Raw genomic sequence first — 48,148 nt, 5'->3', positions numbered from 1 at the left:
CCCGCCCCGGTGGGGGTGGGTCGCCGCGACTGCAAGGCGCGGGGGGGTGGGGTGACGGTCTCTCGTTTCGAACAGTCTCCGCGTTGAGAGACTTTCACCCCACCCCGGCTCGCATCTTGCGATGCGAGCCGACCCTCCCCCTCCAGGGGAGGGTAAGAAAGGCGGTCCGCACGATGCGTTCAGTTCAACGGGGGGCCTACCCCACCGCCTCGAAACACCACGCCAAAATGCCTTTCTGGGCGTGCAGGCGGTTTTCGGCCTCGTCGAACACCACCGACTGCGGGCCGTCGATCACCTCGTCGGTGACTTCGTCGCCGCGATGGGCGGGCAGGCAGTGCATGAAGATCGCGTCCTTCTTCGCCAGCGACATCAGCCGGGCGTTGACCTGATAGGGCTTGAGGATGTTGTGGCGGTGCTTGCCTTCCTTGTCGCCCATCGAGAACCAGGTGTCGGTGACCACGCAATCGGCGCCGCGCACCGCGGCCTCCGGATCGTTGCCGAGCACGATCGGCGCGTCGGTCGCCTTGATCCAGTCCTTCATCGCCTTCTTCGGCGCCAGCTCCGGTGGCGTCGCGATGCGCAGGTTGAACTTGAACCGCTCCGCCGCATGCGCCCATGACGCCAGCACGTTGTTGTCGTCGCCGGTCCAGGCCACGGTGCGGCCCTCGATCGGCCCGCGATGCTCCTCGAAGGTCATCAGGTCGGCCATCACCTGGCAGGGATGCGAGCGCCGCGTCAGCCCGTTGATGACGGGCACGGTGGCATGCGCGGCCAGTTCCAGCAGCGCCTCGTGGTTGAGGATGCGGATCATGATGGCATCGACGTAGCGCGACAGCACGCGCGCGGTGTCGGCGATGGTCTCGCCGCGGCCGAGCTGCATCTCGGCGCCGGTCAGCATGATCGATTCACCGCCGAGCTGGCGCATGCCGACGTCGAACGACACCCGCGTGCGGGTCGAGGGCTTTTCGAAGATCATCGCCAGCGTCTTGCCTTCGAGCGGCCTGACCGGCTTGACGTCCTGCTTCTTCTGCGCCTTCAGCTTCGCCTTCATGGCGACGCTGGCGGCCAGGATGCTGCGCAGCTCCCTGGTCGGAATCTCGTTCAGGTCGAGAAAATGGTTCAGAGCCTTGCTCATCACCCCGCCGCCTTCTGCAACTGGCCGCCCGACAACGCCACGCAGGCGCGCTCGAGGCGGGCTACGGATTCCTCGATCTCGGCTTCGCTGACGATCAACGGCGCCAGGAACCGCACCACATTGTCGCCGGCGCCGACGGTGAGCAGCTTTTGGTCGCGCAACGCAGTGACGAGGTCGCCCGAGGGCACCACGGCCTTGACGCCGATCAAGAGGCCCTCGCCGCGCACCTCCGACAGCACGGTCGGATAGCGATCGACCACCGAGGCCAGCTTCTGTTTCAACAGCAGCGACATCTTCTGGACGTGGTCGAAGAAGCCCGGCTTCAGCATCACGTCCAGCACCGCATTGGCCGCGGCAATCGCCAGCGGATTGCCGCCGAAGGTCGAGCCGTGCGAGCCCGGCGTCATGCCGGACGCCGCTTCCGCGGTGGCCAGGCACGCGCCGATCGGAAAGCCGCCGCCGAGCGCCTTGGCGAGCGACATGATGTCGGGCACCACACCCAGGCGCTTGTAGGCGAACAGGTCGCCGGTGCGGCCCATGCCGGTCTGCACCTCGTCGAAGATCAGCAGCATGCCGTGCTGGTCGCAGAGTTCGCGCAACGCCCTGAAGAACGAATTCGGCGCGGAGCGCACGCCGCCCTCGCCCTGCACCGGCTCGATCAGGATGCCGGCGGTGTTGGGACCGATCGCCTTCTTGACCGCCTCGAGATCGCCATGCGGCACCTGGTCGAAGCCGTCCAGCGGCGGCCCGAAGCCTTCGAGATATTTCGCCGAGCCGGTCGCCGCCAGCGTCCCCAGCGTGCGGCCGTGAAACGCACCTTCGAAGGTGACGAGGCGGAAGCGCTCCGGCTTTCCCTTGGCGGCGTGATAGCGGCGCGCGATCTTGATCGCGCATTCCATCGCTTCGGCGCCGGAATTACAGAAGAACACGAAATCGGCAAAGCTCTGTTCGCACAGCCGCGCCGCGAGCCTGTCGCCGTCCGGGCTCTTGAACAGGTTCGACATGTGCCAGAGTTTGGTGGCCTGCTCCTGCAAGGCGGCGACCAGATGCGGGTGGCAATGGCCGAGCGCATTGACCGCGACGCCACTGGTGAAATCGAGATAGCGCTCGCCAGTGGTTGATATCAGCCAGGCGCCTTCGCCGCGCTCGAAACCGAGATCGACCCGGGCGAATACGGGGAGCAGATGCGACGTCGCGCTATTGGGCATGGCAATCGGCATGTCAATCACTTGGGGTTAGAGCCCGCTATGGTGCGTATAGGTGCACCGCATCCACAACCGGCCCCGGAAAACAAAACGTGCCGCCTTTTAGGGGCGGCACGTGGGAACCATTCTAGGCGTGGCGCGATAACTGTCAACCGGTCAGACAAAGGCCCGAAACATCCGTAGGATTCCGGTGTGGGCGACGGAACATGTGGATGCAACCATGCTGACTCTTGCGCGAGAGTCACGCCATATTGTAGCTTCTCCTCTGTCGGGTACGACATCTCGTGCGGCGGTTCTGATCCTCTAGTCGTTGCTGTTCAGCGTACACGTTCGGGCGCGGTTATCCCGCCCGGCGAGGGCTAAGGGATTCTGCCCGCAGGGATTTTTGAGATTTGGCATCGCAGCGCCGTCCTCATGCTGGCCGGCGCGATGCGAAGGGAAGAGTGCGATGACGGTATTGACCTGGTCCGACGATCGCGTCGAGCAACTGAAGAAACTCTGGGAAGGCGGGCTTTCCGCCAGCCAGATCGCCGCGGAACTCGGAAATGTGACGCGAAACGCGGTCATCGGCAAGGTCCACCGGCTGGGCCTTTCCGGCCGCGCCAAGAGCCCCTCCTCTGCCGCACCGCGGCAGCGCAAGGCGCGGCCCGCCCAGCAGATGATGCGGGTATCGCGTCCGGTGTCGCGCGGCAACACCGCGCTGGCCCATGCGTTCGACGTCGAGATGGAGCCGGATCCGATCGCCTACGACAATGTGGTGCCGATGAGCCAGCGGCTGTCGCTGCTGGAGCTCAACGAGGCCACCTGCCACTGGCCGATCGGCGATCCCTCGAGCTCGGAATTCTTCTTCTGCGGCGGCCGGGCGCTGGCCAGCCTGCCCTATTGCGCGCACCACTCGCGCATCGCCTACCAGCCCGCCAGCGACCGTCGCCGGCAGCCTCCGAAGCCGACCAGGTAAGCCACTCCTCGTCATTGCGAGGAGCATTTGCGACGAAGCAATCCAGCTTCATGTTATACCGCGCGATGGATTGCTTCGCTACGCTCGCAATGACGGTGTGAGAGCACAATACGACATCTTACAGCTGTCGTCCCTGCGAACGCAGGGACCCATAATCACAGGTGCTTGTGGTTATGCCAAGCTGGTGCTCCAGCTCATTTCAAATTGACATCGGTGGTTATGGGTCCCGGCTCAGCGCTCGCTTACGCTCGCTTGGCCGGGACGACGATGGAGTTTCACTCCGCCTTCGCAAACCTGTCGTCCAGCGCATAACCGGCGCCGCGGACGGTGCGGATCGGGTCCTGCTCGCCGCCGGGGTTGAGCAGTTTGCGCAGGCGCCCGATATGAACATCGACGGTGCGCTCGTCGATATAAATGTCGCGGCCCCAAACGCTGTCGAGCAATTGCTCGCGGCTGAACACCCGGCCAGGATGTTCCAGGAAAAATTCCAGCAGGCGATATTCGGTCGGGCCGAGATCGATCGGGCGGCCGGAGCGCGCGACGCGGCGCTTTTCGCGGTCGAGCTCGAGGTCGCCATAGGTCAGCATGGTGGCCAGCCGCTCGGGGCTGGCGCGGCGCAACAGGCCTTTTACGCGCGCCAGCAATTCCGGCACTGAAAACGGTTTGACGATGTAGTCGTCGGCGCCGGTGGCCAAGCCGCGGACGCGCTCGCTCTCCTCGCCGCGCGCGGTCAGCATGATGATCGGCAGCTGCCGCGTTTCCGGCCGCGCCCGCAGGCGGCGGCACAGCTCGATCCCGGACAGGCCCGGCAGCATCCAGTCCAGCACGACGAGGTCGGGCACCCGCTCCTTCAGCCTGGTATCGGCGTCGTCGCCGCGCCCGACGGTTTCGACGTCGTAGCCTTCGGCATCGAGGTTGTAGCGCAGCAGCGTGGTGAGCGCTTCCTCGTCTTCCACCACCATTATGCGCGCACTCATATTCTGGGCCTCTCTCAATTGCCAGGTACCGTGGTCGCGAAATTCGTCATGTCACCCTTCGGGCGCTTGTCGAGCATCTGCTGACCCTCGATCATGTAGAACACGGTTTCCGCGATGTTGGTGGCGTGGTCGCCGATCCGCTCGATGTTCTTGGCGCAGAACATCAGATGGATGCAGAACGAGATATTGCGCGGGTCTTCCATCATGTAGGTCAGGAGTTCGCGGAACAGCGAGGTGCAGATGGCGTCGACTTCCTCGTCGCCCTTCCAGACCGCCATCGCCGCCGGCAAATCGTGCGCGGCATAGGCGTCGAGCACGGACTTGACCTGGCTCTGCACGAGGTCGGTCATGTGCTCGAGGCCGCGGATCAGCTTGAGCGGCTGGAAATCGTTTTCCAGCGCCGCGACCCGCTTGCCCATGTTCTTGGCGAGGTCGCCGATCCGCTCCAGATCGGTGGCGACCCGCATGGCGCCGACGATTTCGCGCAGGTCCACCGCCATCGGCTGGCGCCGCGCGATGGTGAGCACCGCGCGTTCCTCGATGACATGCTGCAGGCTGTCGATTTCGGCGTCGGAGGCGACGACGCGCTTGCCGAGCGCGACGTCCCTGCGGATCAGCGCATCGACGGAATCGGTGATCATGCGCTCGGCAAGACCGCCCATCTCCGCGACCAGCCGGGTCAATTCCTGCAGATCGCTGTCGAACGCTTTGGCCGTGTGTTCCGTACCCATTGTCGTTTTCCTCGCGATGCGCGTCAGCCGAACCGGCCGGTGATGTAATCTTGCGTGCGCCGGTCGCTCGGCGAGGTGAAAATCTTGTTGGTGTCGTCGAACTCGATCAGTTCGCCGAGATACATGAAGGCAGTCTTGTCGGAGACGCGCGCGGCCTGCTGCATGTTGTGGGTGACGATGGCGATCGTATACTCTTCCGCCAGCTCCGAGATCAGCTCCTCGATCTTGGCGGTCGAAATCGGATCGAGCGCCGAGCACGGCTCGTCGAACAGGATCACCTCGGGCCGCACCGCGACGGTGCGGGCGATGCAGAGGCGCTGCTGCTGGCCGCCGGACAGGCTGAGGCCCGAGGCGTTCAGCTTGTCCTTGACCTCGTTCCACAGCGCGCCGCCGCGCAGCGCCTTTTCGACCCGGCCGTCCATCTCCGATTTGGAGATCTTCTCGTAGAGCCGGATCCCGAACGCGATGTTTTCATAGATCGTCATCGGAAACGGCGTCGGCTTCTGGAACACCATGCCGACCCGCGCCCGCAGCAGATTGAGATCGAGCTTGGGATCGAGGATGTTGGTGGAATCCAGCATCACCTGGCCGGTGGCGCGCTGGCCGGGATAGAGGTCGTACATCCGGTTGAAGATGCGCAGCAGGGTCGACTTGCCGCAGCCGGACGGCCCGATGAAGGCCGTGACGCGGTTCTCGCCGAGCGCGAGGTTGATGTTCTTCAGCGCGTGGTTTTCGCCGTAGTAGAAATTGAGGCCTCGCGCCGTCACCTTGGCCGGCGCCTCGGGCAGCACCACCGCGGGAACGGGTCCGCCCGCGGCGCTCATCGATACAGAAAGCTCATTCATTTTGGTGTCCTCTCGGCGCCAAGGATGCGGGCGCCAATATTCAGCGCAAGTACGGTCAGGGTGATCAGCAGCGCCCCACTCCAGGCGAGCTGCTTCCAGTAGACGTAGGGGCTTTGCACGAAGTTGTTGATGGTAACCGGCAGGTTGGCCATCGTCTTGGTCAGATCAAGGCTGAAGAACTGGTTGGAGAGCGCGGTGAACAACAGCGGTGCGGTTTCACCGGCGACGCGGGCGGTGGCCAGCAGCACGCCGGTGATGAGGCCGGCGCGCGCCGCGCGGTAGGCGATGCGCTTGATGACCAGCGAACGCGGCAGGCCGAGCGCGGAGGCCGCCTCGCGCAAGGGATTGGGCACCAGCAGCAGCATGTCCTCAGTGGTGCGCACCACCACGGGGATGACGATCACCGCCAGCGCCAGCGAGCCGGCAAAGGCCGAGAAGCCGCCCATCGGCACCACGATGGCGCCGTAGATGAACAGGCCGATGATGATCGAGGGCGCGCTCAAGAGAATATCGTTGATGAAGCGGATCACCGAGGTGAGCCGGTCGTTCCTGCCGTATTCGGCGAGATAAGTGCCGGCCATCAGGCCGAGCGGCGCGCCGATGCCTACCCCGATCACAGTCATGATGATCGAGCCAACGATGGCGTTGAGCAGGCCGCCGTCGGTCGATCCCGGCGGCGGGGTGTTCTCGGTGAAGATCGCGAGATTGAGCCCGGCGAGGCCGTTGTAGAACAGCGTGAACAGGATCAGGCCGAGCCAGGTGACGCCGAAGATCGCGGCACCGAGGCAGAGGAATTTGACGATGATGTCGAAGCGGCGGCGGCGGCTGTAAATCGGGTTCATGATCAGTTCCCCGCCTTCTTTTCCAGCCGCATCAGCATCAGCCGCGCCGCGGCCAGCACGAAGAAGGTCAATATGAACAGCAACAGGCCGAGCAGGATCAGGCCGGATTGATGCAAACCGTCGCTCTCGGCGAATTCGGATGCGATCGCCGCCGAGATCGTGGTGCCCGGTGAAAACACCGAACCGGTGATGCGGAACGCGTTGCCAATGATGAACGTTACCGCCATGGTTTCGCCGAGCGCACGGCCGAGCGCCAGCATGATGCCGCCGATCACGCCGACGCGGGTATAGGGGATCACCACGTTGCGAACGACTTCCCAGGTGGTGCAGCCGACGCCGTAGGCGGCTTCCTTCAGCACCGGGGGCACCGTCTTGAACACGTCGACCGAAATCGCGGTGATGAACGGCAGCACCATGATCGCGAGGATCAGCGCCGCGTTGAACAGGCTGAGATAGGACGGCGGGCCGGCGAAGATCGTGCCCAGCACCGGGACGCCCTCGAACAGCCTGATCATCAGCGGCTGAAAGCTGTCGGCCATGAACGGGCCGAGCACGAAGAAGCCCCACATGCCGTAGATGATCGAGGGGATGCCGGCCAGCAACTCCACGGCAAGGCCGATCGGGCGGCGCAGCCATTGCGGGCAAAGCTCGGTGAGGAAGATCGCGATGCCGAGGCCGACCGGGACGGCAATCAGCATGGCGATGACGGAGGTGACCAGCGTGCCGTAGATCGGACCGAGCGCACCGAGCACCGGCGGGTCGTTCGACGGCGCCCAGCGCGACGTGAACAGGAAGGAAAAGCCGAATTCCCTGATCGCCGGCCATGCTCCCGCGATCAGCGAGACAATGATGCCGCCGAGGATCAGCAATACCGAGATCGCGCAGGCGCGGGTGATCCAGTAAAATGTAACGTCGCCGAGCTTGAAGGCACTGAGCGCCTTGGCGCGATCGTATGGGCCGACGGATTCCATCGCATCGCTCTGAACGGCCATGTCTGCCACACCAATCCCCTGTACTTATACTGTTCTGCTTGATCTGTCTCGCACCCCGGATGTGGCGCAGCAGGAGATGCGCGCTGGCTGATCCGGGGGCTATTCTTTGTCCGCACGCTCGTGGGTCCCGGCCCTGCGGAGCAGCACGTAAAGCGCTGCTCCGCGTCGGGGACGAGGCGTTTTCAGCTCAGCTCTTGATGTCGGCCGACCAGGTCTTCTCGATCTGCTTGACCACGTTGTCCGGCATCGGGATGTAGTCGAGTTCCTCAGCCATCTTGTCGCCCTTCTCGAAGGCCCATTTGAAGAACTTGATGGCTTCGCCAGACGCCGCTTTGTCGGCGGGCTCCTTGTACATCAGGATGAAGGTCGCGCCGGTGATCGGCCAGGAGGCTTCACCCGGCTGGTCGGTCAGGATGACGAAGTAGTTCTTGGAACCAGCCCAGTCGGCGTTGGCAGCCGCGGCCTGGAATGCCGCAACAGTCGGCTGCACGGTCTTGCCGGCCTTGTTGATGACGGCGCCGTAGGTCAGCTTGTTCTGCTTGGCGTAGGCGTATTCGACATAGCCGATCGAGTTCTTGGTTTGGCTGACGTTGCCGGCGACGCCTTCGTTACCCTTGGCGCCGACGCCGGTCGGCCATTCGACGGCCGTACCCGAACCTGCCTTGGTCTTCCACTCGGCATTGCTCTTCGACAGATAGTCAGTCCAGAGGAACGTGGTGCCCGAGCCGTCCGAGCGGCGCACGACGGTGATGGCGTCGGCGGGCAGCTTCAGCTTCGGATTGAGCTTGGCAATCGCCGGATCATTCCAGGTCTTGACCTTGCCGAGATAGATGTCGCCGAGCAATTCGCCGGAAAATACCAGCTCACCCGGCTTGATGCCTTCGAGGTTCACGACCGGCACCAGGGCGCCCATCGCCTGCGGCCATTGGATCAGCCCGTCCTTTTCAAGCTGCTCCGGCTTGAGCGGCATGTCGCTGGCGCCGAAGGTCACGGTCTTGGCCAGGATCTGCTTGATGCCGGCGCCGGAACCGATCGACTGATAGTTCAGGCCGTTGCCGGTCTCCTTCTTGTAGGCATCGGCCCACTTCGAATAGAGCGGGAATGGGAACGTCGCGCCCGCGCCGGTGATGTCGGCAGCGAATGCCGACGTCGATGCGGCCACGAGGCCTGCAGCGACGATAGCTTTCATGAAATTCATGGTTGTCTCCATCTTGTGAGCGAAGCGCCTAGCGCGCCCGACTGCGCTCACGCCGTCCGTTTAGGGGCGGTACACGGTGCTTTTACGAAGGTTTCGTGACAGTTGGATGACAGAGACAAGCGATTGAAATCGCTTGGATTTAGGTCGCTTCGGGCGGCCGGACCTGGGGAAAAGCGGCGGTGAAAGTCGCGCCCTGCTTGGGCACGCTTTCGATCAAAAGCCGGCCGCGATGGCGGTTAAGAATATGTTTCACCAGCGATAAACCGAGGCCGGTGCCACCCTGCGCGCGGCTGTCGCCGACATCGACCCGGTAGAACCGTTCGGTCAGCCGCGGCAGATGCTCGGGCGCGATGCCGGGGCCGAAATCGCGCACCATGACCCGGACTTCCGGCGCGCCTTCGCCTGACAGCGCCTGACTCAGGGAAACCACGACCTTGCCGCCGGACGCTCCGTATTTCAGCGCGTTCTCGATCAGGTTTTCGAACAGCCGCAGCAACTCCTCGCGGTCGCCCGCAATCGAAACCGGCGTATCCGGCAGCTCGATGTCGATGGTGACCTGGCGCTCACGCGCCAACGGCTCCAGCCCGTCCGCGACCTGGCGGATGATGGGGACCAGATCCACCAGCGTGTCGGGGCGGACATGGGCTGACAGTTCGACCCGCGACAGCGACAGCAGATCGTCGATCAGCCGCGCCATCCGCGTCGCCTGGTTGTGCATGATGCCGAGAAAGCGCTCGCGCGCCTTGACGTCGTCCTTGGCCGGCCCCTGCAGCGTATCGATGAAGCCCGACAGCGCGGCCAGCGGGGTGCGCAGCTCATGGCTGGCATTGGCGACGAAATCGGCGCGCATTTCCTCGACCCGGCGCAGCGGCGTCTGGTCGTGGAACGTCATCAGCATGCATTTGTCGGAGCCGCCGAACAGGGTCGGCACCGGCACCGGCGTGATGGTCAATTCCATCCAGCGGTCGACCGGCACGTGATCCAGATAGGTCGCGCGCCGGATTTCCGAGGTCGCGATGGCTTCGCGCAACGCGGTGATGATCTCGGGCGAACGCAGCGCGAACTGCGCCAGCTCGTTCTTGCGCAGCGCCGGCGCGAGCTGCGCCGCCGCGGCGTTGAGATGGAGGACGCGGCCGGCGCGGTCGAGCAGCACGGCGGGATCCGGCATGCCGGCGACCACTGCGGCGACCGCCGCGGCCTCGACCGGATTGGCCACGCGGACCTCGTCGCGCGACGCCGCGACATCGTGCAATCGCCACGGCACCAGCGCGGCCGCACCGATGCAGATGAACGCCGCGACGGCGCGGACCACCGCGAGATCGCCGAACACGACGAGCACGGCCAAGGCGAGACCCGCGGCCAGCAGGATGATGGCCGAATGCCGCAACCGGTCCGGCCACGGCGAGAAGAAGGAAGGAGAAGATTCATCTATCGCCATCGGGCCGACTTAGCTTCCGGTTCGGGTCCGTATCGTCAGGCGCCGGTATCCCCACGCTCGCGTACATAGACAGCTTCGTGTTTCGGCGCGGGGTCAGCGACCGACCTCTTCAGATTCAGCCGCTTCAACCGGGCGCCCATTATAACCTCCCGAAGCGTCAGCAGGATTACAGATATGACGAACGGCGCAATGTAATAAAGCAGACGAAACAGCAGCATGCCGGCGAGCAGGTCTTCGCGGTCCATCTGCCACAGCCCGACCAGCATGGCGGCGTCGAACACCCCGAGCCCGCCGGGAGAGTGGCTGGCGAAACCCAACAGCGTCGCCGAAACGAACACGACCGCGACCACGACGAAGCCGAGATGGGGCTCATCCGGCGCCAGCACGTACATCGCCAGCGCGCAAAAGCTGAGATCGACGATGCCGATCGCGATCTGCAGCAGCGTCAGCGGACCGCCCGGCAGCGTCACCGTCCATGGCCCGCGGCCGACCCCTCGCGGCTGGATCCAGACCCAGGCCACATAGGCCGCCAGCCCGATGAGAATGAGGAACGCGGCCAGCCGGTTCAGCCAGATCGGCAACTGATCGATCGCGGCAGCCGCTTCCGGATGATAGGCGATGCCGAGACCGAGCACCGCGGCATTGCCGAGCCAGAACGTCAGGCCGGCCAGAAAACAGATCTTGGCGACGTCGATCGCGTTCAATCCCCATGCGGAATAGATCCGGTAGCGCACGGCGCCGCCGGTAAAGACGCTGGCGCCGACATTGTGTCCGATCGAATAGGACGTGAATGCCGCAAGCGCGGTGACGCGGTAGGGGACGTCGGTACGACCGATGGTGCGAACCGCGAACAGGTCATAGAATGTCAGGGTGAAATAGCCCGCCGCCACGAACAGCGCGGCCAGCGCGATCTGGCGCGGTTCGATCCGCCTGATGGCGTCGACGACCTCGCCGGTGTCGATGGTGCGCAGCATATGGTAGAGGACGTAGCACGCGATCCCGATGACGGTGACGCTGACCACAACACCTAATTTGTGCAGGATTTGCTTCTGGCGCAGAAACGAGACCGCCCTGCGTATTGATTCAAGCATCTCCACCTCTAAGTGCGATCCCATACTTGCGGCTGCCGGACGATCTCTGCCGTCCCGGCGCCACGCTTGTTCCCCGACCCGAACTGGTAGCGCGTTTTGAGCCGAAGTGGAATTCGCTTGGGCCGAATAAAACACGCACCTTCAATATATTAGGGGGCATTCGTGACACCAGCTGCACAGATTTGCTGCATTCCTCTGTCCTTACAGGCCCGGTGGCTGCGAACTTGCGCCGGCAGCCAGTGAAGTTTTCGTGATTTCCGGGCATCCTGCGGCAAGACCGGTTCCCGCCTGGCGCCCACACGGCCGTTCGGGTCCGGATCATGCCCGATGCCGCGAAAGCACCCGGTCGCGCAGCCAGGATCCGACCGCGCAGCCGACCAGATATAATGCGAACAGGATCAGGCCGAGGTCGAGCCAATAGCCGAAGCGGCCGGGAATCATATGGGTGAGCGCCGCCGCGACCAACGCCGCCGCCAGCCCCGACAACCAGCGGGCGGTCGTCTTCGATACGCCCTGGCCGCGGTGGACCACCGCAATCCAGCCCATGGCGAGACCGAGCAACAGCGACGCCAGCAGCCAGCCCCAGTGGAATGTCGCCAGATAGGTCATTCGCCTTTCCTCACCACGAAATCGATGCGGCGGTTCTGCGCCTTGCCCTCGTCGGTATCATTGCCGGCCAGCGGCCGGGTGCTGCCATAGCCAACAGGCGTAAACCTGCTGGCGGGCAGGCCTGCCTTGACCAGATAATCGGTCACGGCCTGCGCGCGCTTTTCCGACAGATCCTGGTTGAAGGCGACCTCGCCGTCGGCGTCGGTATGCCCGGCGATCTCGATATTGACGGTCGAACAGCGCATCGCGGTTTCGACCAGCCGGTCGAGCAGCGCCGCCGAATCCGGATCGATGGTGGCGCGCCCGGATTCGAATCGGATTTTCGCTTTCGCCAGCAAATCCGCCAGCAGCTGCTGACAGACGGTGGCATCGACCGGCGCCGCCGCGGGCCTGACCGAGATTTCAGGCTTGAACTGCCAGCCTTGCGGAAAATCCTTGCCGAGCCCGGCGCGGATCTGAACCGCCGCCGCTTCGTAGAGGGCGTCACCCGACAGCTTCACCTCCCGGTCGGACACCACGAGCGTGCCGGTCGACAGCCGCGCCAGCGCGCCCAGCGCCGGCACCACCGCATTGGCGAAGCCCGCGGGCGCCCCGACGCTGGCCTTGAGATTGTCGACCACCTTTTCCCGGAGGATTTTGCGCCCGGCCGCGGTCGCGATCGCCGCATGGACGTTATTGTCGGGCACATAGCCGGTCAGCGTCACCGTCCCCGCGACCGGGTCCTTGTAGGCCTGGAAGACATAGGGCGGCGCCTTGACCTCGTTGGCGGCGACCGAAAAACCCTCGGGGAGATTTTTCAGCGCAGCCGCAATCGCTTCCCGGCCGCCGAGGTCGCGCGCCATGCCGGAAAGGCTGACCTTGGTATCGGAAAGGGTGACCTTGCCGTCCTTCAATTTCCCGATCTGATCGAGCAGCAGCAGCGCCGCATTGTCGAAACGCGGCGGCGCGCCCCGGGCCAAATTCATCCGGTCCACCACTTCGACCCCGCCGAGACCTGCGCGGGCAGCCTCCATCAACCTGTTCTTGATGGCCGGCAGGGGCGAACTGCCGCCCAGGGTGACCCGGACGACATCCCGCTCAGCCGACCAGGCGAACGGTTTGGATTCGGGGACCAGCCGGGTCTGGTCGTCGACCAGCCGCACGCCCGGCACGGCCTCCACCGACGCCACCGCGCTGCGACGGCCGTCTTCCGAGAAGGCGTCCGCCGCAAAGGTGACGTCGCGGCCGGCGACCGCCATCCGCGCCTTGTCGAGCACGGTATCCTTGAGCGCGGCATTTGCGCGCGCGGCCAGATCGGCTTCCAGGGGGGTGGTGCTGGTCCAGGCCGCGATCGCCCACAAGACGGCCAGTGGAATCGTGCCCGGCCACCATTTGCTGCTCCACCTGAAAAGTCCGTGCATTGGCATCCCGCGGGGCCTGGCGCCCCGATTCCGAAGTTCGTGAGCTATCGCGGCACCCCCTGACACGAACTTCGGCAACAAGGGGGGCGCTAGCACTGGAGAACAGAGAGAAAACAAACCCTTGCGGGACTGTCAAACTGGAAATAACACGAAAATTGACCGGTTACGCGGCGCAATCCGACTAACTGTTTCTAACTGTTTCTTCAGCGATCACCGGCTAGCTTCCGAATCTCGTCACAACCGGCCAGTTCCTGGATGAAGCAGTTCCGCAACAATGTTATCCGCGCTGGCCTCGAAGCGCTATATTTCACCGGCGCGCATCATCTGATGCGACCGCTGTTCGCGGGCGTCGGCGCGATTTTCATGCTGCACCATGTCCGGCCGCGTGGCGACGCCGATTTCCAGCCCAATCATCACCTCGAGGTCACGCCGGAATTCCTGCGCCTGATGCTGACGCATCTGCGGTCGCGCGGGATCGACATCGTGACCATGGACGAGGTGCATCAGCGGCTGATCGATCGCAATTTTTCGCGGCGCTTCGCCTGCTTCACCCTCGACGATGGCTATCGCGACAACCGGGATTTCGCGCTGCCGGTGATGCGGGAGTTTGGCGCACCCCTGACGGTCTACGTCGTCAGCGATTTCGCCGAGGGCACCGGGCGGCTGTGGTGGGTGGCGCTGGAACGGGTAATTGCCAGGGCATTCTCGATCGAGGCCCGGATCGGCGACGTCGCGACCCGCCTCGATACCTCAACGCCATCGGCCAAGCAGGAGGCCTTCGACCGGCTGCACGACTGGCTGCGTTCGTTGCCGGGAGAGCACGACGTCGCCCGCGAAATCAGCGCGCTGTGCGCGCGCCATGGCGTCGACGAGGCCGCCCATTGCCGCGAGCTCTGCATGTCCTGGGATGAACTGGGACCATTCGCCGACGATCCGCTGGTCACGATCGGCGCGCATACCATCACGCATTGCAATCTCGCCAAGCAGACCGAGGCCATGGCGGCCGACGAGATCGCCACCAGCCGCGCCCGGATCGAAAGCGCATTGCAGCGTCCCGTCCTCCATTTCGCCTATCCCTATGGCGACAGGATCGCGGCCGGCCCCCGCGAATTCGCGCTGGCGCGCGCGAACGGCTTCAAGACCGCGGTGACGACGCGGCCGGGCATGATTTTTCCGGAGAGCGCCGATCATTTGACCGCGCTGCAGCGGGTCTCGCTCAACGGCAACTACCAGGACAGGCGGTTTCTTCCCGTGCTGACCTCCGGCGCCGCGACCGCTTTCGGCAACGGGTTTCGGCGGATCGACGCGGCTTAAATGCGCGGCTCTTCTTCCCTTCTCCCCTTGTGGGAGAAGGTGGCGCGGACATCGTCCGCGCCGGATGAGGGGTCTCTATCCGCGGAGACAGACCCCTCACCCGTCTCGAATGCGCCAAGCGCATTCGAGCCACCCTCTCCCACAAGGGGAGAGGGGAAGCGCGGCTTTCTTGACTCATCCTTCCCCCACGCCCAAAACCCTCGGCAAAACCAAGGGAGAAGCGAATGTTCAAGGATCTGTTTTCGCTGAAGGGCCGCGTCGCGCTGGTGACCGGGGGATCGCGCGGCATCGGCAAGATGATCGCGGCCGGATTTCTCGCGCAGGGTGCGGCGAGGGTCTATATCACCGCGCGCAAGGCCGGACCCTGCGAGGCGACCGCGAAGGAGCTTTCGGCCGCCTATGATGGCGAATGCATCGCGCTGCCGATCGATATTTCCACCATGGCCGGCATCGACATGCTGGCGGCCGAGATCCGGAAGCGCGAGCCCAGGCTCGACATCCTCGTCAACAATGCCGGCGCTGCATGGGGCGCGGAATTCGACGAATTCCCGGAGAGCGGCTGGGACAAGGTGATGAACCTCAACCTCAAGACGCCGTTCTTCCTGACCAAGGCGCTGGCCGCCCCGTTGCGCGCCGCCGCCACCGCGGAAAGGCCGGGCAAGGTCATCAACATCGCCTCGATCGACGGCATCTTCGTCAATCCGATGGAGACCTATTCCTATGCCGCCAGCAAATCGGGGCTGATCCACCTGACCCGCCGGATGGCCGCCAAACTGATCAGCGACCATATCGTGGTGACGGCGATCGCACCGGGGCCGTTCAAGTCCGACATGAACAAGGCCGCGCGCGACAATTCAGACGAGGTGGCGACGCGGGTGCCGTCGGGCCGGATCGGCACCGACGAGGACATGGCGGGCGCCGCGATCTTTCTCGCCTCGCGCGCGGGAGATTATGTGGTCGGGACGACGATCGCGGTCGATGGCGGGATCGTCTACGCCAATCCGGGAATCAAGGGCGACGGGTGGGACTAGAAGTTTGCCCACGACGCCGCGACAGCGACGGTGAAACTCCCTCGCCCCGCTCTTCGCGGGGAGAGGGTTGGGGTGAGGGGCTGGTGCGTCAACGGAAGCGCCGCATTTGCAGATACTCCCCTCACCCGGACTGCTTCGCAGTCCGACCTCTCCCCGCATGCGGGGAGAGGTGAAGAGGCTCACGTCTCGATCTTCACATATTCGAAATCGCCGGGCTTGTTGTCGATGCCGACCTTGGGCGGCGAGATCCAGGGGGCGTAGGCGCCGATATCCGTCACGGGCTTCATCAGCGAGGCGATGAAATCGCCGTCGTCCACTGACGGCAGCCAGTCGTTCTTGCGCTTGTTCCAGGTGGCGTCGTCGATCAGCAAACCGTCGGGCGTGGCATGGACATCCCTGAACTCACCGATCTGGCGATGGAACGCGACGTTCGGCAGGGTCAGCTTGAAGTCGTAGCCGGCCGTCGAGATCACCTTGTTCCAGCGCAGCATGCCCTTGACGCAGTCCTGCGTGTAGTCGTCGCGCAGCCGCATGTTGAGCGCAGTGAGCGCCGGCTCGTCGACCCGCTTGATCACGCCGTCGACCAGCTTGAGGACCGGATAGGTGTCGTTCTTCAGCTGATGGTCGTCCTTGATCTGGGTCTCGTGATAGCGCCCCTTGATGCCGGCATTGAAGGCGTTCGCCGCATTGGTCGAGACTTCCGAGCCGAACAGATCGAGCGACAGCGTGTAGTGCAGGTTCAGCTTCTTCTGGATGGTCGGCAGGTCGATCACCCCGAGCGCGCGGACTTTTGCCACATCGGTGGGATCGCTGATGCCGGCGGCCTTCATCGCTTCGCAGGTGCGCTGCACGACGCGGCTGATGCCGGTCTCGCCGACGAACATGTGATGCGCTTCCTCGGTCAGCATGAAGCGGCAGGTGCGCGACAGGGGATCGAAGCCGGACTGCGCGAGCGAGTGCAGCTGCATCTTGCCGTCGCGGTCGGTGAAATAGGTGAACATGAAGAACGACAGCCAGTCCGGCGTCGCCTCGTTGAAGGCGCCGAGCATGCGCGGTGAATCGGCGTCGCCGGAGCGGCGGCGCAGCAAATCGTCGGCCTCCTCGCGGCCGTCGCGGCCGAAATATTTCTGCAGCAGATAGACCATCGCCCAGAGATGACGGCCCTCCTCGACATTGACCTGGAACAGGTTGCGCAGGTCGTAGAGCGAGGGCGCGGTCTTGCCGAGATGGCGCTGCTGCTCGACCGAGGCCGGCTCGGTATCGCCCTGGATCACGATCAGGCGGCGCAGCATGGCGCGATGCTCGCCCGGCACTTCCTGCCAGGCCGGCTTGCCGTAATTCTCGCCGAACGGAATGACGCGGTTCTCTTCCTGCGGCGCCAGCAGGATGCCCCAGCGATAGTCCGGCATCTTGACGTAATCGAATTTTGCCCAGCCGCGCGGATCGACCGAATAGGCGGTGCGCAGATAGACCAGCGACTGCTGAAAGCCTTCAGGGCCCATGTCGCCCCACCAGTTCATGTAACCGGGATGCCAGCCCTCCAGCGCCTTGAGCACCTGGCGGTCCTCGGAAAGATTCACGTTGTTGGGAATCTTGGTGGAGTAGTCGACGTTCATGATGTTGACGTTCATGGCGTGCTCCTGGTGGTCGGTTTTCGTGTCCCGGACGCGGTGCAGCGTTCTTCACGCTGCTCCGCAGAGCCGGGACCTATTCAGTGCGGGCGATGTGGGTCCCGGTTCTGCAGCGCGTCACAAGCGTGCCGCGCAGCGCCCGGGACACGGAATCACACCCGCGTCATATCGAACTGCGCCTTCTGGCCGGTGCCGTAACGGCGCAGTGCGCCGTTCTCGCCAACCGCGTTGGGGCGCTGGAAGATCCAGTTCTGCCACGCCGTCAGGCGCGAAAAGATCTTTGATTCCATGGTCTCGGGACCGACGAAGCGCAGATTGGCTTCCATGCCGGTCAAACTGTCGGGCGAGAAAGAGGTGCGCTCCTCGAAGAACACCCGGATCTCGTCGTCCCAGTCGATATCGTCGAGCGCGAAGGTGACGAGGCCGAGCGCCTCGGCCTGCTCGGCATCGAGCCCCTCGCCGATCTTGGCCTGCGCGCGCGCGACGTCTTCAGGGTCGGCCTGAAACCGCGACTGCAGCCGGGTCAGGCCGTGGCTCATCGGATAGGGTCCGAAATTCATCGCCGAGAGTTCAATCGTCGGCGCCGCGCGGTTATCGCCCTGCCGCGAGCCGATCAGCATGTAGGAGCGGTCGGCCGCGAACACCAGTTCGGCCAGCGTGCCGACGAAACAGGAGCCGGGCTCGACCAGCGTCACCAGCGTGCGCGAGGTGACGTCGATGCGCTTCAGCACCCTTTTCCAGTATTGCCTGACCTCGTTGACCAGCCAGTGCGCCTTGTTGGCTTCGAGGAAGGCGTCGCAGCTGAGCACATTGGCGCGGTCGCCATGCGACTTGAACACCAGCATCGCGGTCTCGAGTTCGTTGATGCGCAGATGCAGGATCGCGTCGTCGAGTTCGCGCGCCACCTGCAGCGGCCAGAACGATGACCCCTGCCCGATCATGCCGTCAATATCGGCGGGCGCGGCAGCGTCCGGCGCCTTGATCGAGATGGTGGCGATGCGCTGCGCGCGGTCGATGTCGACGCTGACAAGGCCATAGCGGATGCCGCTGTCGTCGAAGCTGCGGGTCAAAGGCGCCAGCGCAATGGCCTTGCCGTTGCCGTTGCGCCTTGACGCCGCGGCGAATTCCTTGGCGCGTTCGGCCACTTTGGCGTCGAGCTTGCTGTTCGGCACGATCTCGTCCACCAGCCGCCACTGCACCGCGCGCTTGCCCTTGATGCCTTCCTCGATGGTGCAGAAATAATCGGCGTGATCGCGGCGCACCTTGCGCTTGTCGACGACGCGCGTCAGCCCGCCGGTGCCCGGCAACACCGCCAGCAGCGGCACCTCCGGCAGCGCCACGGCCGCAGCGCCATCGTCGGCGAGGATGATGTGATCGGTGGCCAGCGCCAGCTCATAGCCGCCGCCGGCCGCGGTGCCGTTGATCACGGTGACAAAACGCTGGCCGGAATTCTCGCTGGAATCCTCCAGGCCGTTGCGGGTCTCGTTGGTGAATTTGCAGAAATTGACCTTGTGGGCGTGGGTGGCGCCGGCCAGCATGCGGATATTGGCGCCCGCGCAGAACACCCGGTTCTTGCCCGACCGCAGCAGCACGACCTTCACGCCGGGATGCTCGAAGCGCAGCCGCTGCACCGCGTCGGCGAGCTCGATATCGACGCCGAGATCGTAGGAATTCAGCTTGAGCTGGTAGCCCTCGAACAGGCCGCCGTTCTCGTCGACGTCCATGGTCAGGGTCGCGACATCGCCATCGACATCCAGCTTCCAATGCCGGTAGCGCGACGGATCGGTCTGGAAATCGATGTACTTCGCGCCGCCTGCGAGGACGCGATCTTCGCCAGCCATGAGGCCACCCTTGGATTGGTTTTTTGGGATTGGTTTTGGATCTGCTTGTCTAACTCAACATGCACAATAATGCATGTTTTTCGGAAGGTCTACACTAAAACGCAGAAAGCTGCATTTTGTTTCATGTGCGGCCGACCGCACCGATCTTTACCCAATCGGCCTTGGAGAGCAGCGGCTGCGCCAGTTTTGCCTGCAGCAGCACCGCAAGCGCAGCGGTCGGAAAGCTGTCTGCAAACCCGTCGCCACCGGCCACCGCCTTGCGCAGGCTGAGCGTCCTGAGTTCTCCGAGCGCTTCGCCGAGCAACCGGCTCGCGGCGTGAGACTTCATCATCCGGAGTTTTAAATTGGCGCCGGCGATCTGGGTGCAGGCGCGCAGCAGGATGCGCTCGCGGCCGCCTTGCGGTGCCGCCGCCCACACCGCTTCCAGCACCTGCTGCGACTCCCAGAAGAAGCCGTGGTCGTTGAGAACAAGCCCGTAGCGCAGCGCCGGGTGGCGCGCCGGGACGAAGTCGCGGAATCGGGAAGGCACCAGCGCCATGACCTGCGCCAGCGTGTCGTAGTCGGCGTCGGCATCCGCGGCGGCACCTGGGACATAGGCCCAGCGCGGCAGCGGAAGGCTGGCCCCTGATGACGAAGGGATGCTCATCGCGGCATCGCCTGACCAATGTTTTTAAGCGGCGCGCCCCTGCGAGCCTTCATGCGTGTATAAAATGCGTCTTGCAAAATCCGAGATCGTATTCAGCGTCTTTTCCGGCGCCTCGCGATGCGGCGAATGTCCAGCCCCTGAGATCTCCGTCACATCGACCGGACAATAGCACTCTTCCTGCGCAATCTCGATCTGTCGGATTGTCCCATACTGATCGTCGACCCCCTGCAGGATCGCAACCGGCACCCGTATATAGGCGAGGTACTCCGAAATATCCCAGGAGCGAAACTTTGGGTCGAGCCAGGCGTCGTTCCACCCGTAGAAGGCGTTGTCGACGTCCTTGTGCCAGCGCGAAAGTTTTGATTTCAGATCAGACGTCTCGTAGGCCTTTCTGACCCCGGCGATCGAGCTCACCGAAATATCCTCAACGATAAAGTGCGGCGCGATCATCGCGACGCCCTGCACACGATGGTCCTGGTGCGAGCCGGCATAGATCGCCGCGATCGAGGCGCCATCGGAATGGCCGACCAGCAGCCCGCGACGAAAGCCTGTTGCGTCGAACAGCTTTGGCAGCACCTCGCGGGCCTCGATATGCATGTAATCGAGCGGGCGCGGCAGCGCTGCCGGCGTCGAGGCGCCATAGCCGGCGCGCGAATAGACCAGCACGCCGGCCGAGGTGGCGGCCTGCAACTTCTCCGGAAAATCGCCCCACAGCCCGACACAGCCGAGGCCCTCATGCAGCATGACGATGGTCGGCGCCTGATCCGGCGCGGGGCCGATCATGCGGTATTCGAGATCGTCCGCGCCGATCTTGAGGAAGCCGGAGGGGGAGAGATTGGTCATGGTGTGGGCTTTCCCGGCCAAGAGGTTTTGTTACCCTCCCCTGGAGGGGGAGGGTCGACGCGACTGAAAGGAGCGGCGGGGTGGGGTGACGGTCGCTCGCATCGACCAGTGCCCGAGTTTAGAGATCACCCCACCCCGTCTCGCATTTCGCTGCGCTCAACGCGAGCCGACCCTCCCCCTCCAGGGGAGGGTAAGACGACGCGTTGAGGCTACGGCGCCCCATCGCGCAACTTGAACCTTTGAATCTTCCCGGTCGCCGTCTTCGGCAGGCTCTCCACCACATCGATCCAGCGCGGATATTTCCACGGGCCGATCTTCTGCTTGACGTGCTCCTTCAGCGCCTCGTGCAAGCCGTCAGTCTTGGCACCCGACCGCAGCACCACGAAAGCCTTCGGCTTCAACAATCCTTCCGGATCGGCTTCCGGCACCACGGCGGCTTCCAGCACGGCGGGATGGGTGATCAGCGCACTCTCGACCTCGAACGGCGACACCCAGATGCCGGAGACCTTGAACATGTCGTCGCTGCGACCGCAGAAGGTGTAGCGGCCGTCGGCATCGCGAATGTATTTGTCGCCGGTGCGGGTCCAGTGGCCCGCAAACGTCTGGCGGGTCTTGCTGCGCTGGTTCCAGTAACCCTCGCCGGCGGAGGGCGCATCGACCAGGAGCTCGCCGACCTCGCCGTCGGGCACGTCGTCGCCGGCGTCGTTCACCAGCCGCACCCTGTAGCCCGGCACCGGACGGCCCGCCGTGCCGTATTTGATGTCGCCGGGCGCGTTCGACAGAAAAATATGCAGCAGCTCGGTCGAGCCGACGCCGTCGAGAATGTCGACGTTGAACCGCGACTTCCAGGCATTGCCGACCGATTCCGGCAGCGCCTCGCCCGCCGAGGTGCAGATCCGCAGGCGGGAGCCGCCGCGCTCGTTTTTCAGCGCCTCGTCGTTCAGCATCGACGAGAACAGCGTCGGCACGCCGAAGAAGATCGACGGGTTGTATTTGTTCATCAGCGCGAACATCAGGGACGGCGTCGGCCGCTCGGAATTGAGCACGGTGGTGGCGCCGACCGACATCGGGAAGGTCATGGCGTTGCCGAGGCCATAGGCGAAGAACAGCTTTGCCGCCGACAGGCACACATCGTCCTCGCGGATGCCGAGCACCTGCTTTGCATAGGTCTCCGCGGTCGCCGCCAGATTGGAATGCAGATGGCGCACGCCCTTGGGCATGCCGGTCGAACCCGACGAATACAGCCAGAACGCCGGCTCGTCGGGATGGGTGGCGACGGTCGCGAATGAATCGCTTTCAAGCGCGAGTTCGTCGGCCAGTTTCTTGTGGCCGTGCGCGTCCTGGCCTGCGACCACGACATGCTCAAGATCCGGCATCCGCCCGACCATGTCCTTGACGACAGGCAGCAGCGCTTCGGAAACGAACAGCACCCGGGCGCGGCAATCGGCCAGCACATAGGCATATTGATCCGAGGTTAGAAGCGTATTGAGCGGTACCGGCACGATGCCGGCGCGTATCGCGCCGAGAAACACCGCCGGGAAATCGACGGTGTCGAGCATGATCATCGCCACGCGCTCCTCGCGCCGGACACCGAGCCGGCGCAGCAGGTTGGCGACGCGGCAGCTCTGCTGTTGCAAACCGCGATAGGTCAGTTCGGAAACGGTGTCGGTGAAGGCGAGTTTTTTGCCACGGCCCTCGTCGACATTGCGGTCGAGCAGCCAGCTCACTGCGTTGTAGGAACCGGACATGCCGCTCATGCCGCGCTCCCCATGCAAAAGCGTGTCACGACATCTCCTCCCCTGAATTTAAGAATTATAATTCATAGAAATGCACTAGATACGCTTGCTGTCAATCCTCGCCGGCATTATGTTTCCGAAGCGCCTGCCGCCGCAGCCAAAAACAACGACAAGGGATATGACCGAAAATCTCGATCCCGAAACCGGCTTCCTCGAGCAGCTCGGCCAGCGTGTTCGCACCATGCGCGCGTTGCGCGGCATGTCGCGCAAGGTGCTGGCAAAAGTCTCCGGCATTTCCGAACGCTATATCGCCCAGCTCGAAAGCGGCAAGGGCAACGTCTCGATCGTGCTGCTGCGCCGGGTGTCGAACGCGATGGGCGCGCATCTCGAAGACCTCATTCCCGCGACCGACCCCGCACCCGACTGGCCCGTGATCCGTGACCTCCTGCGCAAGGCGACGCCGAACCAGATCGCGCAGGCCCGGGAGGCGCTGTCCGGCCAGGGCCACGGCGCGTCAGCGCACCGGATGTCGTTCTCCGGTATCGCCCTGATCGGCCTCCGCGGCGCTGGCAAATCCACCCTCGGCAAGACGCTGGCGAAGAAGATCGGCTGGAGCTTTGTCGAACTCAACAAGGAGATCGAGCGGCAGAACGGATTGTCGGTCGCCGAGATCATCGCGCTCTACGGCCAGGAAGGTTTTCGGCGCATGGAGCAGGCCGCGCTCGGGCAATTGCTGGCGCGGAAAGAACTGATGGTGCTGGCGACCGGCGGCGGCATCGTCTCGGAGCCGCTGACCTTCGACCTGATCCTGCAGTCGTTCTACACCATCTGGCTGAAGGCCAGGCCCGAAGAACACATGGCGCGGGTGCGCGGCCAGGGCGACCTGCGCCCGATGGCGGACGACCGCTCGGCGATGGCGGAATTGCGCACCATTTTGCTCAGCCGCGAGCCGCTCTATGCCCGCGCCAACGCGGTGGTCGACACCTCAGGCCTATCGGTCGACGCCGCCGCCGCGCGCCTAGTCGATGCGGTGGCGCCGGTGCTGCAGAGCGAAGCAAAGATGTTCGCGCGGGGGTGACGGATCGTAGGGTGGGCAAAGCCACCGGGTCGCGCGAACGCGCGCCCTGATGGCGCGCCCACCAATCCACGTGCGCTGAAAAATTGGTGGGCACGGCGCGAAGATGCGCCTTTGCCTACCCTACGAAACGGCAGCTCGTGCGCTCGCACCATTCGCGATATTCATCCACCCATGAAACTGCTCTTCCTCCACGGCGCGCCCGCCGCCGGCAAGCTGACCGTGGCAAAGGCGCTGCTGCAACTGGTGCCGGGGCGGCTGTTCGACAATCATGCGGCGATCGACCTCGCGCGCACCCTGTTCGACTTCGGCGCGCCCGGTTTCTGGGAGCTGGTCCATGCCACCCGATATTCGGCGCTCGACATCGCGGCGGAGCACGGCGCGGCGCTGGTCGTCACCACCTTCTGTTATGCCGATCCGGAAGACCTGCCGCAGTTTGAAAAATTCGAGGAGATCATGCGACGGAATGGCGGCGAGTTGCTGCCGGTGTTCCTGCATTGCTCAAGGGAAGAGGCCGCGCGCCGGGTCGGCAATGCCGACCGGGTAGCGCGGCGCAAGATCACTTCGCCGGCCTACCTGCTCAAGGAGCTCGACAGGTACCAATTCACAGCAGTGCCGCGCGCGGACTGCCTCCCGCTGGATACCGGGGTGAGACCGGCGGAGGTTACCGCACGGGAGATCATTGGCCATTTTGGGCTGGGCACGGCGCAATAGCGCTTGGCGCCGCGATCACAGCAACATGGATTTGACCGAGTCCGCGCCCTCGCGGAGCAGCGGCAGGAATCGCTCGATCATTTCGCCGGTCGAGACGCGGTCGACATGCGCGCCCATGTTGATCGCGGCAACAATGGTGCCGTCGTAACGGCGGATCGGCACGGAAATCGATCGAAACCCCGGCTCGGCCTCGCGATCCACCAGTGAATACCCCTTCTCGCGATCGGCGATGATGCGGGCGAGCAGCAGCTTCGGGTCCGTCACCGTGTGTGGTGTCATGGGCTCGCGTCGCATTGCCTTTAGCCGCCTTGCAAGTTCGGCATTGTCGAACTGGCCGAGCATGGCGCGGCCGACCGAGGTGCAGAAGGCCGGCAAGCGATAACCGATATCGAGCCCGGTGGAGAACACCCGCGCGGGACTGCCGCGGGCGATGAACACGACCTCGTCTCCATCCAGCACCGAAAGTGAGCTGATCTCCTGCGCGGCCGTCGCGACCTGATCGAGCACCGGCTGCAGCACCGACACCACCTGGCTCGAACGCAGATAGGATGCCGCCAGCGTCAATACGTGCGGCGTAAGGGTAAAGAGCTTGCCGTCGGTCGCGACGAAACCGGCACGTTCAAGGGTGAACAGGATACGGCGCGCCGTGGCGCGCGGCAGGTCGGCGGCGCGCGCGAGATCGCTGAGCGTCATCGGGCCGCTCGTGGCGCCGAATTTCTGGAGCAGGCGCAGACCTCGGTCGAGGCTCTCGACGAAATCGGTGGCCCGCTCCTCGTTCTCGCTGCGTTTCAGCTTCGGCATCTCTCGTTCCAAGGGGGCGGCACGCAGTTAAAGATCGTGCTTGCAAAGATTGGGCTTGCCGTCCCGTTGACACATGTCATAATTCGCCCATTCGTTCAATAGACGAACATTTTTTTGAGGCACTCCGCCATGATGAGCCAGGAAGCGAACGACCTGATCACCCGCACCGGGCCGAAGGATCCGGCCGGCAAACTGATGCGGATGTACTGGCAGCCCGCGGCGCTGGTCGACGAGTTGACGGGGCCGCGTCCGGTCAAACCGGTAAAACTGCTCGGCGAAAACCTGGTGCTGTTTCGCGACGAGCAGAACCGCTTCGGCCTGATGGATCGGCATTGCGCGCATCGCGGCGCCGACCTCGCCTTCGGCCGGCTGGAAAACGGCGGCTTGCGCTGCGCCTTTCACGGCTGGCTGTTCGACGTCGCGGGCAAGTGCCTGGAGACGCCGGCCGAGCCGAAGGATTCGCCGCTGTGCAAGAACGTCACGCAACGGGCCTATCCGGTGATCGAGAAAGGCGGAATCCTGTGGGCGTATCTCGGCGAAGACGAACCGCCGGCGTTTCCGGAGATCGACTGTTTTGTCGCGCCGGACAGCCACACCTTCGCGTTCAAGGGCCATATCAACTGCAACTGGCTGCAGGCGCTGGAGGTCGGCATCGACCCGGCGCATGCCTCGTTCCTGCATCGCTTCTTCGAGGACGAGGACACCTCAGGCGCCTACGGCAAGCAGTTCCGCGGCGCCTCCGCCGGCAGCGACTTGCCGATGACCAAGATCCTGCGCGAATATGACCGCCCGATCATCAATGTCGAGCACACCGAATATGGCCTGCGGCTGATCACGCTGCGCGAGATCGACGCCGAGCAAACCCATGTGCGCGTCACCAACCAGCTGGTCCCGCACGGCTTTGTCATTCCGATGAGCACGGAGATGACGATCACGCAGTGGCACGTGCCGGTCGATGACGAGAACTGCTACTGGTACGCGATCTTCACCTCCTATTCGGCGCCGGTCGACAAGAACAAGATGCGCGACCAGCGGCTCGAACTCTACGAATTGCCCGATTATAAATCGCGCAAGAACAAGACCAACGATTACGGTTTCGACCCGCACGAGCAGGCGACCACGACCTACACCGGCATGGGCGCCGACATCAACGTGCATGACCAGTGGGCGGTGGAATCGATGGGCGCGATCCAGGACCGCACCCGCGAGCATCTCGGCACCTCCGACAAGGCGATCGTGCAATATCGCCGGCTGCTGCGGCAGGAAATCGAGAAGGTCGCGGGCGGCCAGAAGCCGATGATGTTCCTCGACGACGCCCATGCCCGCAGCATCCAGGGCCCCGCCACCATGGACGGCATCGGGCCGACGCGCGGCTGGGAAACCTTCTGGATGGAAGTCGACGTCAAGCGCCGCCGCAGCGCGCCATGGGCCGCACCGGTGCCGCAGGAGATCGCCGACAAGGTCAGGCATCTCAAGGCGGTCTAGTTTCTTCGTCATTGCGAGCGAAGCGAAGCAATCCAGCTTGCCGCGCAAAGAAAGAATGGATTGCTTCGCTTCGCTCGCAATGACGACAATATGCATTGGTTCGAATCCGTCTCTGAAGGAGTGACGTGTTGAGTTTTGTCGAACGTCACGGGCTCTGGTCAAAAGAGCAAAAAGAGGCGGCGAGCCGCCTGCGCCAGATCGTCGAGCAGCAGAGGCTGGAGGTGATCCGGCTGTCGTTTCCCGATCAGCATGGCATCTTGCGCGGCAAGACGCTGGTAGCGAGCGAGGCGCTGTCCTCGCTGGAGAGCGGCTGCTCGATCACCACCACGATGCTCGCCAAGGACACCTCGCACCGCACGGTGTTTCCGGTGTTCACATCAGGCGGCGGTTTCGGCATGAAGGAGATGGAGGGCGCCGCCGACGTGCTGATGGTGGCCGATCCCACCACGTTCCGGGTGCTGCCGTGGACGCCGGGCACGGGATGGCTGATGTGCGATCTGCATTTTGCGGATGGACGGCCGGTACCGTTCGCGACGCGAAATCTCTATCGAGGCGTTTTGGATAGACTCGCCAAGCGCGGCTACGACTTCGTCGCGGGCCTGGAAGTCGAATTCCATATCTTCAAGCTCGAAGACGCCAGAATGTCGCCGGAGCATGCGGGCCAGCCGGGGACGCCGCCCGATGTCAGCCTGCTGTCGCATGGCTATCAGTATCTGACCGAGCAGCGCTACGACCAGATGGAGCCGGTGCTGGAAATCATCCGGCGCGACGTGCTGGCGCTCGGCCTTCCCTTACGCTCGGTCGAGGTCGAGTTCGGCCCGAGCCAGTGCGAGTTCACCTTTGCGCCTCGATCAGGCCTCGAGCCCGCCGACAACATGGTGCTGTTTCGCAGTGCCGTAAAGCAGATCGCCCGCCGCCACGGCTATCACGCCACCTTCATGTGCCGCCCGAAACTGCCGAACGTGTTTGCCTCCGGCTGGCATCTGCATCAATCGATCGTCTCGCGCGCCAGCGGCGAGAACGCGTTCATGACGAAGGACGGCGGTGACGTGCTGAGCCCGTTCGGCCGCCATTATCTCGCGGGGCTGCTGCGGCACGCCCGCGCCTCGACCGTGTTCACGACGCCGACCATCAACGGCTACAAGCGCTACCGCTCCTATTCGCTGGCGCCGGACCGCGCGATCTGGGGACGCGACAATCGCGGCGTCATGATCCGCGTGCTCGGCAGCCCGGGCGATGCCGCGACGCGGCTGGAAAACCGCATCGGCGAGCCCGCCGCCAATCCCTATCTCTACATGGCCTCGCAGATTCTCTCCGGCCTCGACGGCGTCGACCGCGCGCTCGACCCCGGTCCCTCGGCGGATACCCCGTATGAGACCAAGGCGGAGCTATTGCCGAAAACGCTGCGCGAAGCGGTGTTCGCGCTCAAGGACGATCCGTTCTTTCGCGAGGCGCTGGGCGCGGAGTTCGTCGACTACTACGTCCACATCAAGAACGCCGAGATCGAGCGTTTTCAGGCGGAAGTGTCGGACTGGGAACAGCGGGAATACTTCGAGATGTTTTGATATCTCGCGGATTTGAAGGAACGCTGCTTCAGCGCTGACGGTGAGCCCCCTCGCCCCGCTTGCGGGGAGAGGGTTGGGGTGAGGGGCGGCCTCAACGAGCGCGACTCGCGGATAGTCCCCTCACCCGGCGCTACGCGCCGACCTCTCCCCGCAAGCGGGGCGAGGTGAAGTCAGCGCGATCGCTCAACCGTCATTGCGAGCGCAGCGAAGCAATCCATGCCGCGGCGCAAAGAAAGATGGATTGCTTCGCTGCGCTCGCAATGACGAGGATGCCCCAAAAAACAAGTGAGCCGCCAGGGCTGGCCCTGACGGCTCGCTGACTTGAGGGCGGCCGCGTCGTGAGTGTGCTCCGCGGAGGCGCACCACGTGAAGGCGACTCAACCCAGGCGCGCTTGATGCGTCACCATGGCCGATCAGCTTCAAGCGATCGACCTGATTATCATGATCTCGTCAGCGGCAGATACAAGACAGGGACGCTGACGGAAATCGAATTTCCGGGCTCGGAATATCTAGATCCCCAGATACCGGTGTTGCAGCTCCGGCGCCGCGATCAATTCGTCCGACGTGCCGCTCCAGACCGCGCGGCCGCGCTCGATGATGTAGTGCCGGTCGGCGATGCGGGTGAGGTTTTCGACGTTCTTGTCGATTACCAGCACCGACTGTCCCTTTGCCTTCAGCAGCGACAGGCAATTCCAGATTTCGTCGCGGATCAAGGGCGCCAGGCCCTCGGTGGCCTCGTCTAGGATCAAGAGGCGCGGATTGGTCATCAGCGCGCGGCCGATCGCCAGCATCTGCTGCTCGCCGCCGGACAGCGTGCCGCCCATATTGGCGCCGCGCTCGGACAGCCTGGGGAACAGCGCGTGGATTTTTTCCATGGTCCAGGGATCGGGATTGCCGAGCCGGTTGCCGGAGGCGGCGACGAGGTTTTCGCGCACGGTCAGGTTGGGAAAGATCTGACGCCCTTCGGGAACGAGGCCGATGCCGAGCTGCGCGATCCGGAACGAGGGCAATTGGCGCGCCTCGTGTCCGGCAAAGCGGACGCTGCCCGCGCGCGCCGGCGTCAGCCCCATGATGGAGCGGATCGTCGTGGTCTTGCCCATGCCGTTGCGGCCCAGCAGCGCCACCATCTCGCCCGACCGTACCGACAGCGACATGCCGAACAGCACCTGGCTGAGGCCGTAGCAGGTCTCGATGGCATCGACTTCGAGCAGCGGCGCGGCATCAGTCATGGCGGGTCACCACATGCTGATCGCCGAGATAGGCGCGCTTGACCTCGTCATGCTGGCGGATCGCCGCCGGCGCATCGCAGGCGATGACGCGGCCATAGACCAGCACGGTGATGCGGTCGGCCAGCGCGAACACCGCGTTCATGTCGTGCTCGACCAGCACGATGGTGACTTCGCGCCGCAGCTCCTGCAGCAATTTTACCATCTGCGCGGATTCGGTGGCGCCGAGCCCGGCCATCGGTTCGTCCAGCAGCATCAATTGCGGCTTGGTGGCGAGGGCGACCGCGAGTTCGAGCTCGCGCTGCTCGCCATGGCTCAGCTCCGATACCACGGTATCGGCGCGATGTTCGAGCCCGACCCGCGACAGCGCCGAGCGCGCCGCGTCGCGCAGGCCCTTTTCCTTGCGGGCATCGCCCCAGAAACGGAAGGAGTGCCCGTCATGCGCCTGCGCCGCCATCGCAACGTTGTCGGCAGCGGTGAAGTCTGGCAGCAGGGAGGTGATCTGGAACGAGCGCGCCAGCCCGAGCCGGCTGCGGCGATGCGCCGGCAGCCGCGTGATATCCTGCCCGGCAAAGCTGATGGTCCCGGAATGCGACATCAACTGCCCGGTGAGCTGGCTGATCAGCGTGGTCTTGCCGGCGCCGTTCGGGCCGATGATGGCGTGCAGCTCGCCGCTGTTGACGTCGAGCGAAACGTGGTCGGTCGCGGTCACGCCGCCGAACCGGCAGACCAGATCTTCGACGCGGAGCAGGGGTTCAGCCACGGCGCGCCCTCCCCAGCATCCCGTCGATGCCGCCGCGCGCGAACAGCACGATCAAGAGCAGCAGCGGGCCCATGATCAGCGCCCAGTATTCGGTGAACTGCGACAACGCCTCTTCCAGCAGCAGAAACGCGATGGTGCCCAGCACCGGACCGAACAGCGAGCCCATGCCGCCGAGGATCACCATCACCATGAGATCGCCGGAACGGGTCCAGTACATCGCGGCCGGGCTGACGAAATCGGTGTTGTTGGCGAGCAGCGCGCCGGCGAGGCCGCAGATGGTGCCGGCGATGACGAAGCACACCAGTTTGTAGCGGTTGACCGGAAAGCCGATCGCCTGCATGCGCCGCTCGTTGGAGCGCAGCCCCTGCACCACCATGCCGAAGCGTGAATTGACGATGCGCCAGATCAAATAGATGCCCCCGAACAGGCAGCCGAGGCAGAGATAATAGAACTGCACGCGGTTCGACAGGTCGATCAGCCCGCCGAAATCGCTGCGCTTGTAGATCGTCAGGCCATCGTCGCCGCCATACCGCGCCAGTCCCGAGGCGACGTAATAGGCCATCTGCGCGAAGGCCAGCGTGATCATGATGAAATAGACGCCACGGGTGCGCAACGACAGCGCGCCGATCACCAGCGCGAACAGCGCCGAGGCGGCCAGCGCCACCGGCCACTGGATGAAGCCGGAGCCGATGCCTTCATGGGCGAGGATGCCGACGGCATAGCCGCCGATCCCGAGATAGGCGGCATGCCCGAAACTCATCATGCCGCCATAGCCCATGATGAGATTGAGGCTGGCCGCCGCCAGCGCGTAGATGATGATGCGGGTGAACAGCGTCAGCCCGAACACGTTGCCGCTGAGCGTGGTGTAGACCGGCAGCAACAGCAGGCCGGCGACCACCAGCGCCACGATGATGGTGCGGGCGTTGAGCGAAGCCTTCATCGGCGGCCGGCCGGAAACAGGCCCTCCGGCCGCACCACCAGCACGATGGCCATCAGCAGATAGATGAGCATCGAGGAGAGCGCGGGGGCGGCGGTGGAAGCGGCGGCCGAACTCAGGATCTGTCGCAGCAAATCGGGCAGGAAGGCGCGGCCCAGCGTATCGATCATGCCGACGAAGATCGCGGCCAGGAAGGCGCCGCGAATCGAGCCGATGCCGCCGATGACGATAATGACGAAGGCGAGGATCAGGATGTTCTCGCCCATCCCGATCTGCACCGTGAGGATCGGCGCCTGCATCAGCCCGGCGAGACCGGCCAGCGCGGCGCCGAGGCCGAATACCAGGGTATAGAGCAGCTTGATGTTGATGCCGAGCGCGCCGATCATTTCGCGGTTCGATGCGCCGGCCCGGATCAGCATGCCGATCCGGGTTCGCATCACCACGAGATAGAGCAGCAGCGCCACCAGCAGCGCCACCACGATGATGGCGAGGCGATAGGCGGGATAATAGACGCCGGGCATGATCTGAAACGGCACCGTCAGCCAGGGCGGCAACGGCAGCGCCAGACCCGCCGGACCCCAGATCAGCCGCACCGCGTCGTTGAAGAACAGGATCAGCCCGAAGGTCGCCAGCACGTGATCGAGATGATCGCGGCCGTAGAGATGCCGAAGTGCGACGAATTCCAGCAGAATGCCGAGCAACAGCGTAGCACCCAGCGCCAGCACGCAGCCGAGGACGAAACTGCCGGTCCACACCACGAAGGTCGCCGCGAAATAGGCGCCCATCATGTAGAGCGAGCCGTGCGCCAGATTGACGAAGTCCATGATACCGAACACCAGCGTCAATCCCGCCGCCAGCAGAAACAGCAGCAGACCGAACTGCAGCCCGTTCAGGAATTGTTCGACGACAAGCAGCATGGACGCTCTAGGTGAGTTTGGAAGTCATCTGATTGCAAAGCAAGACATGTGCCGACAGGAAAACAGCGGCGGCACCTGAGCGCCGCCGCCGTATTGCAAAGCCCACTAGATCACTTCATCGGGCATTTGTCGTGGTACTTGTCCTGGCTGTCCTTGACGATGGTGGCGACGGTCTTCAGCGCGAGCGAGCCGTCGGCGTCCTTCACCACGTCCTGCAGGTAGAAGTTCTGGATCGGGATGTGGTTGTTGCCGAACTTGAAGGCGCCGCGCACCGATTTGAAATTGGCCTTCTGCATCGCCGCCTTCATCTCGTCCTTCTTCGAGGTGTCGCCCTTCACCGCTTCCACGGCGCTGGCGATCAGCTGCGCGGCGTCATAGGACTGCGCGCCGTAAAAAGTCGGGCGCAGGCCGGTGTACTTCTTGCGGTAGTCGGCGACGAACTTCTTGTTCTGCTCGTTGGGCAGGTCGTTGACCCACTGCTGGGCGCCGGGAACGCCGAGCGCGTTTTCCTTCTGCAGCGGCAGCGACAATTCGTCGATGGTGAACGCCGTGTAGAGCGGCATCTGCGCCTTCAGGCCGGCCTGGGCATACTGGTTGAGGAACTGGACGCCGGCGGCACCCGGATAGAACACGAAGATCGATGCCGCACCCGAGGCGCGCGCCTTCGACAGCTCGGCGGAGAAGTCGAGCTGGCTCGGCCACACCGTGTATTCCTCGCCCTTGACCTCGCCCTTGAACGTGCTCTTGACGCCGGCCAGCATGTCCTTGCCGGCGGCATAGTTCGGGCCGATCAGGAACACCGACTTGACGCCCTTCTGGTTCATGTATTCGCCCACCGCCTGCGGCGTCTGGTCGTTCTGCCACGAGGTCGAGAACACATAGGGCGAGCACAATTCGCCGGCGACCTGCGACGGGCCGGCATTGGCAATGACCATCATGGTCTTGGAATCCACCACCGGCTTCAGCGAGGCCAGCAGTACGTTCGACCAGATATAGCCGGCGATGAAGTCGACCTTGTCGGACTGGATCAGCTTTTCGGTCTTCTGCTTGCCGACATCCGGCTTCTGCCCGTCGTCCTCGTAGATCACCTCGACCGGCTTGCCGCCCATCTTGCGGCCGATGTGATCGAGCGCGAGCTCGAACGAATTGCGCATGTCGTTGCCGATCACGGCGGTCGGCCCGCTAAAGGTCGAGACGAACCCGATCTTGATGGTGTCTCCCGCCAGCGCGGGGTTTGCCAGCGCCAGAACCGTAGCGCCCGCCAGCCAGAATGCCGTTCTCATATTCGCTCCCTCCTCACTAAGGACGTTGCCGTCCGTCAAATGTCCCATCCCCGTTCGAACAGCCTTCAACGCTCCGTTCTCGGGTCTCACTCTTTTAGGTGACGTGTTTTGTGCGCGAAATTGCCAGTCCGCAGCAAGCCTGAACCGCCGGCCCCCTCTTAGAACCTTCGGCCCAAAGCCAACTTTTGTGCACCATAATTCGCATCCATGGCGAATGGCAAGAATTATAGTTCAGGTGGCAGAGTGCGGCGGCTGCGGCCTTGCGCCTGGGCTCCCGGGGCTGGGCCGGCGCGCGCACTACCGCTTCAACTATCGGCCACCCATGGTTGAGAAGTCACCACCGATCAAACCAGCAGCCAGGCGCCGTCGATGACGTCAGGCCGCATGATGGCGACCTTGTCGGCAGGCCCTTGCAATCGCACATCGGTGGCTGACGATACATTCCAGCTATCGACCGATTTGGAAACCGGCCTTGGACCACCCCCTGTAAACACGTACATGTAAGGGAGACCGGAAACCGGAAGCTCAGCCCATGACGTCAGCGCAGGCGCGGCCTTCACACCTCCATCGCGTCGTAATCGTCGGCGCCGGTTTTGGCGGGCTGCAAGCGACCCATCGGCTGAAGGGTGGGCCGGTCAGCATCACCCTCGTCGACCGCCGCAACCACCATCTGTTCCAGCCGTTGCTCTACCAGGTCGCCACCGCCTCGCTGGCGACCTCGGAGATCGCCTGGCCGATCCGCTATCTCTTGCGCGACCGGCCCGAAGTCACCACCCTGTTCGCCAACGTCAGCGGCGTCGACGCGGCCAACAAGCGCGTGCTGCTGGATGACGGCGACAGCCTGCCCTACGACACCCTGGTTCTCGCCACCGGCGCGCGGCACGCCTATTTCGGCCATGACGAATGGGAGCCGTTCGCGCCCGGCCTGAAGACGCTTGAGGACGCGACCACGCTGCGGCGGCGCATTCTCGTCGCCTTCGAACGCGCCGAGCGCGAGACCGACCCGGAGCGCCTCGCCGCCCTCTTGACCTTCGTCATCGTCGGCGCCGGCCCGACCGGCGTCGAACTCGCCGGCACCATCGCCGAACTGGCGCGCGACACGCTGCGGCCCGACTTCCGCAACATCGACACCCACGCGGCACGCGTCGTGCTGATCGAGGCCGGCCCGCGCGTGCTGGCGGGTTTTCCCGACGATCTGTCGGCCTATGCGCAGCGCTCGCTGGAAAGCCTCGGCGTCGAAGTGGTGCTGGGACAGGCCGTCACCGAATGCTCTGTTGACGGCGTGATCTATGGCGGCAACAGACTGGCAGCGAAAACCCTGATCTGGGCCGCCGGCGTGCGCGCCTCGTCCGCGGCCCAGTGGCTCGACGCTCCTGCCGACCGCGCCTTCCGCCTGCAGGTCGAACCCGACCTCACCGTTCCCGGCCATCCCGATATTTTCGCGATCGGCGATACCGTCACGATCAACGGCCCCGACGGCAAACCAGTCCCCGGCATCGCGCCGGCCGCCAAGCAGCAGGGCGTTTATGTCGCCGACACCATCAAGGCGCGGCTGCGCGGCGACAAGCTGAGCCCGTTCCGCTACCAGCATGCCGGCAGCCTCGCGCAGATCGGCAAGCGCAAGGCGGTGATTGATTTCGGGCGCTTCAAATTGCGCGGCACCATCGCGTGGTGGATCTGGGGCATCGCCCACATCTATTTCCTGATCGGCCTGCGCAACCGGCTCAGCGTCGCGATCTCCTGGCTCTGGATCCACGCCCGCGACCAGCGCGCCGCCCGGCTGATCACGCAAGGCTCAAGCAAGGTGGGGAAGTGACGGGCCTCAGCCCGGACACCCGATCCATGCCGCCGACGCATCGTCCTCCAGCGTTGCCACCGCGGCCGCGCGCCGCGTCAGCACCGCGCGCTGGTTGATGTAGCCCTTGTCGGTGATCTCGCCGCCGTCGACCGAGGCGGGCTCCGCCAGCAGCAGCGCGCGGGTGGCGTGACCGGATGAGCCACCTCCGCTTTGCGCCTTCAGCTTTGCCAGCCCTGACGCGATCGCCCGTCGTACCTTTTCGTGGCCGATCACCACATTCACATCGGCGCTGTCGGTGAGCCCGGCCTGCGCGCGGCAGGCCGCGATGTTAGGAAATACCAGGAAGCGGACGTGATCGCCGCCATGGCCTGATACCACGATGTCCTGCGCCAGCGGCGCCAGCGCCGTGATCCCGGCGACACGCAAGGTGCCGACGCTGACCCAGGTGCCAGAATTGAGCTTGAAGTCTTCCGCGACACGGCCGTCGAAGAATAATCCAAGTTCCGGCCGGTCCGGATCGGCAAACGTCACGGCATCGCCGATCAGATAAAAGCCTTCGGCGTCGAACGCCTGTGCTGTCAGATCCTTCGCCTTCCAGTAGCCCGGCGTGACATTGGGGCCGCGCACCCGGACCTCGAGCTTGTCGCCCGACCGCACCAGTTTCAGTTCGGTGCCGGGGATCGGCACGCCGATATTGCCGGAGCGCCTGGCCTGGAAATGACAGTCGGTCGCCAGCGGAGAGGTTTCGGTGGAGCCCCACGCCGACACCATCGGCAGCGCCCGGCCGATCGCTTTGACCGACAGTTCCTCCATCGCGTCCCACATATTCTGCGGCAGCGCGGCACCGGCATAGAACGCAAACTTCACTTCGCCGAAGAAGCGACGGCGCAACTCGTCGTCCTCGCGCAACGCCGCGATCAACATGTCGAAGCCGCGGGGCACGTTGAAATAGACCGTCGGCATCACGCTGCGCAGATTGGCCAGGGACGTCGCGAACAGGCCGGGCGCCGGCTTGCCGCCGTCGATATAGAGCGTGCCGCCATTGCGCAGCACGAGATTGAAATTGTGGTTGGCGCCAAAGGTGTGACTCCACGGCAGCCAGTCCAGGATCACCAGATCGTCATCGGCGTTTTCCAGAAACGACCAGGTCTGCGCCTTGGCCTGCTGGCTCGTGGTCAGCATGCGCTGGGTGTTGATCACGGCCTTCGGGGTGCCGGTCGAACCCGAGGTGAACAGGAACTTTGCAATCGTATCCGGCCCGACTGTCGCGAAAGCCCTTGCCATGGCATCGGTTTCGGGGGTCGCGGCGATCTGACGAAATGGAATCGCGTCGCCACTGTCAACGTCGCCGGTCACGATCACAGCGCCGTGCAGCGGCTTGATCGCCGCCAATGCCGCCGCGAACGGTTTTGTGCCGGATACATAGATCGCGCCGGGATCGAGCAACCCGACCATGCTCTTCAGCTTGTCGAAATCCCGCGACATCAGCGAATAGGCCGGCGAGATCGCCGCCGCAGGTACGCCGGCATGCATTGCCGCCAGCGCGAACAGCGCGTGATCGGCGCTGTTGTCCGAGAGAATGACCAGCGGACGCCGCGCGCTCAAACCCTGCGCCAAAATCCAGCTGGCCGCGGACCTCACCTGGCGCAGCGCATCGCTGTAGGTAACCGTCGTCCACGGCGCGTCGACCGTTGCGCGCTCGCCGAGAAAGACCTTCGCCGGCGTCTGCCGCGCCCAGTGCTCCAGCCAGTCGCCGACGCAGCGCGCGGCCGGCTGCAGCGGCACGGTCGACTTCACGATGATGCTGCCGTCGGCCCGGCGATCGACGGTGATCGCGGGTGTCGCAAACAGCGTGTCGGGATGCCCGCGCTCGGCGGCTGCAATCATCCGTTTCCTCCTATCGGTCGTTCTCCGGGATGACCGGAAAGACTCCCGCCTGACTTGGGCGGCGCCTGCGGCCACTTCCGGGCCGCTTTGGCGATATTGTTGGTTAGAACAATTGTTGTCGTCAACAACAATCTTTCTCTCCCGACCGCGATACGCTACAAGGGAACACAGGCTGGAGAAGCAAAATGTCCAACCGGGCGGCCCGGACGGCCCCGAAAATTCCTGCTGCCAGCGGCAAGCGCACGGCAAACGGCAAGGCACGCGCCCTGGAAGCCGACGGCGAGATCGGCCTCGACGGGCTGCTCGGCCATGCCGGCTACGCGGTACGGCGCTTCCAGATCTGGATCTTCCAGGATTTTGTCTGCACGCTCGCGGCGGTCGACATCAAGCCGACGCAATATTCGGTGCTGACGGTAATCGGCGCGAACCCGGGCTTGAGCCAGATGGCGGTGGCGCAGCGGCTCGGCATCGAGCGCGCCCGGCTGGTGCACCTGCTGGACAGTCTCGAGGATCGCAAGCTGGTCAGGCGTGTTCGATCCAGGACCGACCGGCGATCCCACGCGCTGCACCTGACCGCGCGCGGCGAGGCATCGTTGCGGCAGTTCAAGCTGCTCGCGGCGGAACACGAACGGCATGTGGCGGAGAAGATCGGGTCGGAGAATCGCGAGCAATTGCTCCGGATACTCTCATCGTTCACCTGACTGCGCGCGCTGCAGAAGTGCAGGCAATCCGGGAACGATGCCGCCGTCAGCCCGCCGATTGAGGCGCGCCTTGCGCGGCCCAACGTTGCTCGACCTGCCGCTTGATGTTGCTGAGCCCGATCTGCGCCTCTTCGTCCACGCGCTGGATCTGCTCGGCGCTGGCGGCCGAGGGACGGCTTGGGTTGTTGAGATGCCGTGTGTATCGGGTGGCGTCGCCGACGCGTTCAAACGTGTAGCGAACGATGATGGGCCCGATGAAGTCGGTCTCGGCCCGCACGGTCCAGGCGTTCGGACGATCGCTCTCGGTGACCTTCCAGTCCAGCACCACCTCGCCGCGGCGGATGTGCCATTGCTCGCGAAAACCTTCGCCAGCGTCCAGTGCGCGGTCGGCGCTGTCGATGTGGTGTGATGCGGCCAGCCATTCCGGCCAGGAATTCGGATTGCAGACGTAGTCGTAAACCGCCTCCGGCGGCGCATCGATCAGGATATCGTGGCGGCGTTCGAACGAATTCGACATCGGGTACTCCGGGCAAGGCGAGTGGCGCGGTCGCGCGCGTAAGCTCTGACGCCAAGCTAGACGATCGCTGCCGCATCTCGCAAATGGCGCTGCTCATAATTTGAGCAAACGCATTTCTTGCGGTCGCTCCAACACCGCGGACCCTCGCCGGTAATGCAACCCCAAGTATCTGGCAAGACACAGCAATTTAAAGAATCCCGTGCCTCGCCCCCGTTGTACACAATGGCACACCGCTTGCTTCGATCGAATAGCCGATCAAGGCCGGAGCGAAGTCAGCCATGGCGATATCCGCAACCACCAGCCTGCTCGCCGCGGAGCCACAGCCGATCGCGCTCGACTGGGCCGCGACGGCGCTGGTCATCATCGACATGCAGCGCGACTTCTTCGAGCCCGGGGGCTTCGGCGAGACCCTGGGCAACGACGTCTCGCAGCTGGCGCGCGCGGTCGCGCCTTGCGCCAGCGTGCTGGCCGCCGCGCGGGCGGCGGGAATTCTGGTGGTGCATACCCGCGAGGGACATCTGCCTGACCTCTCCGACGCGCCGCCGGCCAAGATCGAGCGCGGCGCACCGAGCAAGCGGATCGGCGATCCCGGCCCGATGGGACGGATCCTGATCCGCGGCGAGGCCGGCCACGACATCATTGCGGCACTCTATCCGCTCGACGACGAGATCGTGATCGACAAGCCCGGCAAGGGCGCGTTCTACGCCACCGAGCTCGGCGAGATCCTGGCGAATTACGGCATCGAGAATTTGCTGGTGTGCGGCGTCACCACCGAGGTCTGCGTCAACACCACCGTGCGCGAGGCCAACGACCGCGGTTACCGCTGCGTCGTGCTGGCGGATTGCTGCGCCTCCTATTTCCCCGAATTCCACGAGATGGGCCTGAACATGATCAAGGCCCAGGGTGGCATCTTCGGCTGGGTCTCAGACTCCGCCGCGGTTCTCGAGGCCATGACACCGGAGACTTTGGCAACGGAGACTACCAACCAACGGACAATGGGGGCATCGCAATGAGCACGACCGTGACGGCGAGCAAGGGCGAATTCAAACCTGCATTTTGGACGCCGGGCGACTGGAACGCGCTGTTCGGCTTCGGCACCAACATCCTCGTCAACATGCTGGTGCTTACAGGGCTGTTGCGCTTCGTGCTGAAGATGCCAGACTCACTGGTCTTCGGCCGCATCCTGCCGGCGCTCGGCCTGATGATGTGCCTCTCGACCTTCTATTACGCCTGGCTGGCCTACCGGCTCGCGCAAAAAACCGGCCGCAATGATGTCTGCGCGCTGCCGTCGGGCGTCAGCGTGCCGCACATGTTCATCGTCACCTTCGTGATCATGCTGCCTATCACGCTGAAGACCGGAGATCCGATCAAGGGCTGGTCGGCCGGCCTGGTCTGGGTGTTCTTCCAGAGCTTCATCCTGATGATCGGCGGCTTCATCGCGCCGTACATCCGCAGGATCACGCCGCGCGCGGCGCTGCTCGGCACGCTGGCCGGCGTTTCCGTGACCTTCATCTCGATGCGGCCGGCGCTGGAGATGTACATGACGCCGCAGATCGGCCTGGTCTGCTTCGCCATCATCATGGCGAGCTGGTTCGGCGGCGTCAGATATCCGAAGGCGATTCCCGCCGGCCTGGTGGCGATCGCCGCCGGCATGCTGATCGCGTGGGGATCCAATTTGTTCGGGCTCGGCCTCGGCGGTCTCAGCGTCAAGGGCCTCGGCGACGCCTTTGCCAATTTCGGCTTCTCGGTGCCGATCCCCGCGATCGGTGAAGTGTTCTCCGGCTTCGAATTCCTCGGCATCATATTGGTCACCGCGATCCCGTTCGGCATCTACGATCTGGTCGAGGCGATGGACAATGTCGAAAGCGCCGAGGCCGCGGGCGACGAATATCCGACCACGAAAGTACTGACCGCCGACGGCGTCGTCAGCCTGATCGGCTGCCTGATGGGCAATCCCTTCATCAACGCGGTCTATATCGGCCATCCCGGCTGGAAGGCGATGGGCGGCCGGATCGGCTATTCGGCGGCGACCGGCATCATGGTGGTGGTGCTCTCCTGGTTCGGCATCATCTCGGTGTTGCTGGCGCTGGTGCCGGTGGTCGCGATCTCGCCGATCCTGCTCTACATCGGCATGCTGATCGGCGCCCAGGCGTTCCAGACCACGCCGATCAAACATGCCCCCGCCGTTGTGCTGGCGCTGACGCCGCATCTGGCGGCCTGGGCCAAGCTGCAGATCGACACCATGCTGGGATCGACTCTCAATGCCGCGCAGGCGGTGGGCGGGCTCGCCGCCGACAAGGTCGCTGCGGTCAAGACAGCCGCGATCGCCGCCTTGCCGCAGCAGGGCGTGCTCTATCACGGGCTGGAAGTGATGGGCGGCGGATCGATCCTCACCGGCCTCGTGCTCGGCGCCATCGGCGTCTTCGTGATCGAGCGCGACTTCGTCAAGGCCGCGGCCTTCGCGCTGTCGGGCGCGGTGCTGACCTACTTCGGCTTCATGCATGGCGAAGCCGTCGGGTTCGGCGGCGGATTGGGGGTAACTCCCGGCGTCGCACTGGCTTATGCCCTGGTAGCTGCGGTATTCTTCGCGCTGGCGAAACTTGGCATCTCATCCCTTCCCGTTTCGCATCCGGAGACGCCCCTTGCCGCACCCGCTGAATGAGTTCGTGTCCGATCGGGGCAACGCGTGACTGAAACCATCGCCGAAATCGTCGCCGCCCATCGCGCCGGCGCGATGACACCCGCGCAGACCGTCGCCCGCGCCTATCAGCGGATCCGCGACCATAATGATCCTGCTGTCTTCATCAGCCTGCGCGACGAGAAGGACGCGGTGGCGGAAGCCGATGCGCTGTCGAAAAAGGATCCTGCACAGCTGCCGCTGTACGGCGTGCCGGTTGCGGTAAAGGACAATATCGACGCGCAGGGCCTGGCGACGACCGCCGCTTGCCCGGCATTCTCCTACATGCCCACGCATGACTCGACGGCGGTCGCGCGGCTGCGCGCGGCCGGTGCCATCGTCATCGGCAAGACCAACCTCGACCAGTTCGCCACCGGCCTCGTCGGCGTGCGCTCGCCTTACGGCATCCCCGGCAACCCGATGCGCGGCGACCTCATTCCGGGCGGATCGAGTTCGGGCTCGGCCGTCGCCGTATCGGCCGGACTGGTGCCGCTGGCGCTCGGCACCGACACCGCGGGAAGCGGCCGGGTGCCCGCGATGCTCAACAATATCGTCGGGCTGAAGCCGAGCCTGGGACTGATCTCCACTTCAGGCGTGGTGCCGGCCTGCCGCACGCTGGACTGCGTCTCGATCTTCTCGCTCAACGTCGACGATGCGATGACGGCACTGGCTGCGATGGCGGCCCCCGACGCGGCGGATCCCTATTCGCGCAACCGGCCGCTGGCGCAGATGACCGGGTTTCCAACACAGCTCCGGCTCGGCGTGCCGCGTGACGGCCAGCTGATCTTCTTTGGCGACAAGGTTGCCGAGCAGGCCTATGGCGACGCGCTGCAACGCTGGACCGCACTCGGCGCCAGTCTGGTCGAGTTCGATCTCGAGCCGTTCTATGAAACCGCGCGGCTGCTCTACGAAGGGCCCTGGATCGCGGAACGCTATCTGGTCATTCGCGATCTGCTGGCGTCCTCACCGGAAGCGATCTATCCGGTGACGCGCGACATCACCATCGCCGGCGCCCGGCTTTCCGCCGCCGATACCTTTGCCGCACTGTACCGGTTGCAGGCGCTGCGCAAGGTGGCCGATCGCGCCTTTGAAAACATCGACGCGCTGGTGCTGCCGACGGCGCCGACCGCCTACTCCACCGCGCAGGTGCTGGCCAACCCGGTCGAGCTCAACTCCCGGCTCGGCACCTACACCAACTTTGTCAATTTGCTCGACCTCTGCGGACTGGCGCTGCCGGCGGCGATTCGATCAGATGACATTCCGTTCGGCATCACGCTGTTGGCGCCTGCCGGACAGGACGCGCAACTGGCCTCGATCGGCCGCGTCTTCCATGCCGATACCAATCTCACGATGGGTGCGCGAAGCCTGCCGCAGCCGCCGCTCGCAGCATTGCCGGCAAGGCTCAGTGGCGACGAAATCGCCATCGCCGTGGTCGGCGCGCATCTGTCGGGCATGGCGCTGAACGGCGAATTGAAGGCGCTGGGCGGACGCCTGCTGGAGGCAGCGAGCACCGCGCCGGACTACAAGCTTTTTGCACTGAGCACCACGCCGCCAAAACCCGGCATGCTGCGGGTCGCAGCGGGAACAGGGACGCCAATTGCGATCGAACTGTGGGCCCTATCATCAGCGAGTTTCGGAAAATTCGTCGCCGCAATCCCGCCGCCACTGTCGATCGGCACCGTCCGCCTCGACGACGGCCGCGGAATCAAGGGGTTTCTCGTCGAGGCCGTCGATGTCAGCGCCGCGCGCGACATTTCCGCGTTCGGCGGCTGGCGTGCGTTCATGGCGCAGAAGGTGGCGGTTTAGCGTCCCCTCGCCCCGCGCTTGCGGGGAGAGGGTTGGGGTGAGGGGCTGTCTCAACGAGCACAACTCGCGGATGGTCCCCCTCACCCGGATTGCTTCGCAATCCGGCCTCTCCCCGCAAGCGGGGAGAGGCGAAGAATCCTACACCGACACCGCGTAGATCTCGTATTCCCCGCGCACCAGTTCGATATGCGCGCGCATCGCCGCCGCGGCACCGGTGCGGTCGCCGCGCATGATGGCGACCACGACGCGGTCGTGCTCGGCGTGGGATTTCGCCAGACGCCCGAGATTGCGGAACTGCGCGCGGCGGAACGGCTGCACCCGCACCCGCGTCGCCAGCGTCATCTCGGCGATGTAGCCGTTTTGCGAACCGGCATAGATCGCGTTGTGAAAGCGCTCGTTGACCTCGTGAAACCGGTCGGGATTGCCGGCGTAGCTCAGCACCCGCAATTCCTCGTGGATCGCTTCCAGGGCGTGACGTTCGACGGCCGTCATGCGCTCGGCGGCAAGGCCGGCGCACAGGGCTTCAAGTTCGGCCATCGCCTCGAACATGCCGGTCAGCCGTTCGATCGAGGGCTGCGCCACCACGGCGCCGCGATGCGCCCGCGTGTCGATCAGGCCGCTGGCGGCGAGCTGGCGCAGCGCCTCGCGCACCGGGGTGCGCGACACGTTGAAGCGCCGCGCGATATCGGTTTCATCGAGCGCGGCACCGGGCGGCAGCGCGCCGCGCACGATTTCATCGGCGAGCTGCAGCCGCAGCTCCTCTGCGCGCGTGATCTTGTCCGGCAACGGCGAGGCGCGGTCGACGCGCCGGAGCACCGGAAGATCATCGAGGCTCATGTCTTCTGCCCCTGCGGTTCGTCGATGATGCTGACATGGGCGGCGACGATCTTCCAGCCCTCGGGAAACCGCACCCAGGTCTGCATCTGCCGCCCGACCCGGCCGCCGCCCCAGGCGTCACGATAGAACAGCGTCGAGGCGACCGCCGCGTCGCGGCCGTAAGCGGTGATCACCGTCTGCGCGGTCGTGCGCATCAGCCCGACCGGCGAGCGCGCCGCGCGGAACGCCATGATGGCGTCATAGCCGTAGAGGTTTTCGCCGATGCCATAGCGCAGGGTGCGCGGATCGGCGCGGAACAATTCATCGAGCACGGCGACGTCGTTTTCGACCAGCGCCTTTTCGTAGCGCGCGAACTGCGCGGTCACCTCGGCGAGCACGTCGGGAAGATCGACCTCCATCTCAGAACTCCTTCGGACGCGGCGCCGCCGCGACCCCCATGCGCTCCAGCGCATGGGCCACCCGCAGCGCGATATCCTCACGCCAGGGTGCCGCGATGATCTGCACGCCGATCGGCATCGGCTGCAACGGAATCGGCACCGCGACCACCGGCAGGCCGATGAAGGAAATCGGCTGGGTGTGGATGCCGATATTGGCACGCACCGGCAGTTCGACACCGTCGAGCGAGAAGGTCACCTGCCCGAGTTTCGGCGCGACACTGGGCGTCGCCGGCGCGATGATCACGTCGACCGATTTGAAGATTTCCAGCACTTGCGCGCGGTACCAGCGGCGAAATTTCTGCGCGCGGTCGACCAGCGGCGCCGGCACCATCGCGCCCGCCAGCAACCTGTCGCGTACCGCAGGGTCGAAATCATTGGGCCGCGTGCGCAGCCGATCGAGATGCAGCGAGGCGCCCTCGGTGGTGGAGATCACATAGGCCGCGGCGCGGGCGCGCGCGGCTTCGGGAATCTCGATCGTTCTTGTGGCGTCGAGTGCCTTTGCGACGCGGGCGACGGCTTCGACTGCTTCGGGGAACACGTTCTTTTGAAAATAGCCGCCGGCAATCGCAACCCGCAGGCCGCCAATGTCTTGCGCCAGCAGCCCGCTCACCGGCTCAACGGCACGCGTGCTGCACGCGGCATCGTCGGCGTCCGGACCCTGCATCGCGTCATAGGCCAGCGCGAGATCGCCGACATTACGCGCGAACGGGCCGAGATGATCGAAACTCGCCACGAACGGAAACGAGCGCGCGCGCGACAGCCTGCCGTAAGTCGGCTTCAGGCCAAAAATGCCGCAGAACGACGACGGCACCCGGATCGAGCCGTTGGTATCGGATCCCAGCGCCAGCGGCACCAGCCGGCCGCCGACCGCGGCACCGGAGCCGCCCGAGGAGCCGCCGGTCATCCGTGTCGCGTCGTGCGGATTGCGCGACGGTCCGTCATGCACGTTCTCGCCCGTGAAATCATAGGCGTATTCGCCCATGTTGAGCGCGCCGACCAGCACCGCGCCGGCCGCTTCCATCCGCTCGATCAAGGTGGCGTCGCGCGATGACAGCTTGCGATCGCGATTGATCTTGGATCCGGCGCGGGTCGGCAGCCCTTGTACGTCGAACAGATTCTTGACGGCGAAGGGCACGCCGGCCAGCGGGCCGGGACTCTTGCCGGCCGCGATCGCGGCATCGATCGCCTTGGCGGAGGCACGGGCGCGCTCGGCCGTGACGTCGGTGAAGGAATTCAAGGCGGAATCGTGCTTTGCGATTCGCGCCAGCGCCGCTTCCGTCACGCCGAGCGCCGACAACTTGCGGCCGGCGACGGCCTGCGCGATTTCCGAGGCCGACAGCTCGTCGGGATTTGCGGTCATGGCGATATCAGGCTGCGAAGACACTGGCCGGCTCGGTTTCATCAGGCAGCGGGAATTCATCGACCAGCCGCGCCAACCGCAGCGATACTTCGAGATTGGCCTTCACCGCCGGCCTCCATGCGTCCTCGATCGGCAGCGCCAGGGCTTTGCCGACAGCGTCGATATAGTCGTCAAGCGGATCAGCGGCCATATTTCTCCCCGTCGCGTCAGTGAACCGGCAGCGGCGGATGTGGAATCGCCGTCAGCAATTCCTTTGTATAGGCATCCTGGGGATTGCCCAAGACGCTTTCCGCCGTGCCCTGCTCGACGATACGCCCCGAACGCATCACGATGACGCGGTCGCACAATAGTCGCACCACATTCAGATCATGCGACACGAACAGATAGCTCATCCCCATCGACGCTTTCAGGTCCTGCAGCAGGTTCAGCACCACCGCCTGCACCGAGACATCGAGCGCCGCGGTCGGCTCGTCGAGGATCACCAGTTTCGGGTGCAGCGCGATGGCGCGCGCGATGCCGACACGGGCCTTCTGGCCGCCCGACAATTGATGCGGAAAGCGATCCAGCAGGTTGACCGGCAGGCCGACCATGCCGGCCAGCTCCTCGCAGCGGGCGCGCAGCGCGTCGCGTCCCTTGATGTCGCCGAGCTGCATGATCGGATCGACGATGGCGCGCGCCGCGGTGAAGCGCGGATTGAGGCTGTCGGTCGGATCCTGGAACACCATCTGGATGCTCTTGCGCAGCGGCAGCCGCGCAAACGCGTTGGGCAGGATCGCGCCGATCTCGTCGCCGTCGAACTGAATGCGGCCCGAGGTCTGGTCCAGCAGCCGCATCACCATCATCGACGTGGTGGACTTGCCGCAGCCGGATTCGCCGACCAGCCCGACGCTCTCGCCATGGCCGACGGAAAAGCTGATGCCGTCGACCGCGCGGAACAGGTCGAGCTCGACCGGGGGCTTGCGCGAGAACAGTTTTGCCAGCGTCGCCGTGGCGCCCTGGCGCGGGTATTCCTTGACGAGTTTTTCGACGAGGAGAAGGGGCTGTGAGGAAGCGGCGGCGTTCTTCTCCCTCTCCCCGCTCGCGGGGAGAGGGCTGGGGTGAGGGGGACCCTCAGCGAGCGCGGTGCTGGGAGAGTCCCCCTCACCCGCCGCGCTTGAGATCGGCGCCAGCTTCGCCGCTTCCTCCTCCGGTAGCAGATCGCGCAGCGACACGCCGACCCGCGGCGTCGCGCGCATCAATTTCTTGGTGTAGGCGTGCTGGGGATTGGCAAAGATATCGGCCGAAAGCGCGGTCTCGACCACGTGGCCCTTTTCCATCACCACCACGCGGTCGCAATAGGCGGCGGCCAGTCCCAGATCATGGGTGATCAGGATGGTCGACATGCCCCGGCTTCGGGTCAGCTCGACGATCAGGTCCATCACCGCCTTCTGCGTGGTGACGTCGAGACCGGTGGTCGGCTCGTCCGCGATCAGCAGTTGCGGATTGCAGGCCAGCGCCAGCGCGATCACCACGCGCTGGCACATGCCGCCGGACAGTTCGAACGGATAGGCGTGGTAGCGTTCGCGCGGCCGGGCGATCTTGACCGCCTCCAGCGCTTCGATCGCCTTCTCGCCGCGGTCGCTGGCGGCGGCCTGGACGTGCTGGCGCAGCACGTCCTCGATCTGGTCGCCGACCTTGCGGATCGGGTTGAGCGCGGCGCGCGGGTTCTGGAAGATCATCGAGATTTCGCGGCCGCGCAGATCGCGCATCTGGTCTTCGGTCGCGTTCTTGACGTCGATGCCGGAGAACATCACCGAGCCCTCGGCGATCTTGCCGGCGCGGTCGAGGATCCGCATCACCGCATAGGAGGTGACGGACTTGCCGGAGCCGGATTCGCCGACGATGCCGAGCGTTTCGCCTTTGGCCACGGTGATATTGACGTGCTGCACGGCTTTGACGATGCCGCGGCGGGTGGCGAATTCGACGGTGAGGTCGTTGACGTCGAGCAGCGGCTGCGCGGTCATCTAGTGTCTCCACACGAACGGTGCGCCCCCTCGCCCCGTTCTTACGGGGAGAGGGTTGGGGTGAGGGGCTCTCTCGGCGAGCGCGACTCGCGGATACTCCCCCTCACCCGACGCGCTGCGCGCGTCGACCTCTCCCCGCAAGCGGGGCGAGGTAAGAGAGATACCGCGTTCAAGTACGCAACCCATGCTCATGTCCGGCGCTGCGGATCGACGATGTCGCGCAGGCCATCGCCGAGCAGGTTGAAGCAGAACACCGCGATCATCAAAGCGAGGCCCGGAAACAGCGCGATCCACCATTCGCCCGAGACCATGAAGCCCGCGCCCTCCGCGACCATGATGCCCCATTCGGCGGTCGGCGGCCGCACCCCGAGGCCGATGAACGAGAGCCCGGCAGCGTTGAGAATGGCGTAGCCCATGGTCAGCGACATCTGCACGATCATGATCGGCATGATGTTCGGCAGAATGTGCACCAGCAGGATCCGGAACTCACCGTTGCCCGACAACCGCGCCGCCTGGACAAAACCGGCGTCGCGCCGCACATTGGCCTCGGCGCGGGCGACACGGGCGTAGAGTGGAAAATTCACGATCGCGGTGGCGATGATGATGTTCTGCACGGTGTTGCCGAGCGCGGCGACGATGCCCATCGCCAGCACGAACAGCGGGAACGCCATGATGGTATCGGCGATGCGGCCGACGATGCGGTCGGTCCAGCCGCCGAAATAGCCCCCGGCAATGCCGGCAAGGCCGCCCATCAGGAACACCAGCGCTACCGACGCGACCGCGATAAAGACGTCGAGCCGTGTCGCTACGATGACGCGGCTGAAAATATCGCGGCCCAACTGGTCGGTGCCGAACCAGTGCGCCGCCGACGGCGGTTTCAGCGCCGACGCGGTATT

43 protein-coding genes (1 of these 43 running past the window's edge) are annotated in these 48,148 nt (G+C 64.6%); 12 read left to right on the top strand and 31 right to left on the bottom strand.

Annotated elements, in window-relative coordinates; all coding sequences use genetic code 11:
* Nucleotides 1-196 precede the first annotated feature (196 nt).
* Both argF and Q7T45_RS04715 read right to left on the bottom strand, forming a co-directional pair.
* A complete protein-coding gene (gene argF / locus Q7T45_RS04720; RefSeq protein WP_304868207.1) occupies nucleotides 197-1,135 on the bottom strand; it encodes an ornithine carbamoyltransferase in 939 nt (312 codons plus the stop codon).
* On the bottom strand, nucleotides 1,135-2,343 hold the full coding sequence (locus Q7T45_RS04715; protein ID WP_304868215.1) for an aspartate aminotransferase family protein: 1,209 nt from the start codon (nucleotides 2,341-2,343) through the stop codon (nucleotides 1,135-1,137). The genes argF and Q7T45_RS04715 overlap by 1 nt, the downstream gene beginning before the upstream one ends.
* 445 nt (nucleotides 2,344-2,788) lie before the next feature.
* Between Q7T45_RS04715 and Q7T45_RS04710 the strand changes: the two genes are divergently transcribed.
* A complete protein-coding gene (locus Q7T45_RS04710) occupies nucleotides 2,789-3,298 on the top strand; it encodes a GcrA family cell cycle regulator (protein WP_304737490.1) in 510 nt (169 codons plus the stop codon).
* Nucleotides 3,299-3,573: 275 nt separating this feature from the next.
* Here the strand turns inward: Q7T45_RS04710 and phoB are convergent, their stop codons facing one another.
* From phoB to Q7T45_RS04660, 10 genes are all read right to left on the bottom strand, one after another.
* Complete coding sequence (gene phoB, locus Q7T45_RS04705) at nucleotides 3,574-4,275, bottom strand: phosphate regulon transcriptional regulator PhoB (protein WP_304868204.1); 702 nt, start codon at nucleotides 4,273-4,275, stop codon at nucleotides 3,574-3,576.
* Between the two features lie 14 nt (nucleotides 4,276-4,289).
* Complete coding sequence (gene phoU / locus Q7T45_RS04700; protein WP_304868202.1) at nucleotides 4,290-5,006, bottom strand: phosphate signaling complex protein PhoU; 717 nt, start codon at nucleotides 5,004-5,006, stop codon at nucleotides 4,290-4,292.
* A 23-nt stretch (nucleotides 5,007-5,029) separates the two neighbouring features.
* Nucleotides 5,030-5,851 (bottom strand): phosphate ABC transporter ATP-binding protein PstB, encoded by an 822-nt coding sequence (pstB, locus tag Q7T45_RS04695; protein ID WP_304868200.1) that lies wholly within the window; start codon nucleotides 5,849-5,851, stop codon nucleotides 5,030-5,032.
* Nucleotides 5,848-6,693 (bottom strand): phosphate ABC transporter permease PstA, encoded by an 846-nt coding sequence (gene pstA / locus Q7T45_RS04690; protein WP_304868198.1) that lies wholly within the window; start codon nucleotides 6,691-6,693, stop codon nucleotides 5,848-5,850. Before pstA ends, pstB begins: the two co-directional genes overlap by 4 nt.
* A 2-nt stretch (nucleotides 6,694-6,695) precedes the next feature.
* Entirely contained in the window at nucleotides 6,696-7,694 is a 999-nt protein-coding gene (gene pstC / locus Q7T45_RS04685) for a phosphate ABC transporter permease subunit PstC (RefSeq protein ID WP_304868197.1), read from the bottom strand.
* 178 nt (nucleotides 7,695-7,872) lie between these two features.
* Nucleotides 7,873-8,883: a phosphate ABC transporter substrate-binding protein PstS gene (gene pstS, locus Q7T45_RS04680; RefSeq protein ID WP_304868196.1), complete on the bottom strand. Its 1,011-nt coding sequence runs from the start codon at nucleotides 8,881-8,883 to the stop codon at nucleotides 7,873-7,875.
* A gap of 139 nt (nucleotides 8,884-9,022) precedes the next feature.
* Nucleotides 9,023-10,321 (bottom strand): ATP-binding protein, encoded by a 1,299-nt coding sequence (locus tag Q7T45_RS04675; RefSeq protein ID WP_304868194.1) that lies wholly within the window; start codon nucleotides 10,319-10,321, stop codon nucleotides 9,023-9,025.
* A 35-nt stretch (nucleotides 10,322-10,356) separates the two neighbouring features.
* Nucleotides 10,357-11,412, bottom strand: a complete 1,056-nt coding sequence (locus tag Q7T45_RS04670; RefSeq protein ID WP_304868192.1) for a lysylphosphatidylglycerol synthase domain-containing protein — start codon at nucleotides 11,410-11,412, stop codon at nucleotides 10,357-10,359.
* A gap of 318 nt (nucleotides 11,413-11,730) precedes the next feature.
* Nucleotides 11,731-12,021 carry a hypothetical protein gene (locus Q7T45_RS04665; protein WP_304868190.1) on the bottom strand — a complete coding sequence of 97 codons (291 nt, stop codon included), beginning with the start codon at nucleotides 12,019-12,021 and terminating at the stop codon, nucleotides 11,731-11,733.
* The gene (locus Q7T45_RS04660) at nucleotides 12,018-13,421 is read right to left on the bottom strand and encodes an OmpA family protein (protein ID WP_304868188.1); all 1,404 of its coding nucleotides are present in this window, start codon (nucleotides 13,419-13,421) and stop codon (nucleotides 12,018-12,020) included. Before Q7T45_RS04660 ends, Q7T45_RS04665 begins: the two co-directional genes overlap by 4 nt.
* Before the next feature lie 255 nt (nucleotides 13,422-13,676).
* Here Q7T45_RS04660 and Q7T45_RS04655 point away from each other — a divergent pair, with 255 nt between their 5' ends.
* Nucleotides 13,677-14,735: a polysaccharide deacetylase family protein gene (locus Q7T45_RS04655; protein ID WP_304868185.1), complete on the top strand. Its 1,059-nt coding sequence runs from the start codon at nucleotides 13,677-13,679 to the stop codon at nucleotides 14,733-14,735.
* Nucleotides 14,736-14,959: 224 nt separating this feature from the next.
* The gene (locus tag Q7T45_RS04650) at nucleotides 14,960-15,766 is read left to right on the top strand and encodes an SDR family oxidoreductase (RefSeq protein ID WP_304868183.1); all 807 of its coding nucleotides are present in this window, start codon (nucleotides 14,960-14,962) and stop codon (nucleotides 15,764-15,766) included.
* 179 nt (nucleotides 15,767-15,945) lie between these two features.
* Here Q7T45_RS04650 and boxB read toward each other — a convergent pair whose 3' ends face one another.
* The 5 genes from boxB to Q7T45_RS04625 all read right to left on the bottom strand — a co-directional run bounded on the left by boxB (nucleotide 15,946) and on the right by Q7T45_RS04625 (nucleotide 22,484).
* Nucleotides 15,946-17,397: a benzoyl-CoA 2,3-epoxidase subunit BoxB gene (boxB, locus tag Q7T45_RS04645; protein WP_304868180.1), complete on the bottom strand. Its 1,452-nt coding sequence runs from the start codon at nucleotides 17,395-17,397 to the stop codon at nucleotides 15,946-15,948.
* Between the two features lie 152 nt (nucleotides 17,398-17,549).
* Complete coding sequence (boxC, locus tag Q7T45_RS04640) at nucleotides 17,550-19,238, bottom strand: 2,3-epoxybenzoyl-CoA dihydrolase (RefSeq protein WP_304868178.1); 1,689 nt, start codon at nucleotides 19,236-19,238, stop codon at nucleotides 17,550-17,552.
* A gap of 121 nt (nucleotides 19,239-19,359) precedes the next feature.
* Entirely contained in the window at nucleotides 19,360-19,884 is a 525-nt protein-coding gene (locus tag Q7T45_RS04635) for a DUF309 domain-containing protein (protein WP_304868175.1), read from the bottom strand.
* Between the two features lie 24 nt (nucleotides 19,885-19,908).
* The gene (locus tag Q7T45_RS04630; protein WP_304868173.1) at nucleotides 19,909-20,727 is read right to left on the bottom strand and encodes an alpha/beta fold hydrolase; all 819 of its coding nucleotides are present in this window, start codon (nucleotides 20,725-20,727) and stop codon (nucleotides 19,909-19,911) included.
* Nucleotides 20,728-20,936: 209 nt separating this feature from the next.
* Nucleotides 20,937-22,484: a benzoate-CoA ligase family protein gene (locus Q7T45_RS04625; protein ID WP_370691207.1), complete on the bottom strand. Its 1,548-nt coding sequence runs from the start codon at nucleotides 22,482-22,484 to the stop codon at nucleotides 20,937-20,939.
* Nucleotides 22,485-22,593: 109 nt separating this feature from the next.
* Between Q7T45_RS04625 and Q7T45_RS04620 the strand changes: the two genes are divergently transcribed.
* Together Q7T45_RS04620 and Q7T45_RS04615 are read left to right on the top strand one after the other, a co-directional pair.
* Entirely contained in the window at nucleotides 22,594-23,541 is a 948-nt protein-coding gene (locus tag Q7T45_RS04620) for a helix-turn-helix transcriptional regulator (protein ID WP_304868211.1), read from the top strand.
* Between the two features lie 171 nt (nucleotides 23,542-23,712).
* Entirely contained in the window at nucleotides 23,713-24,252 is a 540-nt protein-coding gene (locus Q7T45_RS04615; RefSeq protein WP_304868171.1) for a hypothetical protein, read from the top strand.
* Nucleotides 24,253-24,267: 15 nt separating this feature from the next.
* Here the strand turns inward: Q7T45_RS04615 and Q7T45_RS04610 are convergent, their stop codons facing one another.
* A complete protein-coding gene (locus tag Q7T45_RS04610) occupies nucleotides 24,268-25,053 on the bottom strand; it encodes an IclR family transcriptional regulator C-terminal domain-containing protein (RefSeq protein ID WP_304868169.1) in 786 nt (261 codons plus the stop codon).
* A gap of 129 nt (nucleotides 25,054-25,182) precedes the next feature.
* Between Q7T45_RS04610 and Q7T45_RS04605 the strand changes: the two genes are divergently transcribed.
* Both Q7T45_RS04605 and Q7T45_RS04600 read left to right on the top strand, forming a co-directional pair.
* Nucleotides 25,183-26,538: an aromatic ring-hydroxylating dioxygenase subunit alpha gene (locus Q7T45_RS04605; protein WP_304868167.1), complete on the top strand. Its 1,356-nt coding sequence runs from the start codon at nucleotides 25,183-25,185 to the stop codon at nucleotides 26,536-26,538.
* Nucleotides 26,539-26,666: 128 nt separating this feature from the next.
* Nucleotides 26,667-28,103 carry a glutamine synthetase family protein gene (locus Q7T45_RS04600; protein WP_304868165.1) on the top strand — a complete coding sequence of 479 codons (1,437 nt, stop codon included), beginning with the start codon at nucleotides 26,667-26,669 and terminating at the stop codon, nucleotides 28,101-28,103.
* A gap of 509 nt (nucleotides 28,104-28,612) precedes the next feature.
* Here the strand turns inward: Q7T45_RS04600 and Q7T45_RS04595 are convergent.
* From Q7T45_RS04595 to Q7T45_RS04575, 5 genes are all read right to left on the bottom strand, one after another.
* Nucleotides 28,613-29,332 carry an ABC transporter ATP-binding protein gene (locus Q7T45_RS04595; protein ID WP_304868163.1) on the bottom strand — a complete coding sequence of 240 codons (720 nt, stop codon included), beginning with the start codon at nucleotides 29,330-29,332 and terminating at the stop codon, nucleotides 28,613-28,615.
* Nucleotides 29,325-30,092: an ABC transporter ATP-binding protein gene (locus tag Q7T45_RS04590; RefSeq protein ID WP_304868161.1), complete on the bottom strand. Its 768-nt coding sequence runs from the start codon at nucleotides 30,090-30,092 to the stop codon at nucleotides 29,325-29,327. Before Q7T45_RS04590 ends, Q7T45_RS04595 begins: the two co-directional genes overlap by 8 nt.
* Nucleotides 30,085-31,032 (bottom strand): branched-chain amino acid ABC transporter permease, encoded by a 948-nt coding sequence (locus tag Q7T45_RS04585; RefSeq protein WP_304868159.1) that lies wholly within the window; start codon nucleotides 31,030-31,032, stop codon nucleotides 30,085-30,087. Before Q7T45_RS04585 ends, Q7T45_RS04590 begins: the two co-directional genes overlap by 8 nt.
* Nucleotides 31,029-31,946, bottom strand: coding sequence for a branched-chain amino acid ABC transporter permease (locus Q7T45_RS04580; protein WP_304868157.1), 918 nt, complete (start codon nucleotides 31,944-31,946; stop codon nucleotides 31,029-31,031). The genes Q7T45_RS04585 and Q7T45_RS04580 overlap by 4 nt, the downstream gene beginning before the upstream one ends.
* A 110-nt stretch (nucleotides 31,947-32,056) precedes the next feature.
* Nucleotides 32,057-33,229 (bottom strand): ABC transporter substrate-binding protein, encoded by a 1,173-nt coding sequence (locus tag Q7T45_RS04575; RefSeq protein ID WP_304739266.1) that lies wholly within the window; start codon nucleotides 33,227-33,229, stop codon nucleotides 32,057-32,059.
* Nucleotides 33,230-33,761: 532 nt separating this feature from the next.
* Here Q7T45_RS04575 and Q7T45_RS04570 point away from each other — a divergent pair.
* Complete coding sequence (locus Q7T45_RS04570; protein WP_304868154.1) at nucleotides 33,762-35,045, top strand: NAD(P)/FAD-dependent oxidoreductase; 1,284 nt, start codon at nucleotides 33,762-33,764, stop codon at nucleotides 35,043-35,045.
* Nucleotides 35,046-35,051: 6 nt separating this feature from the next.
* Here the strand turns inward: Q7T45_RS04570 and Q7T45_RS04565 are convergent, their stop codons facing one another.
* Nucleotides 35,052-36,911, bottom strand: coding sequence for a feruloyl-CoA synthase (locus tag Q7T45_RS04565; RefSeq protein WP_370691208.1), 1,860 nt, complete (start codon nucleotides 36,909-36,911; stop codon nucleotides 35,052-35,054).
* A gap of 188 nt (nucleotides 36,912-37,099) precedes the next feature.
* Here Q7T45_RS04565 and Q7T45_RS04560 point away from each other — a divergent pair, with 188 nt between their 5' ends.
* The gene (locus Q7T45_RS04560) at nucleotides 37,100-37,615 is read left to right on the top strand and encodes a MarR family winged helix-turn-helix transcriptional regulator (protein ID WP_304868150.1); all 516 of its coding nucleotides are present in this window, start codon (nucleotides 37,100-37,102) and stop codon (nucleotides 37,613-37,615) included.
* A gap of 46 nt (nucleotides 37,616-37,661) precedes the next feature.
* Here Q7T45_RS04560 and Q7T45_RS04555 read toward each other — a convergent pair whose 3' ends face one another.
* Nucleotides 37,662-38,132 (bottom strand): SRPBCC family protein, encoded by a 471-nt coding sequence (locus tag Q7T45_RS04555; protein WP_304868148.1) that lies wholly within the window; start codon nucleotides 38,130-38,132, stop codon nucleotides 37,662-37,664.
* Nucleotides 38,133-38,410: 278 nt separating this feature from the next.
* On the opposite strand from Q7T45_RS04555, the gene Q7T45_RS04550 reads away from it, so the two are divergent.
* Genes Q7T45_RS04550 through atzF form a run of 3 tightly spaced genes read left to right on the top strand, consistent with a single transcriptional unit; the run spans nucleotide 38,411 to nucleotide 42,615 of the window.
* Nucleotides 38,411-39,145, top strand: a complete 735-nt coding sequence (locus Q7T45_RS04550; protein WP_304868146.1) for a cysteine hydrolase family protein — start codon at nucleotides 38,411-38,413, stop codon at nucleotides 39,143-39,145.
* Complete coding sequence (locus tag Q7T45_RS04545; RefSeq protein WP_304868145.1) at nucleotides 39,142-40,794, top strand: regulator; 1,653 nt, start codon at nucleotides 39,142-39,144, stop codon at nucleotides 40,792-40,794. The genes Q7T45_RS04550 and Q7T45_RS04545 overlap by 4 nt, the downstream gene beginning before the upstream one ends.
* 24 nt (nucleotides 40,795-40,818) lie before the next feature.
* Nucleotides 40,819-42,615, top strand: coding sequence for an allophanate hydrolase (gene atzF, locus Q7T45_RS04540; RefSeq protein WP_304868143.1), 1,797 nt, complete (start codon nucleotides 40,819-40,821; stop codon nucleotides 42,613-42,615).
* Between the two features lie 138 nt (nucleotides 42,616-42,753).
* Here the strand turns inward: atzF and Q7T45_RS04535 are convergent, their stop codons facing one another.
* The 6 genes from Q7T45_RS04535 to Q7T45_RS04510 form a co-directional block, all read right to left on the bottom strand.
* Nucleotides 42,754-43,452, bottom strand: a complete 699-nt coding sequence (locus Q7T45_RS04535; protein ID WP_304868141.1) for a GntR family transcriptional regulator — start codon at nucleotides 43,450-43,452, stop codon at nucleotides 42,754-42,756.
* The gene (hpxZ, locus tag Q7T45_RS04530; RefSeq protein WP_304868139.1) at nucleotides 43,449-43,850 is read right to left on the bottom strand and encodes an oxalurate catabolism protein HpxZ; all 402 of its coding nucleotides are present in this window, start codon (nucleotides 43,848-43,850) and stop codon (nucleotides 43,449-43,451) included. Before hpxZ ends, Q7T45_RS04535 begins: the two co-directional genes overlap by 4 nt.
* Nucleotide 43,851: 1 nt before the next feature.
* Complete coding sequence (locus tag Q7T45_RS04525) at nucleotides 43,852-45,249, bottom strand: AtzE family amidohydrolase (RefSeq protein WP_304868137.1); 1,398 nt, start codon at nucleotides 45,247-45,249, stop codon at nucleotides 43,852-43,854.
* Nucleotides 45,250-45,256: 7 nt separating this feature from the next.
* Nucleotides 45,257-45,439, bottom strand: coding sequence for a DUF4089 domain-containing protein (locus Q7T45_RS04520; RefSeq protein WP_304868135.1), 183 nt, complete (start codon nucleotides 45,437-45,439; stop codon nucleotides 45,257-45,259).
* 16 nt (nucleotides 45,440-45,455) lie between these two features.
* Complete coding sequence (locus Q7T45_RS04515; RefSeq protein ID WP_304868132.1) at nucleotides 45,456-47,252, bottom strand: ABC transporter ATP-binding protein; 1,797 nt, start codon at nucleotides 47,250-47,252, stop codon at nucleotides 45,456-45,458.
* Nucleotides 47,253-47,440: 188 nt separating this feature from the next.
* On the bottom strand, nucleotides 47,441-48,148 hold the 3' portion of the coding sequence (locus Q7T45_RS04510; RefSeq protein WP_304739290.1) for an ABC transporter permease. 192 nt of this gene lie beyond the right edge of the window; only the last 708 of its 900 coding nucleotides appear in the window; the start codon falls outside the window, past its right edge; it ends in the stop codon at nucleotides 47,441-47,443.

Source organism: Bradyrhizobium sp. (assembly GCF_030646015.1).
Taxonomy (GTDB): Bacteria; Pseudomonadota; Alphaproteobacteria; order Rhizobiales; family Xanthobacteraceae; genus Bradyrhizobium.
Note: the sequence above shows the minus strand (reverse complement) of the source record. Positions and strands in the feature narration are given on the sequence as shown.

Excerpts from the sequence above, each read along its gene's own strand:
- Q7T45_RS04710 (WP_304737490.1), top strand. The coding sequence starts at position 2,789 with ATGACGGTATTGACCTGGTCCGACGATCGCGTCGAGCAACTGAAGAAA.
- Q7T45_RS04535 (WP_304868141.1), bottom strand. The coding sequence starts at position 43,452 with ATGAGCCTCGATGATCTTCCGGTGCTCCGGCGCGTCGACCGCGCCTCG.
- Q7T45_RS04515 (WP_304868132.1), bottom strand. The coding sequence starts at position 47,252 with ATGACCGCGCAGCCGCTGCTCGACGTCAACGACCTCACCGTCGAATTC.
- pstS (WP_304868196.1), bottom strand. The coding sequence starts at position 8,883 with ATGAATTTCATGAAAGCTATCGTCGCTGCAGGCCTCGTGGCCGCATCG.
- pstA (WP_304868198.1), bottom strand. The coding sequence starts at position 6,693 with ATGAACCCGATTTACAGCCGCCGCCGCCGCTTCGACATCATCGTCAAA.
- Q7T45_RS04575 (WP_304739266.1), bottom strand. The coding sequence starts at position 33,229 with ATGAGAACGGCATTCTGGCTGGCGGGCGCTACGGTTCTGGCGCTGGCA.
- Q7T45_RS04560 (WP_304868150.1), top strand. The coding sequence starts at position 37,100 with ATGTCCAACCGGGCGGCCCGGACGGCCCCGAAAATTCCTGCTGCCAGC.
- phoU (WP_304868202.1), bottom strand. The coding sequence starts at position 5,006 with ATGGGTACGGAACACACGGCCAAAGCGTTCGACAGCGATCTGCAGGAA.
- Q7T45_RS04655 (WP_304868185.1), top strand. The coding sequence starts at position 13,677 with ATGAAGCAGTTCCGCAACAATGTTATCCGCGCTGGCCTCGAAGCGCTA.
- Q7T45_RS04585 (WP_304868159.1), bottom strand. The coding sequence starts at position 31,032 with ATGAAGGCTTCGCTCAACGCCCGCACCATCATCGTGGCGCTGGTGGTC.
- phoB (WP_304868204.1), bottom strand. The coding sequence starts at position 4,275 with ATGAGTGCGCGCATAATGGTGGTGGAAGACGAGGAAGCGCTCACCACG.
- Q7T45_RS04610 (WP_304868169.1), bottom strand. The coding sequence starts at position 25,053 with ATGCCGAAGCTGAAACGCAGCGAGAACGAGGAGCGGGCCACCGATTTC.
- Q7T45_RS04620 (WP_304868211.1), top strand. The coding sequence starts at position 22,594 with ATGTTTCCGAAGCGCCTGCCGCCGCAGCCAAAAACAACGACAAGGGAT.
- Q7T45_RS04570 (WP_304868154.1), top strand. The coding sequence starts at position 33,762 with ATGACGTCAGCGCAGGCGCGGCCTTCACACCTCCATCGCGTCGTAATC.
- Q7T45_RS04650 (WP_304868183.1), top strand. The coding sequence starts at position 14,960 with ATGTTCAAGGATCTGTTTTCGCTGAAGGGCCGCGTCGCGCTGGTGACC.
- Q7T45_RS04550 (WP_304868146.1), top strand. The coding sequence starts at position 38,411 with ATGGCGATATCCGCAACCACCAGCCTGCTCGCCGCGGAGCCACAGCCG.
- hpxZ (WP_304868139.1), bottom strand. The coding sequence starts at position 43,850 with ATGGAGGTCGATCTTCCCGACGTGCTCGCCGAGGTGACCGCGCAGTTC.
- Q7T45_RS04605 (WP_304868167.1), top strand. The coding sequence starts at position 25,183 with ATGATGAGCCAGGAAGCGAACGACCTGATCACCCGCACCGGGCCGAAG.
- Q7T45_RS04635 (WP_304868175.1), bottom strand. The coding sequence starts at position 19,884 with ATGAGCATCCCTTCGTCATCAGGGGCCAGCCTTCCGCTGCCGCGCTGG.
- Q7T45_RS04625 (WP_370691207.1), bottom strand. The coding sequence starts at position 22,484 with ATGAGCGGCATGTCCGGTTCCTACAACGCAGTGAGCTGGCTGCTCGAC.
- Q7T45_RS04715 (WP_304868215.1), bottom strand. The coding sequence starts at position 2,343 with ATGCCCAATAGCGCGACGTCGCATCTGCTCCCCGTATTCGCCCGGGTC.
- Q7T45_RS04670 (WP_304868192.1), bottom strand. The coding sequence starts at position 11,412 with ATGCTTGAATCAATACGCAGGGCGGTCTCGTTTCTGCGCCAGAAGCAA.
- Q7T45_RS04660 (WP_304868188.1), bottom strand. The coding sequence starts at position 13,421 with ATGCACGGACTTTTCAGGTGGAGCAGCAAATGGTGGCCGGGCACGATT.
- boxB (WP_304868180.1), bottom strand. The coding sequence starts at position 17,397 with ATGAACGTCAACATCATGAACGTCGACTACTCCACCAAGATTCCCAAC.
- pstB (WP_304868200.1), bottom strand. The coding sequence starts at position 5,851 with ATGAATGAGCTTTCTGTATCGATGAGCGCCGCGGGCGGACCCGTTCCC.
- Q7T45_RS04595 (WP_304868163.1), bottom strand. The coding sequence starts at position 29,332 with ATGACTGATGCCGCGCCGCTGCTCGAAGTCGATGCCATCGAGACCTGC.
- Q7T45_RS04630 (WP_304868173.1), bottom strand. The coding sequence starts at position 20,727 with ATGACCAATCTCTCCCCCTCCGGCTTCCTCAAGATCGGCGCGGACGAT.
- Q7T45_RS04545 (WP_304868145.1), top strand. The coding sequence starts at position 39,142 with ATGAGCACGACCGTGACGGCGAGCAAGGGCGAATTCAAACCTGCATTT.
- Q7T45_RS04665 (WP_304868190.1), bottom strand. The coding sequence starts at position 12,021 with ATGACCTATCTGGCGACATTCCACTGGGGCTGGCTGCTGGCGTCGCTG.
- Q7T45_RS04615 (WP_304868171.1), top strand. The coding sequence starts at position 23,713 with ATGAAACTGCTCTTCCTCCACGGCGCGCCCGCCGCCGGCAAGCTGACC.
- argF (WP_304868207.1), bottom strand. The coding sequence starts at position 1,135 with ATGAGCAAGGCTCTGAACCATTTTCTCGACCTGAACGAGATTCCGACC.
- Q7T45_RS04555 (WP_304868148.1), bottom strand. The coding sequence starts at position 38,132 with ATGTCGAATTCGTTCGAACGCCGCCACGATATCCTGATCGATGCGCCG.
- Q7T45_RS04520 (WP_304868135.1), bottom strand. The coding sequence starts at position 45,439 with ATGGCCGCTGATCCGCTTGACGACTATATCGACGCTGTCGGCAAAGCC.
- boxC (WP_304868178.1), bottom strand. The coding sequence starts at position 19,238 with ATGGCTGGCGAAGATCGCGTCCTCGCAGGCGGCGCGAAGTACATCGAT.
- Q7T45_RS04675 (WP_304868194.1), bottom strand. The coding sequence starts at position 10,321 with ATGGCGATAGATGAATCTTCTCCTTCCTTCTTCTCGCCGTGGCCGGAC.
- Q7T45_RS04580 (WP_304868157.1), bottom strand. The coding sequence starts at position 31,946 with ATGCTGCTTGTCGTCGAACAATTCCTGAACGGGCTGCAGTTCGGTCTG.
- Q7T45_RS04525 (WP_304868137.1), bottom strand. The coding sequence starts at position 45,249 with ATGACCGCAAATCCCGACGAGCTGTCGGCCTCGGAAATCGCGCAGGCC.